The following is a 57,671-nucleotide window of genomic DNA, read 5'->3' as shown; positions in this document are numbered from 1 at the left end:
CTGTCTCTTAAGAAAAAACCGGCATTCGTTATTATGTATGGGGTTCTTCTTGTGATTGTAATTTTATCCTTCGTGGCTATTATGTTTGCTAGGGAGGAAGGAGAAATTATCGGTGGTGCAGACGAAAGATATATCTTTCTTTTTATAGCAGGGTTTGGTTTTCTATATCTGTTCACCTTTATAATGACTGGGTTATCAACCGGGTCAACCTTATTTACTATGTCGGATGTCGCACTTTTGTTTGTTGCACCGATATCACCAAAAAAGATTCTTAATTACGGATTAGTCAGTTCCCTAGGTAAGACACTTTTAACATCAATTTTTATCTTTTATCAGTTAGGGAATTTAAAGGTTAATTTCGGATATGGTTTTCGTGAGATTATGGCTTTATTTATCATCTATGCAATCATGATATTTTTCTTCCAGATACTTTCCATTGCAGTATATATCTATACGAATCAGAATGAGAAAAGAAAAAAAGCGGTAAAATATGCTCTTTACCTAAGTTTTCTTGCTTTTATACTTATTGTAATATCCTATCAGAAGCAGCAGAGCATGAATATCCTTGAAGCATTGATGAGTGTTGTTGACAGTAAGTTCTTTGGCTATGTACCTGTAGCAGGATGGTCTGTTATGTTTTTTAAAGGGGCAGTAGATGGAGTATTATTTTCAATTCTCTTACCCCTAATTTTCTTCCTGGTGTTTATCGTACTGGGCATTTCGTTGCTATCTCTTGGTAAGGCGGATTATTACGAAGATGTCCTGTTATCTACGGAATATACCCATAAGGCGGAACAGGCAGTAAAGGAAGGCGGCAACTATCAGAGAAAGCCGATGAAGAGAATTAAGGTGAATGAGCAGGATCATAAACGGATTAAGGGCAAGGGGGCTGTTGTATTTGCTTATAAACACATTCTTGAGATGAGACGGGGTAGTAGGTTTATCTTAGTAGACGGTTATACCTTTTATATCGCAATAGTCGTTACCATTGCCGGATTTAATTTTAAGGGGCCTGCTGCAGCATATGGAATTCTGGCATTTATTATATACCATCAATATTTTACTACCGTATTTGGTATGCTGAAGCAGGAATTAATCAAGCATTATATCTTTTTAATTCCAGAGAAGTCCACCAGGAAGGTATTTTATGCCTCTGTCTCTTCTATGTTAAAACATTTTGTAGATGCGGTATTTCTATTTGCAGGTATGCTTATCAGCGGTATAACCGATCCCGCCAATTGTTTCTTTCTGGCATTAACCTACATCGCTTCCGGAATAGTCTTTGTCAGCATGACGATCTTATTCCAGAGGGTTTTGGGTGGTCAGCCCGGTATGACTGCAAAGATTATAATCGGTATGTTGTTAATGATTGTGATTTTAACGCCTGCGGTAGTAGCTAGCGCTTTTACCGGAATTTATCTACCTGAACAATTGAGGTTTTTAAGTACAATGCCTTATATTATATATTGTATTTTAATTTCTCTCCTTATTTTTAGGGTCTGTGGTAATCTTATTGATAAATCAGAATTTAGCTCCAAGCTATAAGCTGAACTAGAATATTACATAGAAGGTCTGCTTGTATATAAAAAAATGATTTTCGGAAAGCATTGTAGGTACGTATGATACTTTCATCATAATATTTAAAAAACGGTTTACAATAGAATAAGAATGTGTTAAGATACCATAGTAAAAAATGTTCAGCCAATGCTCAGATTAAGGATACTCCGACCTTTTTCTTGGTGTTCGGCGATTAAAATGAAGGAGGAACTAAGATGATTAGCAAAGAAAAGAAACAGGAAATTATCAATACCTACGGAAGAACACCTGCAGATACAGGATCACCTGAGGTACAAATTGCACTTTTAACTGAAAGAATTACTGAGTTAACAGAGCACTTAAAGAATAATAAGAAGGATCATCACTCAAGAAGAGGTCTTCTTAAGATGGTTGGTCAAAGAAGAGGATTACTAGAATACTTAAAGAAAACGAATATTGAAGGATATCGTAACTTAATTGAACGTTTAGGTTTAAGAAAATAGTATAAATCTGATATTATAAAAGCTGTCCCATTCTGATAGCGATTAGTGCTGAGTATGGGGCGGTTTTTTAATGCGAAAGAAAGTATTAATATACATATATTTGAACTGTGTTCACATAACATGACACAGAAGCTTTTGAATTACATTATAAAATTATGACCTACAAGAAAGGCTAATGATAACCACAGAAACATCATAAGTGGTTTAAATTATATAGGTATAAGTATGAATAGAATAAAGAGGATTCTAAGTGATAAAAGCTTCCTCAGGAAAACATTTGTCATTACGATGCCCATTGTATTACAGAACCTGCTAAATAATATGTTAAATCTGATCGATACCTTAATGATTGGGAGACTGGGTGAAACCACGGTAGCCGCAGTCGGTTTGGCAAATAAGGTGTTTTTCGTATTTTCATTATTAATGTTTGGTATCTGTAGCGGCTCGGGCATTCTGGCTGCACAGTATTGGGGGAAGAGAGAGTTGTTAAATATCCGAAGGGTTCTTCGGATGTCTCTGTTAATTGGCGTAGGAGGCTCCATCTTATTTCTAATTCCGGGAGTATTATTCCCGAATTTAGTCATGAGAATATTTACTCCGCAGGAGGGAACGATTGCCGTTGGGGCTGTTTATCTGGCTATCATTGCCTTCAGTTATCCGTTGACGGCTGTTACTAATGCTTATGTGGCAATTCTTCGTAGTATGAACTATGTGAAGTTGCCGGTTATTATTACATTGATAGCAATTCATGTAAATGTAATCTTGAATTATGCCCTGATCTTCGGTAAATTTGGACTTCCAAAGATGGGTGTTGCCGGTGCGGCTCTGGCAACCTTAATAGCAAGGTTTGTGGAATTTGCAGTACTTTTATTCCTTGTCTACCGTCATAAGCCCGGGGATGACGGAGTCGGAGACTTTATTCATCTGAAACATAATAAAGAACAGGACAATGGTCTGTCGTTTTTTCATAGAAACTTTGTATATAAATATTTTCATACCGCAGCACCGGTAATCGCTAATGAATTTATGTGGGGACTGGGCGTTACTATGTATTCCCTGGTTTATGGAAGAATGGGTGATGCTGCTATGGCAGCGATTACAATTACCAATACGGTGGAACAGGTGGCTTTGGTATTTTTCTTTGGTATCTGTGCTGCAGCTGCCATTATTCTAGGTAATGAAATGGGTGCTGATGAGCTCGATAGGGCAGAGGACTATGCGAAGAATTATATCATACTCCAATTTGGACTCACGGTTGTGGGAGCGGTTATGCTTTATCTTCTAAAAGAACCGATAATTGCTATGTTTGATGTATCGATATTAGTGGAGGATTATATCCGCCTATGCATTACGGTTTTTGTGATCTATATGCCGGCCAGAATGTTAAATGCTTTATTTATTGTAGCAATTTTAAGAAGTGGTGGAGATACGAGGGCAGCACTGTTTCTGGATGTATCCAGTGTTTGGTTAATAGGAATACCAATGGCCGTACTAGGCGGGTTAATATTCGATTTACCTATTTATATTGTATATGCTATGATTTTACTGGAGGAGATCTACAAATTAATCCTGGGATTTAAGCGCTACCGTAAGAAGAAATGGCTTAGAAATATTGTATCCTCCTAGTACTTTGCAGTAATATAGTCAGTTCAAAATGCATTGCCTGTTTGCCATGAACAGCCTTAGTTTTGTATACGTAGCTAGCAATACGAGTAAAAAATTTATGATAAAAAGTTCCAGAAGGAGACACAATAATCATTTTTTTGTATATGATATATTGATTAGAATTTATCTGGTATTATCTGTGCTTAGGCAGTTATATCAGATATTCATAAATTAATAAGGATGGGATGTTATGGGTTATAGAGATAGAGGATATTATCCTAGGCCATACCCTGAGGAACAGAGACATGTGCATGAGATACAAGGTAGTGTAAAAACAGCCGGTGCCCACCCCCATGAGCATCGATTTTGCACGGTTTCTGGTGAAGCAATTCCATATGGCTCCAATGATCATGTTCATGATGTTATATTCCGAACTGATTATCATGGAGAGCATTATCATGAATTCAAAGGGAAAACCGGCTGTATGGTAAGGGTAGGCGACAGACATGTTCATTATCTTGAGTCTATCACCAGTATTGATGACGGTCATAAACATCGTTTTGAATGTGCAACTTTAATTGAGAACCCGACCGGAGAAGGTCACTATTAGAAAAAAATCGGAATAAAAACAAGATACAAATTAAATAGTAAACACGAACAAGAAAAGGAAATGTTGTATAAAATCAGCATTTCCTTTTTTAGGTGAGCCAAAATATTTCGATACCATTCAGTAAAAATCAACTGGCGTTTCAGAAGTCATATGTACGGGATAAGATGATTTCGCTATATTTAAAAGAAGTAGTATTGGTTGTGAAATGGGGAGATGGGGAAGCTGAATTTAAAATGTCATTCTATCCGGGAGATGAAGTAATCCAGTTTGACTTAGAGAACAAAGCAGATACTATTATTACGAACACTACCATAAGGTTATAAGATATTAAAATATTGTTTTAATTAGATGATTTCTAAGTTTTTCATCTATGTTTTACTAATCCTATGAAAAAAAATGTAGCATATTGGTAATAATAATGCTATAATATTTAAGTTAGAGTAACGCGAGGACATCCCGAGACTTCTGAAAAGGTTATCAAAATATGGTTTCTTGGTAGGCTTTTCAGTTGTTTCGGTGCCTCCTACTCTGACATTAGAATGAAGTTCATGCAAAAGGATTGATAGCTTAATAGTGTGGATATATTAATCAGATTATTCCATTATAATCATCCTTTAGCAGAATAACATTCCCTATGAATCATTCATGTACTATGAAATTCTAATTATGTTGACACATTCATATGAAGTGAATTATTCATAAAAATGATGAAAAAAGGAGAACAGAATATGTACAAAAGTTTTTCAATGGAACTGGCAGGAAGAACCTTGACCGTTGATATCGGCCGAGTTGCTGCGCAGGCCAATGGTGCGGCTTTCATGCATTACGGTGATACTGTTGTACTTTCAACCGCAACAGCATCTGACAAACCCAGAGAAGGAATTGACTTTTTTCCTTTAAGCGTTGAATATGAAGAAAAATTATATGCAGTAGGTAAAATCCCCGGAGGCTTTATCAAGAGAGAAAGTAAACCTTCCGAGAATGCGATTCTAACTTCCCGTGTAATTGACCGTCCGATGAGACCGTTATTTCCGAAGGATTATCGAAATGACGTAACCTTAAATAACCTTGTGTTATGTGTGGATCAGGATTGTCCGCCGGAAATCACAGCTATTCTTGGTTCAGCTATAGCAACCGCAATTTCAGACATCCCGTTTGATGGTCCTACGGCTTCTACAATGGTTGGTATGGTAGACGGCGAATTGGTATTTAATCCGACTTCTGCACAGAGAGAAAAATCAACCCTAGCTCTTACTGTAGCTTCTACCAGAGAGAAAGTTATCATGATTGAAGCCGGTGCGGAAGAGCTACCTGAGGAAAAGATGATAGAGGCTATCTTTGCAGCTCATGATTTAAACAAAAAAATCATTGAATTCATTGATACTATCGTTGCAGAATGTGGAAAACCGAAGCATGATTATGTCAAAATGGATACTCCGGAGGATTTATATGAAGATATGGTTAACTTCATTACTCCTGAGGCAATGGAAGTAGCAGTGTTTACCGATGAGAAACAGGTAAGAGAAGCAAATATTCGAGAAATCACAGACAAATTAGTAGCCCGCTATGAAGAAACCCATCCGGAATGGCTTCCTTTACTGGGTGAGGCTATCTATAAATTCCAGAAGAAGACCGTTCGTAAGATGATCTTAAAGGATAAGAAGCGTCCTGACGGAAGAGCAGTAGATCAGATCAGAAAACTGGCTGCAGAGGTTGATGTACTGCCTAGAACTCATGGTTCCGGTATGTTCACCCGTGGACAGACTCAGGTTCTTACCATCACTACCTTAGGAGCTTTGGCTGAGACACAGAGATTAGACGGAATTGATGAAAATGAAACTGGTAAGAGATATATGCACCATTATAATTTCCCTTCCTATTCTGTAGGCGAAACAAGACCTTCCAGAGGACCGGGAAGACGTGAAATTGGACATGGTGCCCTGGCTGAAAGAGCTTTGGTTCCGGTTCTTCCTTCTGAAGAAGAATTCCCTTACGCAATCCGTACTGTATCTGAGGTATTGGAATCCAACGGATCTACTTCTCAGGGAAGTATCTGTGCTTCTACCTTATCATTGATGGCTGCAGGCGTTCCGATTAAGGCAATGGTTGCCGGTATATCCGTAGGATTAGTAACCGGTGATACCGATGACGATTATATTCTTTTAACTGATATTCAAGGTCTTGAGGACTTCTTTGGCGATATGGATTTTAAGGTTGCCGGAACCCATAAGGGTATCACAGCAATCCAGATGGATATCAAAATCCATGGTCTGACCAGAGAAATTATTGAGAAATCCATCTACAGAACGAGAGAAGCTAGAATTCAAATTTTGGATGAAGTTATGGCACCTGTGATTTCCGAGCCGAGACCTGAAGTTGGACCTTATTCACCTAAGATTGTTCAGATCAAAATTGATCCTTCCAAGATTGGTGAAGTGGTTGGTCAGAGAGGTAAAACAATCAATGCAATTATCGAACAGACCGGTGTTAAGATTGATATCACAGATGAAGGTGCTGTTTCTGTCTGCGGTGTAGATAAGGATAGCATCAAGAAAGCTGTCGATATTATACAGATGATTGTTACTGAATTCGAAGAGGGTCAGATTTATGAAGGTAAAGTAATCAGCATCAAAGAGTTTGGTGCATTCCTTGAATTCGCGCCCGGTAAAGAAGGTTTGGTTCATATCTCCAAGATCTCTAAGCAGAGAGTAGAGCATGTAGAGGATGTTTTAACCTTAGGTGACAAGGTGAAGGTTGTATGCCTTGGACAGGATAAGATGGGAAGAGTATCTTTCAGTATTAAGGATGTACAATAAAAGTCTTCTAATATAAAAATTTATTTAAAAAAATTCTGTATTGTTAGTGTATTATTTAACTGTTTAATCTAAGAGTATCAGGCTCCGGATATATACCGGAGCCTTTTATTGTGTGATTATCTTTATTAAAATACGATTAATATATTAAAACTACCTTAAATTGGTAATGATATTATTGACAAAAGGTAATTATATAAATATACTAATCCGTAAACATCGTAAGAAAAAAGTAGTATGAAAGGATTTAACATGCTTGAGTTAAAAAATATAAGAAAATCCTATGTTGTGGGGGATTTTAAGACAGATGCATTGGACGGAATTTCCGTATCGTTTCGAAAAAGTGAGTTTGTGGCAATCTTAGGTGCCAGCGGATCAGGTAAAACCACTTGTTTAAATGTAATTGGAGGTTTAGACCGTTATGATGAAGGCGATTTAATTATTAATGGTAAGTCTACAAAAAAATTTAAGGATAAAGATTGGGATGCGTATCGAAATAATACTATCGGTTTTGTATTTCAAAACTATAATCTAATTTCTCATCTAAGTATTATTGCCAATGTTGAGATGGGTATGACCTTAAGTGGTATCTCAAGAAGTAAAAAACATAAGACGGCAGTTGAGGTATTAGAGAAAGTAGGACTTAAGGACCATATGCATAAGAAACCCGGACAATTATCCGGTGGACAGATGCAAAGGGTTGCCATTGCCAGAGCTTTAGCCAACAATCCGGATATTCTTCTTTGTGATGAACCGACCGGTGCGCTGGATTCAAAAACCAGTACCCAGATTATGGACCTGATTAAGGAAGTTGCTTCCGATAAACTTATTATTATGGTTACTCATAATGCAGAACTTGCTAGTAAATATGCTGACCGCATTGTGGAATTTCAGGATGGTAAGGTGATTGCGGATTCCAATCCGTATCAAGAGGGATTAGCACAGGAGGAGTTTCGTTTAAAGAAAACCAGTATGAGTTTTCCGACAGCTCTTCGTCTATCCTTTAATAATATCCGTACAAAACTGGGTAGAACCTTTTTAACTGCTTTTGCGTCCAGTATTGGTATTATTGGTATTGCACTTATCTTAAGTCTATCCGTGGGTTTTCAGTTACAGATTGATGATTTTCAAGCGGAGGCTATGACAGAATTTCCGATTATCATCACACAGCAGACAAGGGAGATTGACCGGGAGAGTTATGATGAACATGAGGATGAAATGTTTGATCGGATGACCGGCAACTTAGAATATGTGGATTCCGATGAAGTGTTTGTGTATAACCAGGATGAAAGAAGAGCAAGGCATACCAATGTTTTCACTGAGGAATATCTTGAGTATCTGGAAGCGATTAATCCGGCAATCTGTAAAAGTATCGGATACAACAGAGCAGTAGGACTTAATCTGTTGATGAAAAAGAATGGAGAAATCTCACAGATTAACTCCGGTAATTTATATTTCGCTTCCTATCCAACAAAATTAGCCGGGGCAAGTTATCTGGAAGATAATTATGATGTCCTGGCGGGAGAGTATCCTGAGGATGAAACCGGACTGGTCTTGGTAGTTGATAATAAGAACCGAATTGAGGATAAAGTTGTTGCAGAGCTGGGCTTTGATATAGAGAAAAAAGAGAATTTTAAGTTAGAGGACTTTATTGGACTCGAACTAAAGGCAGTGATGAATGATGACTACTATATGTCGACCGAGTATGGTGGATTTACCATTGCTCAGGATTATGAGCAAATGTATGAATCAGTGAATAACATAACACTTAAAATAGTTGGTGTGTTAAGATCCAAGGAAACAGTGAAATTCCCGATTGTTAACGAAGGTTTAGCTTATAGTGATCAATTGGCAGTTAGAGTTATAGAGAATGCTAAGAAATCAGCTATTGTTAAGAGTCAGGAAGATTCGGACTATAATGTGTTATCCATGCAGGAAATCGATGAAGAGATGAAAAAGCAGATGCTTTCTTTTCTTGGACAGAACGGTACCCCTTATCTGATTACGGTTTACCCGATCAACTTTCAAACCAAGGATGAAATATTGGAGTATTTAGACGAATATAACGACTCACAAGCAGACAATAAAGATAAGGTTATCTATACGGACATGGCCGATACAATTACCGGTATGACCAGTGGTATTATGGATGGAATTACTATGGTGTTAATCGCATTTTCTTCCACCGCTTTAATTGTAAGCTTAATTATGATTGGTATCATAACCTATATCTCTGTTTTGGAACGTACGAAGGAAATTGGCATCTTGAAGGCTCTTGGTGCCAGAAAGAAGGATATCTCACGGGTATTTGATGCAGAAACCTTTATCCTTGGTGTTTTTTCCGGTTCCTTAGGTATCCTAATTGCTTGGCTATTAACCATACCGATCAATTCAGTAATCTATAATGTAACAGAACTAAAGAATGTTGCACAGCTGCAATTTTCCCATGCAGTCATTTTAATAACCATAAGTACTATTTTAACTATGCTTGGAGGACACATTCCGGCTAGAATTGCATCAAGAAAAGATGCGGTAGAAGCCTTGCGTAGTGAATAATTGATCATATAATAATGCTTTTCTCTCTCCTTTTTGCTAAACCTGGCTATCCGTTTGTTAATGGATTAGTCAGGTTTATTTGTGTAACAGCAGTTTGAATAATTAAATATAACTGCTAGGAATGCTTTTATGTAGATAATGAACACTTAGGAACAACGGAGAAATTCTGCCTTGACATAGTGTAAATAATTATTATTTTGTACTAACACAAGTCGGAACATCGTATACTTTCATATCTACTGGCGAATATCGTTGAAATTGGACGTATAAATTACATGGAAAATACTTTAAACCTATGGAAGTATGTTGAATTATATGATAAGATATTAGGAATGTAAAATATTTACATATTGAGCATTTAAAAATATCATTAATAAAAGGAAAAAGTATGAGAGAAAATACGAAAAAAAGAAATGTAAAAAGATTAATTATTATTTCAATAAGTAGTTTCCTTGGTATCGCTTTCATTTTAGGCGCTACAGCCTACTTCGTTGTTCGAAGTTACATTGGTAAAATGAATCTGGTCGTTCTAGAGGAAGATGAAATGGAATATGTAGATTCGAATGAATATGTAGAAGATGACGAATATGTAGAGGATAATTATTATGATGCGTATATGGATAAAACCGTAGATGAGATCATATCCATGGATACATCCGGTTCAAACGATGCCCATAATAAGGTAATTAATGAAACTCAAACAGAAGATGTAGAAGATATGGAAGAGCAAATCAGCAGGAATATGTCGGATAATAGAATGGAAATTAAGAAGGATAAAGATGTACTTAATGTTTTACTGATCGGAAGTGATTCTAGAAATAGTAAGAGAAGAGGCCTTTCCGATGCCATGATATTAATTTCAATTAATAAAAAAACCAAGACAATCTTTGCAACATCATTTCTAAGAGATATTTATCTTCAGATACCCGGTAAGAAAAATAATCGTTTAAACACCGCTTATTCCTCCGGAGGGGCTAAGCTTTTGATGGAGACAATTGAGCAGAACTTTAAAATTGATATTGATAAGTATATTTCGGTAGATTTTTTTGCTTTTATGGATATTGTTGATGCGATAGGTGGAGTTACGCTGGAAATTACGGATAAGGAATTACCGGTTGTGAATGATTATGTTGATCACCTTAATAAACTTTTAAAGGTAGAAGAAGGAACGGATCGGTTAAAGAATTCAGGTAGTCAGCTATTAAATGGGAAACAGGCCCTTGGCTATACCCGAGTTAGATATGTAGGTACTGATTTTGCCAGAACGGCCAGACAAAGAAAGATTTTAGAGATTATTTTTAATAAAATCAAAGGCTTAAGTCTGACACAGATGAATGATTTATTAAATAAGGTGCTGCCAAAAGTAACAACCAATTTTAAAGAAGGAGAGATTTTCTCACAAATCATGTCCTTGCCTTCTTATCTAAAATATGATATAGAACAATGCACCATACCGATTAAGGATTCTTATAAGAATATGAGCATCAGAGGAATGGCGGTACTTGGAGTGGATTTTGAGATGAATATAAAGAAACTTCACGAAAGAATTTATCTTGCTGACTAGTAAGAATATATGTGTTTAATAAGATTTATATCGTTTCACTGACTGCTTTGGAAAAGCCACTGCAGTCTTTTTTTGAAACAGATTAAGCTGAGTCTTTAATAGAATCGACGTACTATATAGGTAAGGAATTAATACCTGAAGACATTAGGATTTGCTACGTTGTAGGTTTGTCAAACATATGTTACACCATACCTAACAAAATCAGATAAGATATTCTGAGGTGATTTCCATCCCAGAGGTCTCATCGGAAAGCGGTTATAATCTCTTTTGTTATATGTAGTTAGCTGATTACTAAAGTCCTCAAATGAATAGAAGGTATGCGTTGCATAGAAACGCTCATTATCTTTTCTGTGGCTTCTTTCGACCTTACCATTATGCCTTGGGGTAAATGGACGTATTAGTTTATGACGAATGCATAATTGATTAAGACGAACTTCAAAAATAGTTGGCGTTTTAGCTTTATCTCCGGATGCAAGGCGTTTTGTGAATTCTAGACCATTATCCGTTTGGATGCATTCTATTGGCATTGGAAAGGCTTTAACAAGGTGCTCTAGGAATTGCATAGATGAATAGGTACTGTGCTCTTCAAAAGCTTCAACGTAACGCCACCTAGAGTATTCGTCAATAGCTGTATACTGATAAAACTTTTGTCCCCTGGCCTGATTGACCAGACATACAGAAGGCACAAACTTAACATCTACCTGAATCCTCTGGCCGGGATACGTCATTTGTTCATAAGGCTTAGGTACGTATTTTGGGTTTTTCGGCTTAATGGCCATAAGTTTTTTCTTGCGGAGGAAGCGGTAAAGACCGGGAATAGATCTTTTATAACCTCGTTGCATAAGTTTTACCCAGAAGATTACCAGGCCAGCATTAGGATTACGACGGCGCATGTTATTAATAAGACTGATCTCATCTTCAGTATGTTGGTTTGGATGGTGATGAGGTCTTCGAGAACGATCTCTAAGGGAGTCCCAGGAGCCATCATAACGTCGTTTCCAACGATAAACGTACTGACGATTCGTTTTATATCGTGCAGCTGCCTTTGAAACACCATATTTATCAGCGTATTTAATTAAAGCTAGTCGAAACCTCATATCCTGTGTTATACTTGCCATACGGAAATGCTCTCTTTCTTTTGTATTTTGGTTGTGGTGACTTAAATATAACACAAAAGAGCTATTTCCGTTTTTATTTAATAAGATTTGTAACACATGTATTGTAATCCTACAACCTGAAGACATTAGGATTTGCTACGTTATATTGCCATAGATATAAAATTATGGTAAAATCGATTGATAGTAATGATTTAAACATATTAACTTTATTCAGTGAAACTATATTTATATTTCGTCTTACAGATAATAGAATGTAAATACTTGTTAGAGTAATATCAGTAACCTTATATAGGAATGATATTTTGAGGTTATATATTAACGAATGTAATGATCAGTGCGGTTATATATATTTACTTTCGATATCACTGCAGCATAAAAAATATGATTGATTTTAAGAAAGGGACCTATATGACAAAAATAAAACAGTTATCGAATGGAATAACCGTAGTTATGGAGACAATGCCTTATTTGAAAAGTGCCGCCTTTGGTGTCTGGGTGAGAGTCGGCTCTTCGAATGAGGATGACAGTAATAATGGAATAGCACACATGATAGAACATATGCTATTTAAGGGTACCTCCAGAAGGAGCGCGAAGCAGATAGCAGATGAGATGGCGCAGATTGGTGGAAATATTAATGCATATACCAGCAAGGAGCTTACTTCTTATTATGCTACAACCTTAAGCGAGCATCTTCCCTTAGCTATTGATATCATCGCAGATATGTTCAATAATTCACTGATAGAAGAGAAGGCTTTAAAAAAAGAGAAAGGTGTTATTATAGAAGAAATCGATATGTATGATGATTCTCCTGAGGATCTGGCCCATGAGATGCTGCAGCAAAGAATCTGGAAAGGACATCCCCTGGGATATATGATTTCCGGAACCAAGAAAGTAGTTCGTAAGGTCAGCAGGAATCAGATTATGGATTTTATTAATACCTACTATGTCGGTGATAATATGGTAATATCAGTTGCAGGCAATTTTGAAGAGGATAAAATCTTTGCACTTTTACAGGAACAGTTTGGTGTAATTAAAAAATCTTGTGAAAATAATGTGATTGAACGGATTAAGCCAGAGTATCATAAGGTTACCTGTAAGAAGCAAAAGGATATTGAACAACTTCATTGTAATATAGCATTTGACTGTATTTCCTATCTGTCTGAGGAACGATTTGTTTTATCGATTTTAAATTCCATATTGGGAGGCAGTATCAATTCCCGGTTGTTTCAAAAAATCAGAGAAAACAGTGGTTTAACTTATTCCATTTATTCTTATGGCAGTTCCTATAAGGAGACAGGGTTGCTTCATATCTATGCAGCCATGAACCCTTCACAGACTTCAACTGTTCTAAAGAAAATCTACCAGATTATTGGTGATCTAAAGAAGAAAGGGGTAACTGCTGAAGAACTGGCTATGACGAAGGAACAGATTAAGACAGAGATCATTCTGGGAAGTGAAAGTGCAAAAAGTAAAATGAATTCCAATGGCAAATCCATGTTAAACAGAGGAAGAGTAACTCCTATGGAAGAGTTGATAGAGGGAATTAACAGAGTAAGTATTTCTGATATCAAAGAGTTTGCTAACCGTTATTTGGATCTGAATAAATGTTCCTTGTCCGTGGTAGGTAATATTAATGATATTGATCTGAAAGCATTTATTTAGCAATCAGTATTAAAGTAAATGGGGGAGGTTTTTTAGATGTATTTTGAACCAAATTCATCCAGGCATAAGCCAAAACAAACGTTTACTTATAGAACGACTAAACTGGAAAGATTAAGAGACGAAGCTGATCCGGCTAATCCACCAAAGAAATATCTGGTTAGGTATCTGGTATTTCATTGGTTGTTGGTTTTTTTTACATTAATGCTATGTATGAATTTCTTATTCCCCTTTGCGGTTATGATGTTTCTTTATGTGGGTCATAATCTTAAAAAACTACGAAAGACTTGGATTGTATTTTATTCCGGAAAAGTGCTAACAAAGATTAATTTGATTTCGCTATTACTTTGTCTTCTATTATTTATACCCGGAAAGATATTCTTTCTTTTCTTATTTGAAGACGTTATATTTAAAGCACTTACCTGGTTTTGGAACGTTTTTGGTGAGTTTTGGGAAGATCTTAAATACAAACTCAGACCGGTCAAAAAAATTAGTGATAATTCTATCGGTATAGCGAATGTTGTTTCCTTTGCAAGACAATTATGGTAAGCGTCCAACAATAGACAGCACCCAGAAAAAAACACCTTGACTTTACGACTAAGAATGTTATAATAAGTTCAAATTGATAATACGATGACGAGACGAGTAATATGTGAAAGATTACAGAGAGAGATATGATTTGGTGCAAATATCTTATTTGGAAGCATATGAAAACTACCTCTGAGTGACCCTAATCCGGTCCGGTGATTCCGTTATAATCGAATGAAGTGGGTGCTATGCACCAATAAGGGTGGAACCGCGACGTATCTATACGCTCGTCCCTTTCGATTTGAAGCCAAGTCGAAAGAGACGGGCTTTTTCTATTTTAATTTCAGAAAGGAGTTTTAATTATGAAGATTACGTTAAAAGACGGCTCTGTAAAAGAGTATGAATTTCCAAAGTCAGTGTATGAAATTGCCGTTGACATCAGCGAAGGTCTGGCTAGAGTGGCATGTGCAGGTGAACTAAACGGTAAGGTGGTGGATCTTCGAACCGTAGTTGATGTTGACTGCGAATTAAATATATTAACCTTTAATGATGAAGCAGGTAAAGCTGCATATCGTCATACCGCTTCCCATGTACTGGCACAGGCAGTAAAAAGACTGTATCCCAAAGCGAAGCTTGCTATCGGACCGTCCATTGATACCGGATTTTATTATGACTTTGACTGCGAGCCTTTTGACAGGGCTGCACTGGATGAACTCGAAAAGGAAATGAAAAAGATTATAAAAGAGGGTGCTGAGTTGGTTCGTTATACCCTTCCGAGAAATGAAGCAATTGCACTGATGCAGGAAAAGGGTGAAAACTATAAAGTGGAACTGATTGAAGACCTTCCTGAGGAATCAGAGATTTCGTTCTATCAGCAGGGAGATTTTGTGGATTTATGTGCCGGTCCGCATCTTATGAGTACGAAGACAATTAAGGCAATAAAGTTGATTTCTTCCTCCGGTGCATATTGGAAAGGTTCCGAGAAGAATAAAATGTTAACCAGAGTATATGGTACTGCTTTCACTAAGAATGCTGAGCTTGAGGAATATCTGGTACATCTTGAGGATATTAAAAAACGCGATCATAATAAATTGGGTCGTGAGATGGAGATTTTCACAACGGTAGATGTAATTGGTCAGGGACTTCCACTCTTGATGCCTAAGGGTGCTAAGATTGTTCAAACGCTACAAAGGTGGATTGAGGATGAAGAGGAACGTCGTGGTTATGTAAGAACAAAAACTCCGTTAATGGCTAAGAAGGATCTATATGTTATCTCTGACCATTGGGGACACTATAAAGAAGGTATGTTCGTACTTGGCGACGAAGAGGATAAAGATTCTGAAGTATTTGCTCTTCGTCCTATGACCTGTCCGTTCCAATACTATGTATATAAGCAAAGCCAGAAGAGCTATCGGGACCTTCCTCTTCGATATGGTGAGACTTCAACCTTATTCCGTAACGAGGACTCCGGCGAAATGCACGGACTAACCAGAGTTAGGCAGTTTACAATCTCTGAGGGACATCTGATTGTTACTCCGGAGCAGATAGAGGATGAATTCGCAGGCTGTCTTGACCTGGCGATGTATTGCTTGAAAGTATTAGGACTTGAGAATGATGTAACCTACCGTTTATCTAAATGGGATCCGAACAATAAAGCAAAGTATCTCGGTGATGAAGAACAGTGGGAAAGGATGCAGAATAAAATGCGCGAAATGCTTGTACATCTGGGAGTTAATTTCTCGGAAGCAGATGGTGAAGCAGCATTCTATGGCCCTAAGTTGGATATTCAAGCCAGAAATGTATATGGTAAGGAAGATACCATGATTACCCTTCAGTTGGATTTTGTATTGGCAGAACGTTTTGATATGTTCTATATCGATGCCGGTGGTGAGAAAAAGCGTCCTTATATCATTCACAGAACCAGTATGGGATGCTATGAAAGAACTCTGGCTTGGCTGATTGAAAAATATGCAGGAATGTTCCCTACCTGGTTATGTCCGGAGCAGGTTAGAGTTCTTCCGATATCTGAAAAATACCATGACTATGCTCAGAAAGTCAAAGATGAACTGCAACAGAACGGAGTTTTAGTTACTGTGGATCAAAGAGCTGAGAAGATTGGGTATAAGATCCGTGAAGCAAGGTTGGAGCGTGTTCCCTACATGTTAATCGTAGGACAAAAGGAAGAGGAAGAGGGCGCTGTGTCCGTAAGAAGCCGCTACCTTGGTGATGAAGGCCAGAAACCACTTGGTACTTTTATAGATGAAATCTGCAAAGAAATCAGAACTAAGGAGATTAGAAAAATAGAAGTAACAGAGAACGAAAAATAATCCATATGGGTTATTTAATTAATTAGAAAATTATGTTAAAATATGGGTACACCCAAATACCTGTTATTTCATTAAGGCTCATTTATGATAATATATCTAATGCTGTGCATTATATATTGTCTTAGATGAGCCTTTGCTTTATATGATTATATAAGAAGATTACATAATGTTTGAATTATTTTACAATAATGGTTTTATTTTCTTGACAAAGACCCTCTTGTCGTTATATTATTTCATATAAAATATATATGGGTTAACAATTTAGAATAGTTTTATGAAATGAATAAATGGAATTGGCAGTTTGGTAATAATTACGTAAGGAAAGGGTGGAATAACATATGAACAACTATCATATTGACACGAAGTGTATTCAGGAAGGATATCAACCTAAGAATGGTGAGGCAAGAGTTGTACCTATCTACCAGAGTACAACCTATAAATACGATTCCAGCGAGCATGTAGGTAAATTGTTTGACCTTGTTGAGGAAGGGTTTTTTTATACCAGACTGGCGAATCCAACGGTTGATTACGTAGAAAAGAAGATAGCAGCTTTGGAAGGAGGAGTTGGAGCAATGTGCACCTCTTCCGGACAGGCAGCAAGTCTGATTGCGGTAATTAATATCTGTAGCGCCGGAGATCATCTGATATCTGCCGGAACCATATATGGCGGAACCTTTAATCTCTTTGCGGTTACATTAAAACGTATGGGAATTGATGTGAGCTTTGTAGATGCGGATGCATCCATAGAAGAATTACAAAAAGAAATCAAAGATAATACGAAGCTGATATTTGCAGAGACCATAGCAAATCCAGCTTTAGCGATTGCTGATATTGAGAAGCTTTCTACACTGGCTCATAATAATGGAGTTCCTTTGATTGTTGATAATACCTTTGCCACTCCGATTAATTGCAGGCCGATTGAATTCGGTGCAGATATCGTTATTCATTCCACTTCAAAATATATGGATGGTCATGCGGTAGCGCTGGGGGGTGTAATTGTAGACAGCGGTAATTTTAATTGGGATAACGGGAAATTTCCGGGATTATCCACACCGGATGCTTCCTATCATGGCATGGTTTATACCAGAGATTGCGGCAAAACTGCTTTTATTACGAAGGCCAGAGTTCAATTGATGCGTGACTTAGGATCCACACCTTCGCCTAATAATGCATTCTTATTAAATATCGGTCTTGAAACACTCCATCTTAGAATGGAAAGACATTGCAGTAATGCATTAACCGTAGCTAAGTATCTGGAAAAACAGGACAAAATTTCTTGGGTTAACTACCCCGGCTTAGAAAATAATAAATATTATGATTTGGCGCAGAAGTATCTTCCTAATGGCACCTGCGGCGTTATCTCCTTTGGTATTAAGGGTGGAAGAGAAGCGGCGATCAAGTTCATGGACAGCTTAAAGCTGGCAGCAATTGTTGTTCATGTGGCAGACGCTAGAACCGGTGTCCTCCATCCTGCAAGTACGACGCATAGACAGCTGACCGATCAGCAGCTGATTGATTGCGGTATTACCCCTGATTTAATTCGTATGTCCATAGGTATTGAAAATGTGGATGATATTGTTGCAGACATTGAACAGAGTTTGGAAAAACTATAAGTAGATAAATTGTTTCATTCTCATTAAAAAGCATAAATATAATAAAAAGGGTCCCATTCATTATCTTTGATGACATTAATTCAAACGGATAATGAATGGGACTATGTTATATATGTTAGAACAGAAAGGATAGCTGATCATATTTATATCTGTCTTTATAAGCTGCAATGATATCCTCCATGTGGTATAGGATACCACGATGGTTACATTCCTCTCTAAACATCTGTTTTAACTCCCTGACTCTGGGACTATAACATTCATATAAATCCTTATAGCGTTGTTGATAGAGTTGTGTAAGATTTAGGTCAGGAAAAAGTAAATCAAGCTTTTGATAATAATATTCTCTTTGACCGGTACGCAGTGACATTCCAAAGATCGGATAGATAAATTTAGCTCCGTTATCATATGCCATATGAATAATTTTTCTAACATTTTCTTCGGTATCTGTAAGGAAGGGGAGGAGAGGCATCATTAAAATACCGGAATATATATTATGATCCGAAAGTTTTTTTACGGCTTCAAAACGCTTTGAGGAGATACACACCTTTGGCTCAATCTTAGTCGCCATGGTATCATCGGCTGAGGTGATGGTGATCTTACATAATACCGGTGAATGACTTGCTATATTTTCTAATAGATCAACATCTCTTGTAATTAAGCTACTTTTTGTGGCTATGGAGACGCCGAAGTGATAAGTATCGATTAGATTAAGTGCCTGTCTGGTTAATTGATATTTTAACTCGTATGGATTATAGGGATCACTCATGGAACCAGTACCAATCACACCGGTCTTTTGTTTTCTTCTTAGCTCATTTTCCAGGATGGATATGGCATTTTCTTTAGAACGGACTACTTCAAAATCCTCAATTTGATAACAACTGCTTCGGCTGTCACAATAGATACAGTCATGGCAACAACCCTTGTATAAATTCATATTATAATCATTACCAAACCAGGAATCATCTTTACAATGAGATAGGATGGTTTTGGCTGGAATAGTTCTCATATTATCATCCTCATTTTCTTAAAGAGTATCATATATACTATCTTTACAGGGCATTTATATTAGTGAATATAGCCTGTCTGTGTTTTTATCATTACAAGGCGTGTAAAAAAATCTATCATATTTTGATGATAATTTAACATTTAATAAATCAATCTATATTTATTGTTTAAATAAGATGGATACAACCTGAATGAAATCTATACAATTATTAACATAATAACATCTTGGATATGAAAACTAGTTGTCATATTTATTTAGTGTATTTTTTAGTTTCTTAATCATCTCTTCCCGCACACTCTTAGGTTCCAGTACCTCCAGATGATCCTCAAAGGACATCAAATAGCTGTATAACCATCCGTCCAGATACATATCAGCATGAATTAGAAAACTTCCATCTTCATTCTTTTGAACAGATTCATTAGGGAATTCATCACAGATACGAAAAGCCAGTTCGGCGTCTACTTTAAGCACTATAGATGTTTTTTGTGTGTTATGAGAATAATCCCGCTCCTTCTCGGGTTTTATTAACGGTCTTGGAGTAAATATTTCTTCACTGACAACGAGATTTTTCATTCTAGAGAATTTAAAATACCGTAGATCTTCTTTCTCCCTACAATAACCATGTAGATACCATGCCTGAGCTCGAAAAATAAGCTTAACCGGTTCAACAATTCGATGAGAATAAGAACCATAGGAATTATAATAGTCAAAGGAAATAAGATTCCTGTTTAATATGGATTCCTTTAACTGGTTAAACTTACATTTCTCCTCCTCCATATTGGCCCAGTTGGAAAAATCTACTTCAATCCAGTCAGGTTCATTATTACCAAAAAGAGAACTTAATTTTGACAGTACAGCATCCGTTTCCACATAACTAGTTGCATTAATTCCTTGTAGAGCGGAGAGGATATCCTTTTGTTCCTGTTTGGTAAGAATGGATTTATTCAGGACAAAATTCTCCAGAAGACAGATCCCTCCACCCTTTCCCTTATTGGTATAAATAGGAATACCTGCCTGGCATAGAGTATCAATATCCCGGTATATGGTACGACTTGATACCTCAAAGTGTCTAGCCAACTCTTTGGCAGTAATATTCTTACGATTGAGCAGAATATATATAATTTCAAATAAACGATTGATTTGCATAATTTCACCTCTACAATATATTACCAGATATAATGTGACAATACAATGTCATATTATATTAAGAATATGTGAATTTTAAATAATAAAAAGATCAGAGAAGATTGAATGAATAGGAAGAGATAGCAGAGATGGGAAAAGATAGCAAAGACGGGAAAAGATAGAAAAGATAGAAAAGATAGATAAGATAGAAAAGATAAGAAAAGATATGGATAGATAAGAAAGATAAGGATGACGGACATTGTTTATGAAAATAAAGCAATAGATAATTAGGTGGTACAATAAAGATAATTCATGTATAATATAACCAATATATTACTACATTCTTTTAATGTAAATGAAAGTACTTGGAGGAACAATGAATTATAGTGATTTTATTAGAAAAGTGAATTTTTTATATCTCATAAAGACAGCAATTGGATCTGCGGTAGCTATTCTGTTGGCTGATTGGCTAGGGCTTGCCTTTAGTCCTTCTGCTGGAATTATTACCATCTTATCCATACAGAATACAAAGAAAGAAACTCTGTTAATTGCTATAAAGCGAATGATAGCTTTCTTTTTAGCGTTCATCATAACATATATTATATTTAAGAGCTTTGGTTATACTACGGTAGCCTTTGGAGGATTTGTTTTTCTTTTTGTTGCCATCTGTACAGTTACAGGATTGAAGGAAGGTATATCCATGAATGCGGTTTTGATGACACATTTTCTGATTGAGAAGAGAATGGACTTACCTTTGATATTGAATGAAATAGGATTATTGTTGATAGGATTAGGCATTGGTATTGTATTAAATCTCATCATGCCTAAATATAAAGAGCGGATAAGGAAAGAACAGTTGGCATTGGAGGAAGAGATAAAGCTTATGCTTCATAATATGGCCAACGTCCTTCGCAGTAAAAAGGTGTGTCTGGTTCAAGGGGCTACAGAGGAGTCACCGGAGCTTTTTCTGAATATGCTTGAGGCGTCAGATAATAGCACCCAGGATACAACAATGGAGCATAATGATGATAAGAACGCTGTGAAAACAGATAATGATTACAAAATGAGTAGTAGCAGAATTATCGGTACGATGGAAACAAAAGATACCATTCAACTGGATTTTAGACAGTTGGATTTGCGTCTAGAGAATCTGTTAATGAGTGCCTATGAGGATGCAGGTAATACCTTGCTGGCAAATACAAGATATATGGTTTCGTATCTGGAAATGCGAAAATATCAGATTGATGTACTAAAAGATATTGTAATTCATATGAATCGTATTCCTGTTTTATTAAGGCAGACCTATCCGATAGCAGATTTTATGGAGAGTATAGCCAGGTCTTTTCATGAGTTAAACAATGTGAAAGGACTGGTGAAAGAATTCGAAGAGCTATATCAATATTATCAGAAAGAAGAATTACCAAAAAACCGAATTGAATTTGAATATAGAGCCATTCTTTATCAGATATTAACTGAATTGGAATATTTCTTACATTTAAAGCAAAATTTTATTAAAGAACTGGAAGAAAAGAATATGAAATCTTATTGGAGCTACTAAGAAAAAATTGCATAAAAATATTTATCCTTCACATAATATAAAAAGAGGTTGATGATAATGGAGCATCAACCTCTTTTTAACCGTAGGTTAATAAAGCGCTAAGCGCGAGAGTTTCCTATGTAACTCACTGTCTAATAGATCGTTATAGTATCGTTATAGTTAGTTATAAAATATGAGGAAAAGAGGAACAGTACATGCAAAATGATAGTAAAAACGAAAATAAAATATCTAATGTTATGCAGGAAGAGGAAAACCTGTTGAATGCGAATAAAAAAGGAACCGGAGTCCCAAGAGAAAAAACTCAAAAAGAGCAGGAAACGGAGAAAGTTAAAAAAGAAAACGAAGATCTAAAAGATAAAAAAATCAATGAGTATGGTCAGACTGTCTTAGAAAATAATAATAAAGAACACAAAATACATTTATTATCCATCATAGGTGAGATAGAAGGACATGAGTGTCTTCCCCAGCATAATAAAACCACAAAATATGAGCATGTCTTACCACAATTAGCAGCAATTGAAGACAGTAATGATATCGATGGTTTATTAATTTTAATTAATACGGTTGGCGGAGATGTGGAAGCCGGACTTGCTATTGCGGAAATGATTGCATCCTTAAGTAAGCCTACCGTTTCTCTTGTACTTGGCGGCAGTCACTCAATTGGTGTTCCTTTGGCTGTATCTGCTAATTATAGTTATATCGTTCCGTCTGCAACCATGATTATTCATCCGGTCAGAATGAACGGTACTGTAATCGGTGTAACACAAACTTTTGAATACTTTGAAAAAATACAGGATCGAATCATTAATTTTGTGGTAACACATTCCAGTATTACTTATGCTGATTTTAAGAATCTGATGCTTGATACTAATCAGCTGGCTAAGGATGTAGGATCTATTTTAGTAGGAGAAGAGACAGTGAAAAAAGGTATCATTAAGGAAGTAGGCGGTATCAAGGAAGCACTGGCCAAGATTAATGAAATGATAGACAATAATACAATGAATGGCAATAACAACGTAAATAAGTCTACTAACGATAACAATGTAGCTAACGTCAATGAAAAGAACAATAATAGCCAAGGTCAATAACCTAAGAGTTAATTTCATGAAAAACCAAATTCAATAAAAGTCAAATTCAATAAAAGTCAATTCACCAAAAGTCAAGTTCCATAAAAGCTAAGTTCAATAAAACCGAATTCAATAAAAGCTAAGATTAATAACGGACAGGATTCATAACAATAGTATGAATGGCTATAATTAATAACAATAACAATGGCGAGGTTATTTTCTGATATTTTCAAAGACCATTTGTTTTAAGACAATTGCTAAAATATAAGAAAGCTAGTTGATTTGAAATTAATCCTAAAAAGTGTTATAATGATTACAAATTGTTTATAAAGGTTTTTTGTAACTGAAGCTTTTACAGGTTAACTAGTATGCTTTCAAGGAAAGTAGGTGCATTATGAGCATATTATATACAGTTGTTCCACTGGAAAGAATCTATGTAGATCATAAAGCGAAGGAATTGGAAATTAAACAAAGTGTAAAAGAAGCAAATTATGAATATAAGGATGTGCAACTCAAGCATGGTAGAGTTGTAGCACGTCGCGATGGTGATAATTATGTGGTGCAAAAAATTAACTCTACCGATATGAGCGATTATTTAAAAGATGAATATACTCCTGGAAAGACGATACAGTAATAAAGCTCGTTTCATATGTTTTTATTATTCATAAGATATAGCAAGGGTTTATTGCAGGATACCTATTAATCAAAGGTGTTTTGCTATAAGCCCTTCTTTTTGTCTTGCATAACATTTTTATAAAAGGTATAATAAATTCTGGATATGTTACTAAATTATAACCCTAGAAAACATATCTAATAATACATGAATAATAATAACGAACAAAGGATAAAAAGGCAATAATATCAATTTGTTTTCTTACTTATTTGCAAATATGATTTGTTCACAAGCACTCTTTGCTATTCGAATCTGATGCTAAATGAATCATATGGGTAGGATAAAGCAGCGATTGTATTATCAATTTTGTGTGATACGAAAGATTTTCGAATTTAAATATTATATATGGAATTTGGGGGGGCATTAGCATGGACTTATTAGAATCAATACTTATGGGCCTGGTACAGGGTCTGGCTGAATTTTTACCGATTAGTAGTTCAGGTCATTTGGCTATTATGAAACAAATTTTAAATCTCAATATGGATACCGGCTTATTATTTGATGTTATGCTGCACTTTGGAACGATGGTAGCTATCTTTGTGGTATTCTGGAAGGATATCCTGGATTTAATAACAGAAGGATTTAAGATTATCGGAGATTCTCTGATAAATACAAGACGCTTTATAAGGAATCTATTCAGTAAGGATAAGGTTACATATAAAAATGTTATTACAACACCCTATCGCAGATTTGTACTGCTGGTAATCGTATCAACGATACCTACGGGGATCATAGGCGTTGTCTTCAACAATGCGATTGAGGAGGCAGGAAAAACTCTGTTAGTTCCGGGATTAAGTTTGATATTTACCGCGATACTTCTTACAATTGCTGACAGGGTACATACCGGACAGAAAACAGAAGAAACAGCAAGTTATAAGAATGCATTATTTCTGGGGATTGCTCAGGGTGTAGCGACTCTGCCGGGCATCTCTAGATCTGGTACTACCATAACGGCCGGTTTGTTAAGTGGTTTTGATCGTACCTTTGCTGTAAAATATTCGTTTATCATGTCGATACCGGCAGTTCTTGGAGCCGTTGTTTATGAAATGAAAGATTTTTCCATGGACTTGGTAAACAAAAGTGAGATAACAGGATATATTGTTGGTACCTTGGTAGCAGCGGTTGTTGGTTATATTAGCATTAAGACCATGCTGGTAATTGTTCGCGGTAAGAAGTTTAAGTACTTCGCTTATTATTGCTTTGCAATCGGACTTATTGCACTTAGCGGACATTTTTTCTTATAGCGTCACGAAAATAATCTAAGTATTCGAGGAGGATGCAGATGGCTTCCAAACGTAAACCGAAGAAATCAAATAATAAACAAACGAATAGAAAACAAACAGTAAAAAAGAAGGAAACAATCAAAGAAAGCGGCGCGTTGCAGGATGAGATTATACTAGTCGTAGCCTTAGTTGTATCCGTATTGCTGTTTTTAAGTAATTTTAATTTAATAGGTCCGGTAGGACGATATGTAAGCGGATTTGTATTTGGAATGATAGGCTTAGAGGCTTATCTTTTACCCTTTATACTCTTTTTCGGAACTGCATTCCATCTATCAAACTTTGGTAATCGGTCTGCAGGCAGAAAAATCTTAAGTGCAATTGTATTTTTTGTTGTCTTAACCGGATTAATTCAATTAATAGCTACTTCATATAATAAAGATTTAAGGATTTTTGATTATTATAATCTGGCTATGGAGGGGCGAAACGGCGGTGGTATCATCGGAGGTATTCTGGTAATGATACTGGGTGGTTTATTCGATGTACTGGGTGCTTACATAATTATAATTGCTGTTATGTTAATCTGCATTATAGTAATCAGCGGAAAAGCGATATTAACTTATGTTGCAAAAAAAAGTAAACATACCTTAGAGGAACGCTTAGAATACCAGCGATTAAAGAAAGAACAATATGAAGCTTCGAACGGTAAGGAGAATGAAAATGGCTCAGGCAGAAGGCCACCAAAGACTTTTGTCTTAGATGGAAATGCTTCTTCGGAAGCAGGAAAAACCGGTCATATCATTAATTTTAAGGAAAGAAAAGAAAAGAATAAATCACTAAAAAATGAAGATATACCGATTTCAAATCTGGATCATCTGTTTCAAAATCAAGATGAGAAAGAGACAGAGCTGCAGATGAATGACTTTAATGAAACGGATAAGACAGTTACCGTTCCCAATTATGAAGATGAGCTTCGAAGCAAGTTTGGTGCAGAAGGAGATTTGGTAAATGTTGTGCCGGAAGAGGAACCAATTACATCACAGGACACTGATGTAGTACAATCCGGTTCTGTGAAAAAGGTTAAAGGTAATGATACGTCTAGTGATTCTACAAGCATAGAACAATTAGACATCAAACAAGTAGCAGAGCAAAAGGAATATATCTTTCCACCGGTTAATCTGTTAAATAGTGTGAAAGGAAAAAGTTCCGGGAAAATGTCGGACCGAAGTTTAAAAGAAACAGCAATTAAACTTCAGAATACCTTAGAGAGCTTTGGAGTTCATGTTACGATAACCAATGTTAGCTGTGGGCCTGCCGTAACCAGATATGAGCTTCAACCGGAGCAAGGGGTAAAGGTTAGTAAGATAACCAGTTTAGCGGATGATATAAAGCTTAATCTGGCAGCGGCAGATGTTAGAATAGAGGCTCCAATTCCCGGAAAAGCAGCTGTCGGAATTGAGGTTCCTAACAAAGAAAATTCCATGGTTAGCTTTAGAGATTTAATAGAAAGCAAAGAATTTCAAGAACATCCCTCCGATATTGCATTTGGAGTTGGTAAAGATATTGGAGGACAGACGATTATAACCGATATTGCGAAAATGCCCCATCTTCTGATAGCCGGTGCTACCGGATCCGGTAAATCCGTCTGTATCAACACCTTGATTATGAGTATTTTATATAAATCGAACCCTTCGGATGTACGTCTTATCATGGTAGATCCTAAGGTGGTAGAGTTAAATGTTTATAATGGAATCCCTCATCTTTTAATTCCGGTAGTTACCGATCCTAAGAAGGCTTCGGCAGCTCTGTCCTGGGCAGTTATGGAAATGACAGAACGTTATAAGAAATTTGCTGATGTGGGAGTTAGGGATTTAAAGGGTTATAATGACAAAGTGGCTGAAGTAGCTTATCTGAATGATGAAAATTATCAGAAGCTGCCTCAAATTGTAATTATTATCGATGAGCTTGCGGATCTTATGATGGTAGCTCCCGGTGAAGTGGAAGATGCTATTTGCCGTCTTGCACAGATGGCGAGAGCGGCAGGATTACATCTTATCATAGCTACCCAGAGGCCCTCCGTCAATGTTATCACTGGTTTGATTAAGGCAAACATACCCTCAAGAATAGCTTTTGCTGTATCCTCAGCCATTGATTCCAGAACCATTCTTGACGGATCCGGAGCCGAGAAGCTTCTTGGTAAGGGTGATATGTTATTCTTCCCTTCCGGTTATCCGAAGCCGGTTCGTATTCAGGGTGCATTTATTTCCGATAAGGAAGTAAGCTCTGTGGTTGAATTTCTTAAAAAGAATAATAACGAAGCACAGTACAGCGAGGATATTAAAGAGAAAATCACCAATGCAAGACCTTCGGATGGTGGAAGTGGTATCGGTGGCGGTAATGACAGGGATGAATATTTTGCAGAGGCAGGTAAATTCATTATTGAAAAGGATAAAGCATCCATCGGAATGCTACAGAGAGTCTATAAGATAGGCTTTAATCGTGCTGCCAGAATAATGGACCAGCTGGCAGAGGCAGGGGTGGTTGGCCCGGAAGAGGGAACGAAACCCAGAAAGGTTTTAATGTCATCGGAGCAGTTTGAACAATACTTGGAGGAGTATTAATACATAATATGATTATGTTCACCTGAGATACTTACAAATGATTTTATATATTAGTCAACTATAAAAAAACATGATCAAACCAATGCTATATATGTGTTGTGTGTCGCAAAATAGGACATAATTGGAAAGCTACTAAAAAACTGATTTTTTATGTAGGTAATCAATGAGATCATAATATTTTACTTTAATGAAGATGATAATTGTTTTATAGCAAATAGTAGAAATTAAATGATAGAATTACAGGAGTATAAAGATATGACCGGATGGCTTGTAGTAAACGAATTTCTAAATCAAAATAAATTCAATGAAATTCATTCCTGGCTTCTTGAGGCTGCAAGTTCAAAGGGTATTAGCTTACAGCTTAGAACCAATGCACAAATATTAATCGATTTACCGATTGGGAAGCTAGATAAGAGTGTAGATTTTATCTTATTTTGGGACAAGGATACTAAGTTAGCACATTATCTCGAACAAATGGGATATCCGGTTTTTAACTCATCACAAGCCATCGGTATATGTGATGATAAGTCCCTGACTCACCTGAAATTAATGGGAGCCGGCATAAGAATGCCAAGAACTGTCATAGCACCAAAAACCTTTGATAATATAGGCTATACGAATTATGATTTTCTAAAGGCAGTGGTTGAAAAACTGGGATTTTCTATGGTTGTTAAGGAAGTGTTTGGATCCTTTGGCCAGCAAGTGCATCTGGTTAGGACGTGGGAAGAGTTATTAAACACGATGACCTTGACAGGAACAAGACCTGTTATATTTCAAGAATACATTGAAACCAGCTTCGGAAGGGATATACGTTTACAGGTGGTAGGCAACAAAGTAATTGCTGGTATGCTAAGGTTTTCAGAGAATGGGGATTTTAGAGCAAATCTCTCGATCGGCGGTAAGATGAAGCCCTATGTTCCTACGAAAGAGCAAAGTGAGCTGGCTGTCAGGTGCTGTGAGATTATCGGTCTGGATTTTGCTGGTGTAGATCTTTTGTTCGGTGATAAGGATGAGCTATTGGTATGTGAAGTGAATTCCAATGCACATTTTAAGAATATCTATGACTGTACGGGGATTAATGCTGCAGATGCAATCATAGAACATATTCATAAAAACATAATAAACACTTGATTGATAAATAACATTTTATTTGAGGAATGAAAGCGGTGCGTTGATGAAGGCATGGATTATCTATTTTACAGAGGGAGCTCTTTATAATCAAAATTATATTAATTTCTATATAGAAGAAGGTAAAAAGCTTGACGTTGATGTCAAGCTTATTCTGGTTGAGGAGCTGGATTTTGGAGTTTGGCAGAATGAATGGTTTCTAAGATACCGGGGGGAGATTGTTGATTATCCTGACTTTGTGATCTGTAGAGCAATTTATCCTTTACTTAGCAAACAGTTAGAATATATGGGTATCAAGGTGTTTAACAGCTCTTTTTTATCGGAAATCTGTAATGATAAAGCAAAGACATATCAATATCTGGCGAAGACCGGAATACCCATGGTAAATTCAAACTTCTGTCTGAATTCACAGTTAGAGGATAGGTTAAATAACCTACAGGAGCTATCTGTAATCAAAGCAGTGGATGGGCATGGGGGTAGCCAGGTGTTTTTATATGATCCTAGTAAAAGTGTTGCAATAGATAGAATTATGAAAGGTATTGGTAAATCCGATGTCGTGATTCAGCCTTATATAGAAGGACGTAAACAGGATCTGAGAGTTTATGTGATTGGAGATGTTATTGTGGCTGCTGTACTTCGCACAGCCAGGGAGGGCTTTAAAGCTAATTATTCCTTAGGGAGCGAGGTACGATTATATGATTTAAAAGAAGAAGAGAAACAACTGGTCCATAGTATCATAGATCAATTTGATATTGGACTTGTAGGAATTGATTTCCTCATAGGAGCAGAGGGAGACTTATTATTTAATGAAATAGAGGATGTTGTTGGAGCCAGGATGCTATATCAATGCTCAGATATTAATCTCGTAAATTTATACCTTAGGCACATCATAGCTTCCCTATAGTAATAAATATGAAATGATCTTTATTTAAATCAATGTAAGTAATTCTTTTGGGGTATCAATCAGATAGTCGGCACCGGTTTTTCTTAGAACTTCACGACAACGGAAGCCCCAGGTTACACCGATACAGGGAATGCCGGCATTTTTAGCTGTCATTATATCTGTTTCTGAATCACCAACAAAGATTGTATTTTTAAGTTCGGAGCCTAATTCTTTCACTGCGGTAAATACACTATCAGGAGCAGGTTTTCTTTTAATTTGGGCAGTTTCACCGATTGCGACCGGTATTATGGTACCAAAATAAGTTTTTGCCAGGGATTTAACAGCGGTATCATATTTATTAGAAACAATAGCCATTTTATAATTATAACGATGTAAATCTAATAGCAGCTCCATGATACCGTTATATGGCCGGGTTTTGTTCTGCATATTATTTCTGTAATTTTCTTTAAATTCTTCAAGGTATAAGGTTACTTCATCTTCACTGCAAGACGTCGGAATAGATTGACGTATTAAATTTCTTACGCCATTACCAACATAACGTTTCACTTCATCATAACTTTGGGATGGAAAGCCTTTTTGAACTAATATTTCATTTAGGCTATCACGTAAATCATCCAGAGTATTTAATAGGGTTCCGTCCAGATCAAAGATGACTGTATTGTATTTCATGAGATACTTCCTTTCTAATATGTAATTACCATGTATATGTATCAATTAGCCTTATGGCAAACCATCCACTGCGTCAGTACTAAACCTACTTTTTAGTTATCGATTTTATTGAATAAAGATTTAAGATATTATATTAGTAAGTATATACTCGTAACTTTCATTAACGCAAGTGATTTTTTGGGAAACCCGTTTAAAATAATAAAAACTTGAGGATAAAGCCATACAAATTACTATAAATTTACAAATTAACGAAATTAATGTATATTTGTTGATGTTATTGAAATTAATGGATAGAAATTCTCAATATTATGTGAATAAAGATTTATCTTCTTGTATTATCCTTATGATAGCTGCACTAGAATTTATACTCTGTGATTGGATTTTCTGTCTTGATAAATACAAACATTATGTTACAATATTAACTGTATGTGGATATATTACAATAATCAGCCATTTAATCAGGCAGGGGTTATCTCTTATAGACACTCTATCCGTAATAGATATAATAAATTTAGTGAAATTGATATTTGGGATATTGATAAGCCTAATAAAGGAATAGAAGAGTGTAAAGGATTAGAAAGTGTAAATGAATAGCGAATAATAGCTAGCATAAGGGAATAGAAAGAAAGGCAGGTACACGAATGAAATCAGATATTATCATTGCTCAGGAGGCAATACTAAAACCGATTAAAGAAGTGGCAGCAAAGCTAAATATCCTGGAAGAGGATCTGGAGTATTACGGTAAGTATAAAGCAAAGCTTTCGGATGAACTATGGGATAAAGTAAAAGATAATCCTGACGGAAAGTTGGTTTTGGTAACAGCAATTAATCCTACGCCTGCCGGAGAGGGTAAGACCACTACAACAGTAGGTCTTGGACAGGCCCTTGGTCTTATGAATATAAAGTCGGTCATAGCTCTTAGAGAACCATCTCTGGGACCTTGCTTTGGAATCAAAGGCGGAGCAGCCGGCGGAGGTTATGCCCAGGTAGTTCCGATGGAGGATTTGAATTTACATTTTACCGGTGATTTTCATGCTATCACCTCGGCGAATAATCTTTTGGCTGCTATGCTTGATAACCATATACAACAAGGTAATAGTTTAAATATTGATACAAACCAAATTGTATGGAAACGCTGTGTGGACATGAATGACAGGGTTTTAAGAAATATTGTAGTAGGTTTGGGCCGCAAAGCAGACGGTGTTGTTCGAGAGGATCATTTTATCATCACCGTAGCTTCAGAAATTATGGCTGTTCTATGTCTTGCTGATAATATGAAGGATTTGAAGGATCGCCTGGGACGAATGGTGGTTGCCTATACCTATGACGGAGAACCTGTGACTGCAAAGCAGTTAAATGCGGTGGGATCTATGGCAGCTTTACTAAAAGATGCTTTGAAACCTAATATAATTCAAACCGTTGAGAATACTCCTGCCATTGTCCATGGTGGACCCTTTGCTAATATCGCCCATGGTTGCAACAGTGTCAGAGCAACGAAGACAGCACTTAAGCTGGCGGATGTGGTAGTAACGGAAGCAGGTTTTGGTGCAGATCTGGGAGCTGAGAAGTTCTTAGATATCAAGTGCAGAATGGCGGGACTAAAACCGGATGCAGTTGTATTGGTTGCAACGGTAAGAGCGTTAAAATATAACGGTGGTGTACCCAAAACAGAGCTTTCGAATGAAAATCTGCTTGCCTTAAAAAAAGGTATTGTAAATCTCGAAAAGCACATAGAGAATGTTCAAAAGTTCGGGGTACCGGTAGTAGTAACATTAAATAGATTTATATCGGATACAGATGCAGAACTTAACTTTGTGAAAGAATTCTGTGAAAATAGAAACTGTGAATTTGCCTTGAGTGAGGTATGGGAAAAAGGCGGAGAGGGCGGTATCGAATTAGCGAAGAAGGTATTGTCAACGATAGAGCATAAGGAAAGCAACTATCAGCCACTATACCCTGTCGAATTACCAATCAAGGAGAAAATCAGTATAATTGCCAAAGAAATCTATGGAGCCGATGGGGTAACCTATGAACCATCTGCTGAAAGTGCTATCAGAATGATTGAAGCCTTAGGTTATAAGGATTTACCGATCTGTATGGCAAAAAACCAATATTCTCTTTCCGATGACCCTACGAAACTGGGACGACCCTCCGGATTCTTAATTAACATCAGAGAGGTTTATGTATCAGCAGGAGCAGGTTTTGTGGTAGCAATCACCGGTACGGTTATGACAATGCCCGGATTACCGAAAGTTCCGGCGGCAGAAGGAATCGATGTGGATGATAACGGAAAGATAACCGGATTGTTTTAAATAATACATCTATCAGAGTAAAGTAGATTTATTTAACTGATATCAAATAGACGTGACAGAGACTTGTCACGTCTATTTGATGTGCTTATATCTTCAATTTATAGATATTACATTTGCAATTTCATTTTAATAACTGTTTGCAACCGATAATTCTGCCTGAATCCTTACTGATCCAATTACATATTCTTTGGTATTCTATGGTTATAGTAGCTTGCTATCATTATAAAAGTTTTTTCATTTATCTATGTCGAATTATGTAACTATAAAAGGATAAATAAAAATAGAAGGATTGTTTACAAATAGAAAATATTTACATATAATAAGTAATAAGAGATAAGAGATAAGAGATAAGAGATAAGAGATAAGTGATAAGTAGTAAGTAACAAGGAATAAATGTAAATAAAATGTGTGGTAACATAAATTAATTTGAAAGTAATAAATGGGTTAATAAGTATTACCATTATAGAAAGGGGTAAGTGCTGTGATAGTAAAGGGTATCGATTTATCAATTACTGAAGAATTTGTTTTTATGGAACTGATTGGAAAGAAACTGGTGAAAAAACCGAAAATAAAAATAGGAAACAGTAAATTATACACGATGGTCTCCATTATCATAGAGCTTGTGTTAATGGATCATATCAAAATTGATGAAAATAGTCAATTAATAATGAAAAATCCAAAGTTAACGGGTATACAATATTATGATGATGTTTTAGATAAAATCAAATCAAAAAAAACAAGGAGTATAAGGAGCTGGATGGAGTATTTTTATACTCATACAAAATTACGAAATAATATATTCAACGCTGTAGTAGATAGCATTATAAAAAAGCAGGCCATCGAAGTGATAGGAAGCTCTTCCAAGAAAGATTATTCAGATTATATGAATATCGGAGACATGATGATTCAAAAGATTAGAGCAGAACTTTTGGAGGAAGGAAATATAGATGAGAATACGATGTATCTTGTTCTTCTAATGGATTCTAATAAAATGCTAACGTCTTATTTCTCTGATTATGAATATAAAAGTTTAGTAGAAAAGATGGAAATGGTATATGAAAGTAAAGCTACTGATACATTTAAAATTATTAAAAAAGCTATGAAAGATATTGAAGCATTATCAGCTATTACGGTAATAGGTGATCTAATTAGCTCGATAGGATAGGGATCTTATATGTCAAAGCCAAGAAGTATTGAGAAAATAAAACATTCAGAATTAATAACTATAGGGGAATTGGTTTTAATATCCGGCATGAGGTATAGTACATTAAAGTATTATACAGAAGAAGGATTATTACCTTTTCAACAGCTTGAAAGCAGATTGGTTAGAAGGTATCCAAGAATTGAAGCTATGAAACAAATTGAGGAAATTAATAATCTAAAAGCATACGGTTTTACAATCGAGGAGATAAAGACAAAATTATTAGATAAGGAAAGAATGGCACAATAAGCTTAAGTTTATGATTTACTATATTGCAAAAGTAAAATGAATTAAAAATAAGAATAAAATAGGAAAAGCTCCCGTATATTTTATTGATAATGGCTATGAGCTTATCAATAAACAGGATGCTTTCTGTGATTGTAAAATTAAATTTTGATCCACCAAGGATATTACTGTTATTAACAATGAGTTTTATATGCTAATTATTTCCACATCTACTGATATTAATTACAATACAGTGGCGGGCTTGCATTGTTATGCAAACCCGCCATTGTATATAGAATAAATTTATAACGTAGCTATATTTAAATTTGAATTGTCTTCTCCTCAAATGTATGTTATAAAACCTGAGGTTATAACTTTTACTGATGCATATTAACGTCTTTCGAAGGCCTGTTCGCAGTATACACAGCGATATACTCCGTTTTCTCTGTCCGTCAGTTTAAAGGTATGAGGGATACCCTGCTCTACGGAAGTGATACAACGGGGATTTTTGCATTTTAAAATATTGGTAACGGTTTTCGGAAGGTCCGGATTCTTCTTTTCAATGATAACTCCATTTTCTATAATATTAATGGTTATCTTATGATCCAAGGCTCCCAGCATATCCAGGTTGATACCGTCTAAAGTTCCTTCAATTTTTATAATATCTTTTTTACCCATGAAATTGCTTTTCGCATTTTTTATAATAGCCACACTGCAATCAAGGTTTTCTAAGTTAAGATAGGTATAGATTTTCATTGCACCGCCGGCTTTGATATGATCGATGACTATTCCCTGATTTAATACGCCGATGTTTAACATAATTAACCTCCATTTGCCCGATTTGGGTTACTTCAATCATTGATTACGAATGCTTCTAAGACATCATATTATTCTTCAAGCTCTAATAATTTCATGATTAGAGCCATACGTACATAAACACCGTATTCGGCCTGCTTAAAATATACTGCCCGAGGATCATCATCCACCTCAGTTGAGATTTCATTTACCCTGGGCAGTGGATGAAGTACGAGCATATCCTGCTTTGCATAGCTCATCTTTTTAGTATCCAGGATATAGGTGTCTTTTAAACGTACATAGTCTTCTTCATTGAAGAAACGTTCTTTCTGTACCCTTGTCATATATAAGAGGTCCAGTTCTGGCATACTTTCTTCCAGATTACGAACTTCCTGATATTCAATCTGATTTGCTTCCAATACTTCTTTACGGATGTAGGTAGGAACCCGCAGTTCATCCGGTGAGATGAGTATGAATTTAATGTTATCATAACGAGCCAATGCATTAATTAAGGAATGTACGGTACGACCGAATTTTAAGTCACCACAAAAACCAACGCATAGATTATCTAAGCGTCCTTTTAAATTCTTAATGGTTAATAAATCTGTAAAGGTTTGGGTGGGATGATTATGACCGCCGTCTCCGGCATTGATAACAGGAATAGTTGAATGAACAGAAGCAACGAATGGGGCGCCTTCTTTTGGATGGCGGATAGCACAGATATCTGCGTAAGATGAAATTACTCGAATGGTATCGGCAATACTTTCGCCTTTGGCTGCCGAACTGGAATCAGCGGATGAGAAACCTAAGATATTGCCGCCAAGATTAAGCATTGCGGCTTCAAAGCTAAGACGTGTTCTGGTGCTCGGTTCAAAGAATAAGGTTGCCAGTTTCTTACCTCGGCATACATCGGAATATTTTTTCGGTTCCCTTATTATTTCTTCCGCAAGGTCAAGTAGCTCACTCAGTTCGGTAACAGTAAGATCAGTCGGACTGATAATATGTTTCATAGACACCTCCGTATGTTGTTAGTATTTGTTTCATTACATAACGGTACGGGCACTCCGAAGTGTACCCGTATGTTAGTAAACTTATGTTCCTAACAAATTATTATAATATAGAGCATGTCAAAATACAAGCATGAATTTCTATGAGTTTGTAACTAATTTTTATGAGATTTGTTTTAGAATTCCTATGGGTTATGTTACAGACTTATTTTAAGTTTTTATTATATGATTCTCATATACACCTCTGGTTTTTCTTTGATCGAAAACACACTGGGGTAAGCTTAAAAAAGTTAATAACGGTACAAATTATTTACACTTTTCCCTCAAATTGTGGTATAATAGTAAGATACAATTAAGGAAAGGTGTGCATTTATGATTCATATTTCACGGACTGGAATTCGTAATTTGGCTTCCGATGATACGGTATATGCCAGAGGTGTGCAATATTATAAAGACAATCGCATTACAAATGCGACTTTTTCGAATGCAACCAAGCAATATCGTATGATTGTTAAGGGTAATTATAATTATTCTGTTATTGTGGAAGAGCAGGAGGACGGCTCCTTTGATTATAACTGTAACTGTCCGTCCAGACTTAAGGATCAGGGTGCCTGTAAGCATGTAGTGGCAGCTTTATTGTTCATTTTAAAGTATCAGGAACGAACAATGCTTACCGAAACAAAATCCCCGGAAGAGAGAAAGGTACTTCAGATACTGGATTATTTTGTAGCGCAGGAGGATTCTGTATTGGTAGGAGAAACCTTCCAATTAGAGGCCATCATTAATATACCGGCGATTTTAAAGGGTGATAACGCAAGAGCAGCGGTTTCCTTACGAGGAGGCAGTAACCGTAAATATAAAATTCAGACAATTAAAAAGTTCTTAGCAGATGTATATCATAATGAAAGCTTTGTACTCGGTAAGGAGTTTAAGTTTGTCAGCGGTGAGAGTACATTTGATCAGAATTCTAGGGTATTATTAGATTACCTGTTAGAGATTTATGAGATACAGGAAGTCATAGACAGCACACATTTTTCAAAGATATTCTCTAAATCTCAGGTGTTTATAACGAAGAATATGCTTATGAAGTTTTTAAGCCTTCTTAACGGTAATAGTTTTATGTTAGAATTGTATGGGAAGGTATATTCCGATGTAACTTTTGTAAAGGGAAATCCGAGGATATCCTATCAACTTTCCTTGGATGAGGAAGTAATTACTGTGGATTATAAAGGAAAAGATGCGGTTCTTCCACTAACAGAAACCGGAGAATTATTATTCTATGACGGAATTATATATCAACCGGATCGCAAATTTATCCGTAATTTTAAACCTTTTTATAATAGTTTAGGTAAGGATAAAGAGCCGCTTTTGTTTAAAGGGGAAAGTAAGACCGCCTTTTTAGAGTATGTATTACCAAGAATAAGTGAGACTATGGAGCTGGATGTTCCGGAAGAGCTAAAGAGTAGGTATATCACCTGTGACTTAGAGGCCAAAATTTATTTTGATAAATATAAATCCGGCATTAAAGCTGAATTAAAGTACAGATATGGTGAATATGAATTTAATTCCTTTGAGAATGCATCTTCCGGATCATTTATCGTTGTAAGACAGAGGGATAAAGAAGATACCATCATTACACAGCTTCTCCAGCTGGGTTTTCAACCCTATAAGAATTTTTATATATTAAAGGATGAGGATCGTATTTATGAATTTTTAGCCGGTGGGGTAATGGATTTGGAGGATATAGCCGGTCTTTATTACTCAGAGGATTTTAGAAAACTGGGAATACGAACACCCGGAAGCTTTAAAGCAGGAGTTCGGATGAACACCGGTCTTAATATGCTGGAACTGGATATGTCCTTTGATGAGGTGCCAAAGGAGGAATTGAAGGAACTTTTACATTCCTTTCATGTTAAGAAGAAATATTACCGTTTAAAAAACGGTAGCTTTGTAAATCTGGAAGATAAGACCTTAAGTGAAGTATCCCACATATTAAATTCCTTAAATGTCAGCAGTAAGAACCTGGACAATGATAAATTGTTGCTGGAAAAGCAACATGCCGTTTATCTTGATAAAGCGTTCTCAGATCGGGAATTTGAATTTATTAGGGACAGGGATTTTTCTGCCCTTACGGAAAAGATATTAAATCCTACCGTGACGGACTATCCTTTACCGAATGGGATATTGGCACAGTTAAGGCCTTACCAGATCACAGGATATAAATGGCTGAAAACCTTAGCAGATAATGAACTGGGTGGTATTCTGGCTGATGATATGGGTCTTGGAAAAACGCTGCAATCCATTGTGTATATAGCCTCAGAAGTGACCAAAGTGTCAGATAAAGAGGAATTAGAAGACAAGAATGAATTAGCCGAGAAAGATCTAAAGGATGATTCCTTTACTAATAATATATCTAGAAAGAAAGATTCAAAAATTAATGATTTGATAAATAAAGATATACAAAATGAAGCTTCATATAATAGCTTATTATCAAGCGTTAAATTACAAAATAAAATTTCTAAAGAGGATAATATATATAATCATAGGAAACAGTTTCTGATTGTTTGTCCGACTTCGCTCATCTATAACTGGTTGGATGAGTTAGAGAATTTTGCTCCCTTTATTAAGGCACAGGTGGTTAGCGGAACGCCTCAGGAGAGACAGGATAGTATTGAAACCTGCGATGATTGTGATGTTTTGATTACTTCTTATCCGCTGATACGAAGAGATATCACCTTATATGAAAAATTTGAATTTCATACGGTATTTATTGATGAAGCTCAGTTTATTAAAAATGATTCGTCTTTAAATGCAAAATCGGTAAAGCGCCTTAGATCAAAACATAAATTCGCTTTAACCGGAACGCCGATTGAGAATAGTCTATCGGAGCTGTGGTCTATATTTGATTTTATTATGCCGGGGTATCTGTATAACCATTCTAAATTCGTAGAAATATATGAAAAGCCCATTATGAAAGAGGATAACGAAGCTTTAAAGGAACTACATCAGCATATTGCACCCTTTATCTTAAGGCGTATGAAGAAGGATGTACTTACGGAGCTACCGGATAAGTACGAGACAAAGATGCTAACGGAACTGTCGGAGGAACAAAAACTGGTTTATATGTCTTATCTAGAAAGTATCCGAAGTGAGCTTCATTCCGAGATTGAAGAGAACGGGCTTGAGAAGAGTAAAATCAGGATTTTAGCTGCCTTAACCAGACTTCGTCAGATCTGTTGCCATCCCTCGACCTTTATTGATAATTATCAGGGCGGCAGCGGCAAACTGGAGCTTTTGATGGAGGTTATCACAGATGCTATCGCCAATGAACATAGGATTTTAGTGTTTTCCCAGTTCACCTCGATGTTACGTATTATCGAAAATGAATTAAAGGATATGAATATTAACTATTTTTATCTCGAGGGAAGTACGCCGACCGAAGATCGTAACGATTATGTTAAACGCTTTAACAGTGGTGAAGGTAAGGTGTTCTTAATCTCTTTAAAGGCAGGAGGAACCGGACTCAACCTAACCGGAGCAGATACCGTAATTCATTATGATCCCTGGTGGAACCCAGCCGTAGAAGATCAGGCAACAGACCGTGTTTATCGTATCGGTCAACAGAATAAAGTCCATGTAATGAAGCTGATTACCAAGGGGACAATCGAAGAGAAAATCTATAAGCTACAGAGGAAGAAGAAGGAGCTTTCCGATACCATTATTAGCTCGAAGGAAGTGTTTATTAGTAGCTTAACCAGGGAAGAGTTGGAGGAGTTGTTTACTCCGATGGGATAAGTAAGCTAGGAATAGAAATATTGGAGGAGCATAGTGGAGATGAAAAAAAATACTGCTAAAGTGCAGATAAAACAGATTGCAGATAAGCTTGGTGTATCTTCCGGAACGGTTTCTATCGTTTTGAATGGACGGGGAGATCAAATGAGAATCTCGAAAATGACGCAAAAACGAATTCAGGATATGGCGAAGGAAATGAATTATCAGCCGAATATCTATGCAAGGCGACTTAGGAAATCAGCAGAAGAGGAAGCACCGTATATCATTGCGATATTTTGGAGGGAAGAATATCTGGATGATTTGTTAGCTCGGTTTCTAAAGGGCTTATATCACGCAATAAAGAATAATGATCTCAATATTGAACTTGTATTGCAACCTTATGATTTCGGTAACCTTGAAAAACATCATCGGTTTATCAACAGTAATCATTTTAATGGAGCAATAGTTGGGGGGATATCAAATGAAGATCAACAATACTTGGAACAGAATGAATTTGACATACCGATTGTGTTAATCGGAAGAAGTACGAAAAAATATAACAGTGTTCTTATTGATTATTACGATGCCGGGACCAACTGCGCCAATTTGTTCTCAATGCGAAACCATAAAATAGTAGGCCTGATTGGATTATCTACGAAAGGAAAATCCGTTCAGTTGATAGAGTTGGCTTTTAAAGAGACCTGTAAAGAAAAGAATATCCTTATTGACACAAATTGCATTTCCTATTGTGAAGAACGAAATTTTACCAGTGGATATGAGTCGGCGATGAAAGTTTTGACAAATGAGAAAAAACCAACGGCTATTTTTGTTATGGATGGAAGAAATGCCTTTGGCGTGTTAAAGGCTTGTAAAACGGTGGGTTTAACTGTACCCAAGGATATTGAGATATTAGTTTTTGGGGAGAATGAATATTTCAGCTATTCAGAACCTACGATTACAACCATACAACAGCCTATGGAGCAATTTGCAGAACGATCTTTGAATATGATATTAATGTCAATTAAGAATAAAGCAGATAACCCAATGATTCAGGAGCTCTCTCCGATTTTTAATTTTAGGGAAAGTTGTGGAGGGTTTATATTATAATAACAAGTGACGGTTCCTTCTATATTACAATCAATGGTAGGAAAAATGAGTTTACAGTGAAACGGTTAAATGTTGACATACATACTATAAAGGGATAAAATTATATTGCTAAAACGAAATAGCAATTTTCGAAGGCATAAAGGAGGAAGTATTTTTGCAGAAATCAACAAGGAAGTTTTTTAAGCGTCTACCTCTTATGGTGGCAGTTACATTTATAGTTTTTACGAGCGTGTCTTGTTCGAAATCTAATCATACTACAGCGAACAATGTAGTCAGGCCTACATTTGTACAGAAAGAAGACAAAGAACTTCAAGTAGGAGAAACCTTTACTTTAGAGATTGAGAATATGCCCACAGATGCAAACTATCAGTGGAGCAGCAGTGATAGTTCAATTGCTATGGTGGATCAAAATGGATTGGTAAAAGCAGTTGCGGTTGGAAGTGCAACAATTACTTGTGATATTACAAGAGTAGGGGAGATAGATGCGTTAACAGTAAAAGTTTTAGTAGATGAAGTAACACCAAAACCAACATCGGAGCAGGAAAAAGTCTCTGTAGATCAGAATGGATTTGACTCAAGTGGAAGAAGCGTTGCTTATTTTGGATCACCTTCTATCGACGGAGAAATAGATGAAGTATGGAATTACGCCCAAGCGGTGGTACCTAAATACATATCTGATCAAGTTGATACGACAGCTACTTTTAAAGCCTTATGGGATGATAATGCGTTATATATTCTTTCTGAAGTAAAGGACAAGGAATTATCGACACAATCGGAAACTCCATATATGCAGGATTCTTTTGAAATCTTTTTAGATGAAAATAATGATAAAACACAGGAATATGGAGTAGATGATTTGCATTTTCGAGTTAATTATGAGAATTCAAAAACCATAGATAATGGTGACGGCGAACGTTTTTATACAAGTTCTAAAAAATTGGATGGTGGATATATTATTGAGACAAGAGTATCACTAAAGGCAGCACCCACCAATGGAAAGGTACTTGGTATTGAATTTCAGATAAATGATGCTATAGGAACGAATAGAATTGGTACCATTAATGTGTTTGATTCAACTGGTAGCGCTTGGAATGATACTTCAAAATTTGGCGAGATACTTTTGACCGGAAAACCCAAAGATGCAGTAACCGGACTCAATCCATATGACCTTCTTAGTTTGATTGATAATACGAAGCAGCTTGACTTAACCCGCTTTCAAAATGAGAGTATCGTAACAGATGCTATTCACGCTGCTAAAGAAGTTCTAAACGGTAATCTAGATAACCAGAAGCAAATTGATGAACAATATGCTCTGTTAAAAGAGGCAATTGGTAAACTCAAATTAACGGAGGAAGCTGCTAAAGAAAAGGATTTTGTGGCTCTCCCAGATGAGTACAAAGCAGAAAGTCAGTTCCAAGGAACAATAGAAAGCTTAGAATACGAGGCAGCTAATTTAAATAATGGTACCGATGTGAAGAAGTTAAATGTATACCTACCTTACGGCTATGATGCTTCTGATACGAGTACTAAGTATAATGTATTATACCTAATGCACGGTGGTGGTGAAAATGAGAATCTCCTCTTTGGTGGTCCAGGACAAAGCAAAGAGTTAAAGAGAATCTTAGACAATATGATAACAAAGGGTGATATTGAACCTCTTATTGTTGTTACCCCCACATTTTATGGTGGAAAAAACGATACAGCATTATTCCATGAGGAATTGATGAATGACGTTGTTCCATTGGTAGAAACGAAATATCATACTTATGCGGAATCTGCAGATTTAGAGGATTTAAAGGCATCCAGAGATCATAGAGCCTTTGGTGGTTTCTCTATGGGGTCAGTTACTACATGGTATATTTACATAAACTGTCTTGATTACTTTAAGTATTATTTGCCTTTAAGCGGCGACTGTTGGGCCATTGCTCAGACTGCTGGAGAAAGCAGGGCAATGGAAACAGCAGAGTATCTTGCTAAGGTGGCAAAGGATGCGGGTTATGGGCCAAAGGATTATTATTTATTCTGTGCTACAGGTAGCGCGGATATTGCCTATCCTAATATGGTACCTCAAATTGAAGCGATGAAGAAGCTAAAGGATACTTTTATTTATTCCTCAGATACGAATAAGGGTAATTTTTATTTCATTGTTAGTGAGAGCGGAACCCATGCGTGGAATTGGGTAAATCAGTACATTTATGATATTTTACCCGATTTATTTAAGAACTAGATTTAGAAGTCTTAAATTATCTATTTCTGAGGGTTATTAGAAGAATGAGAGTGTGATATCATCAAGTAGAATGAAAAGTTTAGATCAAAAGGGAATTCCGATATGGTACATTGTTATCGGAATTTTCTTTCATATAATTGAAAACCAACGATTGTAAGTGTAAAATATACTTGTTAATAAATAAAAAGAAAGGAAAGAAATCCATGGCTGTTGTAAACATAACCTTTTACTCCTTTTCTCTAAGGCGTAATGTTAGCTTTTGTGCTCTTATACCAACAACTAGAAACAATTCTTTAATGAGCGGTACTATAAATGCTAACATTGAATGTAAAACCTTGTATATGCTCCACGGGTATGGCGGTGATTGTCATGATTATCTTCATATTCCAGAACTTCAGATACTTTCTGAGGAATATAATTTAGCATTTATTTATCCCAGCGGAGAGAATTCTTTTTATCTGGAAGGAGTTGATAAAAGTGAAAATTTTAGCTCCTTCATCGGCAAAGAACTTGTTGAGGTAACAAGAAGCATGTTTCGATTATCCGATAGAAGGGAGGATACCTTTATCGGGGGCATCTCCATGGGTGGTTATGGAGCAATGATTAATGGCTTGCGATATTCGGATACATTCTCTAAAATCATCAGTTTATCTGGTGCCTATATTGAGATAAATATAGCGGATAAGGGTGAGTTTATCCCGGATCATGTTTCAGATGCCGATTATCAGAACAGAATCTTTCAGGATCCAAAGAAGCTGAGATTTTCGGATAAAGATCCAAGGTATTGTATGGAAGCATTGATAAAATCTAAAAAAAAGATACCTGAAATTTATTTTGTATGCGGTGAAAAGGATTTTCTGATAGAACCAAACAGGAAACTCCATACCTTTATGCAAGAGAATAATATTGAACATTATTATGAAGAGGGTGATGGAGTACATGACTGGGTTTATTGGAAAAAGCATTTAGAGCATTCAGTAAGATGGTTAGTATGCTAAGGACAAATATGATATGGTTTTATTGTCTTAAAAACATAATATACGGAGGTTATAGAACATGAAAAAACAAGCATTTAATCCATATTTGCCATCCTGGGAATATGTACCGGATGGAGAACCTCATGTGTTTGATGGCAGAGTTTATGTTTATGGATCACATGATTATTATAACGGACATGTATTCTGTCTTGGAGATTATGTAGGCTGGTCAGCTCCTTTAGATGATCTTGGTAATTGGAGATACGAAGGAGTAATCTATCCGAAGACCTCCGATCCACTGAATAAGGAAGGAAAGATGTGCCTATACGCACCGGATGTGGTACAGGGAACGGATGGGAGATACTATCTGTATTATGTACTGGATAAGGTGTCTGTTGTTTCGGTTGCTGTTTGTGACAAACCAAATGGTACCTTTGAATTCTATGGATATGTACACTATGAGGATGGTACACGGCTGGGAGAAAAGAAGGGTGACCAACCACAATTTGACCCGGCTGTGATGCTAGAGGGGGATAAGGTTTATCTGTACACGGGCTTCTGCGCAAAAGAGGATACTTCAAGAAAAGGAGCAATGGCAACGGTTCTTGGACCGGATATGCTTACAGTAATTGAAGCCCCTGTCTTTGTAGTACCGAGCGCACCCTACAGTAGCGGAAGTGGTTTTGAAGGCTATGAGTTTTTTGAGGGTCCTTCTATCCGTAAAAGGGGAGATACCTATTATTTTATCTATTCCTCCGTTGCGATGCATGAGCTTTGCTATGCGACCAGTAAAAGTCCGACAAAGGATTTTGTTTATGGGGGTGTAATTATTAGTAACTGTGATCTGCATATTGATTCCTATAAGCCTGGAAATAAACCGATGGCATATGGTGCCAATAATCACGGAAGCATTGTTGAATTGAATGGTGAATGGTATGTATTCTATCACAGACATACAAACGGTACCTGGTATAGTAGACAGGGCTGTGCAGAACGGCTGACGATACTTCCTGACGGATCGATACCACAGGTTGAGATGACTTCCTGTGGCCTTAATCCTGTTCCTTTAAAAGGGGAAGGTGAGTATTATGGTTATCTTGCCTGTAATCTGTTTACTAAGGAGGATTCAATTTATGTCGGGGGCGACCGTTTCCCTAAGATTATGCAGGATGGCAGAGACGGGGATGAAGAACCTGGATATATAGCCAATATCACAGATACTGCTACTGCAGGTTTTAAGTATTTTGACCTACGGGGAGTAAAACGTATTAAGATTAAAGTGCGTGGCTATGCTAACGGAGCTTTTCAGGTGAAAACCACATGGGATGGTCCGGTTTTAGCCCAAATTCCGGTGAACTTTACGAATGTATGGGAAGAATATTCCTCTGATATCGAGATAGAAGACGGAATTCATTCCATTTATTTTACTTATACCGGTGGAGGAAATGCCAGCTTGCTTTCCTTTACTCTGGAAATTTAGGATGTATTATTTGATGATAGGAAGGTCCATGTAGTAAAGAAAAGGCTTTAAGAGCTAATGTATATCAGGTCATTTCGAGCATACATCAATTTATGAGACCATGGAGGATATCAAATGATACGAACAGCGATAACGGAAAATGGAATAGTTAGGGGAATAGAAGCAGCAGATCCAAGAATTACCGCATTTAAAGGAATTCCTTTTGCAGCCCCTCCTGTCGGAGAAAACAGATGGCGAGCCCCGAAACCTTGCCCAAACTGGGAGGGTATCCTTGATGCTTATCGGTTCGCTCCGATCTCCGTACAGGATACACCGGGTATCGGAGAGGATATCTATTGCAGAGAATGGCATGTGGACCCTGATATTGTAATGGACGAAGATTGTCTGTATCTAAATATATGGACAGGAGCAAAAAGTGTAGAGGAGAAACAACCGGTATTGGTATGGTTTTTTGGAGGAGCATTGCAGTGGGGATATCCCGCAGAGATGGAGTTTGATGGGGAACGGATAGCCAGGCGAGGGGTTATCGTTGTAACAGTGAATTACAGACTTAACGTCTTTGGATTTATGGCCCATCCTGAGATCACAGCCGAGGAGCCTTTAGCACCTGCCAATTTCGGTCATTTGGATCAACAAGCAGGCCTTAGGTGGGTCGTTCGAAACATCAGTGCCTTTGGCGGTGATCCAAAGAATATTACGATTGCCGGGCAGTCTGCCGGTGGCGGAAGTGTCTTGGTACAGATGACCTGCCCGGATAATTTCGGATTATTTCAAAAAGCTATTGTACAGAGTGCAATGATTCATAGTCCCTATAAGGATATCAGCATAGGAAAACCGAAGACACTTTCGGAGGCGGAGCAGCTAGGAATTAAATTTTTTGATTTTATTGGAGTTAAGAGTCTAGCAGAGGCCAGGAAGTTGGATCCCTTTTATCTTCGGGACATGTATGCGAATTTCGTCAAAAGTAATGAGCGGATGTTTAATGTTATTGATGGTAAGTTTTGTATCGGTTATCCTCTTTCTCTTTATATGAAGAATAAGCATGCCATGGTGCCGGTAATGTCTGGAAACACTTCGGATGAATTCCTGAATTCTATTAGTGTGAACTCTGAGGACGAATTGACACAAAAAGCAAAAGAACTATTTGGGCCACACTCGGAAGAGTTTCTTAATTTTGAAGAAACCTGGAAGAAGAATGAAAATCATTATGCAACAGTCAGTGGAATTGAGTGTAGCGTTAAGAGCCTGTTTCTTCAAAATCAGGAGCTTGATAATCCACAAAAATGTTTTTATTACCGGTTTGATGCAGATATCCCGGGATGGGATAAGCCGGGCAACTTTCATTCGGTCGATTTATGGTTTTTCTTCGAAACTTTGGCAAAATGCTGGAGACCCTTTACAGGAAAGCACTACGATCTAGCCCGTCTGATGTGTAATTACATGTGCAATTTTATTAAAAACGGAGATCCAAACGGAAAGGACGCAGATGGATCCGATATGCCGTATTGGAGTCCCTATACAAAGGAGACTCCTTGCGATATGTTATTTTCTTCTGAGGGTGCATGTCCGGAGATAAGGGAGGAATCACCATTCATTCAATTCCTGATGGATAGAATTTCGGAAGATTTGAAACAGAAAGAAGCTTAATTTAATACTTTAGAATAGTGGAGAAGTTATCTATGAGTAGCTATGGTATAAAAAGCCTGCCTCTGTCTCGGAGGAAGCATTCCCTATTATGAAAGAGGCGGCAATCTTCTTCCTGAATTTTTTAACCGAAGATAAGGGATGCTTAAAAACCTGTCCTTCCGAATCTCCTGAGAATACTTATATTCAACCCAAAGGTCATTCTACATATACCATGATACTCTTTCTGATACGAAAACAAGACCGGGAATTTCCTATTATGACAGCAGATTTGCGTTGGATGTACTTTGATTTCGAACATTATACTTTCTATTGGAGTTGATGCAAAATAGCAACAGCTCCAATTTTTTTTATTTTAATTGAATCTATACATTAAAAAATCTGATTATAAATCTTGTTATCAAACCTAGAATAACTAAACGAAAATATGAAAGATTTTGTAAAAATTTCTATTATATGATAAAATATAGATATCTTCAAACGACGTTATTAAGATTGAACTATTGATATTTAACTGTGATACTATATAAGAGATTAAGTCAAAGGAGTACAGATGAGAATGAAATTTCAGTATAAATTTATCATAAAAAATATCGTCCTATTCTTATGCCTTATTCTATTTGGAATCTATAGTAATAGCATGATTGTAACAGCAGAGAATTTGGAGAAAAAAGATGTGCTAATTATTAATTCTTATCAAAACGGATTAAGTTGGACGGATCAAGAAGAAGAGGGAATCATTGAGATTTTACATAAAGCTAATTTTAAGAGTTCCATCTATATCGAATACATGGACTGGAAGAATTATCCCACTAAGGATAATCTGGAGTTGTTTTATTCTCAATTAAATTATAAGTATGCAAATAAACATCTGGATATAATTATCACTACCGATGATGCAGCTCTGGAATTCGCGTTGAAAAACAGAGAGAAATTATTTCCCAATACTCCTATTGTATTTAGCGGTGTCAATGAAAGAGGAGTACAAAGTTTGTTAGAAGGTTTTTCTGACGTAACAGGGGTTGTAGAGAGTATCGATGCTGAAAAAACAATAGAAGCAGCGTTAAAGATAAATCCTGACTTAAAAGAAATTGCTGTAGTTTTTGATAATACGGAAAGCGGTATTTCTACAGGAGAATTAACAATACAAGAGATACATAGAATAGCACCTGATGTCAAAGTTACTGCGTTAAATGACGGATCATATACGGACATCCTTAATCAGATTGATTTGATTTCTAAGGATAGCGCTATATTAATCACCACTTATTATATGGATGATGAAGGAGTCGTGGTGGGTTTTGAAGATTTTACTGAAATGATTAGTCAAAGAAGTCGTGTTCCGGTTTATCACCTTTATGAATTTGGAATGAATCATGGAGCAATTGGCGGTAGTATGTTAAGTGGTAAGTTACAGGGAGAGAAGGCAGCCGGACTTGCCGTGAAGATTCTTCAGGGTGTAAGCATAGATAAGCTTCCTATGGTAAAAGAAAAAACTACCCGATATATTTTTGATTATAATCAATTAATACGCTTTTCTATTCCTGAAACCAGTCTTCCGAGAGAAAGTCAGATACTTAATAAGCCGTTTTCGTTTATTGATACTTACAGAGATCTTGTTATTACCACCCTACTCATTATTTTAACCTTAGTTACTTTTATATTAATACTTTTATATTATCTTCGAAAAGTAAGTAAAATGAAAAAGGAATTGTATAATAATCATGTGGAATTAACGAACTTATATGACGACTTGACAGCCTCGGATGAAGAACTGAGACAGCAATTTGATGAATTATCAGCAATGCAAATAAACCTGATGGTTAGTGAAGAAAGATATTCACAGTTGTTTGATAGAATGCTCAACGGTTTTGTTGTATTTGATCCAATTCTAGACAGGAACAATCGCTTAGTAGATGTACGCTTTATAGCTGTAAATTCCAGTTTTGAACATCAGACACAATTGAAAAGAGATAAGATCATCGGGAAAAGCTGGAATCAAGTATTTCCGATACGTATTAAGGATTTAGAAAAGCTGGAAGAAGTATTGACTACTGGGAATGCAAGGCGGTTTGAAACTTACTTTCTAGGATATCAGATGCATTTTTTGGTGAATGCATTTCGAATAGATAATAATCAAATCGGTATAGTGATTGAAAATATCACCGAGTATAAAAAGGCGATTGAAGAAATAGGTAAATTAAATGCAGAACTGGAGCAAAGAGTTGCCATGCGAACCCGTGATCTACAGCACGCTATGCAGGAATTGGAGGCATTTGCCTATACGGTTTCCCATGATTTAAAATCTCCGCTAAGGGCAGTGGATAGTTACAGTAAAATTATTCTTGAGGATTATCAGGATGAATTAAAAGAAGAAGTCATTCGGATGCTGTTTCATGTTAGAAATATCTGTTCTGAAATGATTGATATGATTAATAAACTTTTGCAATATTCCACAACCTCCAAAAAGGAATTACATCTTGAGCCGGTTGACTGTAATGAACTATTTGCCACCAGTTATCATCAATTAAAATGCTCGGTCCCGGAACGAAGAATTGAATTTAAGGTTGAAACAGGGCTACCAACGGTCTTAGCTGACAGGACAATGTTAAAGCAGGTGTTAAATAATATCTTATCTAATTCGTTTAAATTCACTAAGAATAGAGATATTGCCTATATTAACGTCGGAGCCAACATAACGGAGAACGAATATGTATTTTATGTGAAGGATAATGGTGTCGGTTTTGATAGGAATTATTCCGAGAAGCTATTTGGTTTATTTCAACGGTTACACACCAGCGATGAATTTGAAGGCAGTGGTATTGGCCTAATTACAATTAAAAAGATTATTGAAAAGCATGGTGGTAGAACCTGGATTGAAGGAGAGTTAGATAAAGGAGCCACGGTGTATTTTACGTTACCGAACAAATGGAGTGAAGATATGAAGAGTAATTAGGGGTGATTAAGATGTATAAGGTTATGATTGTAGATGATAGAGATATTATTCGGACAGAAATAAAAAGATTAAAAATATGGGGTGCAGCTTCAGGCTTTTCCATTAGCCAAGAAGCACAGAATGGGCAGGAAGCACTGGGTAAGCTGGAACATAATCCTGTTGATATGGTAATTACTGATATTAAGATGCCCAAAATTGACGGATTAGAACTACTTCGCGCTATCGTGGAAAGAAATTTATGTTCCTGCGTTGTGCTTGTGAGTGATTTCAGTGAATTTGAGTTTGCCAGACAGGGGATTATTCTTGGGGCCTTTGACTATATACCTAAGCCTATAGATGCCAATGAATTATCCTGCCTTTTAACAAGAGCTAAAAGCTTTCTAGATAATAAAAGCCTAGAAAAAGAAAGGATTAAAAAACTGGAAGAATCCCAAAAAGATACGGAATTACGTTTGTCAGGAGATGAGATAACTGTCCTGACAAGTTTAATTCGCAGGGGTGATGAAAAATCTTTATTGGGGATTGAACAGATGATGGAGCGAATATTCGAAAATTCCAACAAAAACGAACTGATTCGAAACGCCGGTTTATTAAAAAACAGTATATACGATGTAATAAAGGAATTAAAAAAAGCCTTTCCATTTCTTGATCTATATATAAATCCAGCCATTTACAATGGCTTTGATGATGTGAAAAACCGAAGTCTTACTACTTTAAAAAACACTTATATGGAAAAGATAGAGAACTTAAGTACTTTGATCAATTTATTAAGATTAGACCTTCAGGAGAAAGGAATCGTAAAGCAGGTCTGTAATTATATATTAATAAATATTGATAAAAATATTACGTTATCTATAGTTGCGGATCGACTATATATGAATAAGACCTATATCAGTGAGAGCTTTAAACAAAAGATCGGAATTTCATTTACTGAATATGTCACTTTAGTAAAAATGGAGAGAGCCAAAGTATTGATTTTGAAAGACAATCTAAAAACTTATGAAATTGCCGAGAAATTGGGATATAAGGATGCGGAATACTTTAGCAAGGTATTTAAAAAAGTGATCGGATTAACGCCGACAACATTTCGCCTTAACCATGAAGGAAACTAATTATTTACATAACCGAAATTTTTCTGGGTAGAAACTGAACATATTTCATTCATAAATAAAGGATAATTTTGTATTATTTTATTATACAAGATTATCCTTTTTTGTCATTTATAAATGGAATTATTAATTTTTTGTATAAGGGTGGTGTATTATGGAGCATAATTTGCGTGATAAAATTCTTAAAAATGATGACGTTGGTTTTTTAGATAAAGCTGTGAAAGCATATGTACATAAGGACTGGAAGAAGATATATAAGTTAGCCCTAAGGATTGTATTAATACATTTTATCGTAGGGGTAGCATGGATTTTATTTTCTGATAAAGCATTAGAGAAATTTACAAACGACAATGACTTAATTACATTTTTAAGCATTATAAAGGGTTGGGTTTATGTAATCGTAATGAGTACCATTCTATACATTGGAATAAACTCACTGATTAAAGCAATCAGAAGGGTGGAGAACGAATTAGTCGCTAATCATATCAAAGTAAATGAGACAAATAAAGATCTGGAGTTCATGAATGAGCAGTTATCTATTAATCAACAAAAATTTAGTGAGCTGCAGGAACAATTGCTTCGACATCAAGAACAGTTACATTACTCTGAGGAAAGGCATAGAATATTTTTGGAAACTACCAATGATGCGATATGGGAGGAAGCCAATGGTACAAGATGGTTATCTGAACGTTGGTATGAAATAACAGGGTATAGCCCAGAGGACATGGAAGCATTGGAACATATAGAAAACTTAATTCATCCTTCTGACAGAGAAAAGGTTCAAAAGAGTATGGCAGAGCATGTTAGGAATAAAACACCGTATTATTATTGTGAATATAGAATTAAAACAAAGTCAGGAGAGTATAAGTGGATTAAAGCTAAGGGTAAAGCCATTGTAAATGATGAAAATAATGATTACCGTGTCATTGGAATACATATGGACATGAGTGAATTAAATGAATATAAAGAAAAATTACAATATATCGCTTATCATGACCATTTGACCGGATTACAGAATCGTTTGGCACTCAATAAAAAAATGCATTTTCTTATGAAAGAAAAGTATGTAAGTAAGTTTGCACTCTTATATATCGATATTGACAAATTTAAAAACATCAATGATACCATGGGACATTCTTTTGGTGATACCTTATTATTACAAGTCAGTGAGCGTTTAAAATCTCAAAATGATAATGAAACTTTGTTTCGAATTGCCGGAGATGAATTCATTGTCTTAATTGAACAATACGGTAGTAAGGAAGATATTGAACGCAGGGCTATCAATATCATTAAAGCATTTAAAACGCCATTGATTGTTGATGCAAATAATGTATTTATTACCGCCAGTATAGGTGTATCTTTATATCCGGATCATGGCATCGATGTTGATACTCTACTAAAAAATGCTGATATTGCCGTTTATAAAGCAAAGGAAAGCGGTAGAAACCGAATTGTTTTTTATAACGAGCCGATGAATGAAGACATCGCCAAACGAATGTACATAGAAAAGAATTTGTGGTTGGCTTTGGTTAACAATGAGTTTGAATTATACTATCAACCCCAATTAGATCTTGAAACAGACTGTATCACAGGGTTTGAAGCATTAATCCGTTGGAATAATTCAGAGTTAGGTATGATTTCACCAGATAGATTTATAAGTATTGCAGAAGATACGCATCTGATTATACCAATTGGTATGTGGGTTTTAAAGACAGCTTGCAGCTTTTTATACAAATTACATCAATTGGGATATCAAGAGTTAAACATAGCGGTTAACATTTCAATGCTGCAATTATTACAAGAGGATTTTGTTACTATGGTTATGGATACCATTACGGATGCTGGGATTAATGCAAAGCACCTGGAGTTAGAAATTACAGAGTCTATTCTTATGGAATCCTATGAAACAATTGCCGGTAAGTTAAAATTATTAAGAGCGAGAGGTATCAATATTGCTTTGGATGACTTTGGTAAGGGATATTCTTCGTTGAATTATCTGAAATTATTGCCGATTACGACCCTAAAGATAGATAAGGGGTTCATAGATACAATTACTGATTCGGATAAAAACAAATCCTTCGCCGATCTGATTGTGAATTTAGGGAAAAGCTTAAACTTGAGTGTTATTGCCGAAGGAGTGGAGACATCAGAACAAAAGGACTATTTAGTAAAACATAAATGTAATAAGATGCAGGGATATTTATTCAGTAAACCACTTCCTGAATATGAGGTAGTACAAAAGATGAGCGAGAAGTGGAATAAAAGTATGAGAAGATACAAGGTTTCAGATATAATTGCACTATAATTAAATGAAAATTTCATAAATTCAAATTCATAGGAGGTATATTTATGAGTAACAGATCTGATTTATTAGAGATGATTAATTTTTATAAAAGCGAGTTAAATACAGCAGTGAGCCACAATATTAGTTTAAATGATGAGCAGTTAATAATATTAAGTCAAAGAATTGATGATTTAGTATTTCAATTAAGCAGAAAAGATTAAAAATAACAAACGCTTTTTATTCTATTCCCCCCTTATAATAGATGATTCGCCAAATGAATTCCGATCTTATAAATTTTTAGGAATTCGTTTGGCGAATTTTATGTTTTTGAAGAGATATAATTACAACTTCTGGTCTGTTAAAAACTCGCATAGGTATTATACTATTACCTAACCCTCTACTTACAATCATAGTGGTATTCTTATTTATGTATGTTCCTGATGTATATTTTGGTAAAAAACCCTGGTCGGGGGCAATAAGACCACCAATAAACGGCAATCTGATTTGGCCTCCGTGAGCATGTCCTGATAATACAAGGTCTACATCAGCTTTACTGTAATTATCAAAATACTGCGGTTCATGGGCTAATAAAATCTGAAGTTTATTTGAATCAATAGAAGAGCATATAGATGGTAATACATGATCTGATAAATTCTTATCGCTTAAACCTATTAAATAATAACCATTACCATTTTCTTTTTCCATGTAAATTACTTTATTGTCAAGTATCGTTACACCATTTCGTTCCATTCCCTTCATTAGTTTATCCCTGTCGTGATTCGATAGCCAATATTCATGATTCCCGGTTACATAATATACCGGGGCTAATTCAATAGCACCTTTGATAAACTCCAAAGCTATGTCTATATTTGTATGATTACTATCAACGATATCTCCTGTAATTACAATAATATCAGGATTTTCCTTATCTAAAATATTTAAAAGGTGTTTCTGATTCTTGCCAAATCTTTTATTGTGCAAATCTGATATTTGTGCGATTTTATAACCGTTTAGATTGTCCCCTATCAAAGAAGTCTTGTATGAATAATGAGAAATAACAATATCATTATTTTGCCAGATACAAAAGAAAAGTACAAACAAACCCATTATAACTAATACAATGATTTTTCTAACATTTTTCTTTTTCATAAGACTCCTCTTTCTAATATAATAATATCTATTATACAGGAAATATTATGAAATACCTACTACAAAAATACGCTTAGTGATTTTATTAGTGATTTCATAACGTTATTTAAAGTAAATGTTTTCTGCACCCAAAAATTAAACCGTTATTGTGATATGTATATAAATTTTTATGATATGTATATAATTTATTTTATTGAATATCAGTTACAAATTTAGTACACTTAGTTCATATAATTAGGTGATTTGGCAGATATCTTTTACAGTTTAAGTGCTATTTAGGTATAATAGGAGGATTAAGATGAAATCAAAGTTTATAGGAAAAAAACGCATCATTATAGTTGCTTCGTGTATACTTTCAGTTGCTGCCATAGTCATGACCTTATTGTTTATGCAAAAACAAAAAGAAGAATTAAATACCGACAAAAAATCTATTGCGAATGCTTCAGATGAGTCTATAGGTGAAGATAAGTTGATAAAAGAAACAGATCAGAAACCTATCGATCGAACGCGCTTTATTCATATATATACAGTAGACCGTGAACTTCGAAATATTATTAATGAATATGCAAAGGAAAATTGGGATTTTGACTATAGTATCAATTTTTATACAGATGAAATTGTTTACGGTTCAAATGATATTACAAATCTAGCCAGTGATAAACTGGTGAATGATCCGAGTTCCATAGATATGTATTGTGTTCCTGCATATGCACAACAGGATTTTATCAAGGGTGAGTTATCTGATTATGCATGTACCTATAAAGACCTTGGCATTGATGTCGATACTGCCTTAGTCAAGTCGGATATTCCACAATTTGTCATAGATTACGGAACGAATCCGGAGGGTGAAATTATTGTACTTCCTTACTTGTCAACTGTCAGTGTATTTATGTATCGTCGCTCTGTAGCTAAAGAGGTATGGGGTAGCGATGACCCGAGTGAAATTGCTAGTATCCTTGGTGGAGGTACCGAGGATTGGGACGATTTTAAGCAAGCAGCACTAACCTTAAAGGAACATGGCTACTATATTGTTCCAGGTTTTAAAGATCTTAGGTATGTGATTGATGAAAGCTTTTCGATAGGTAGTGATGGAGCTATCAACCCTAAGTGGGTAGAGTATATGGATTTATCAAATTACCTTTATGAGAAGGGGTGTATTAAGGATACTGATGCATGGACAGAACAATGGTACATGGATTTAGACGGTGTCGGTGATAAAATATTTGGATTTATAACTTTAGCTGATATATATTACTCTTTAATACAGGATAATACAGCAGGTGATTGGGCAATCTGTATGCCACCTTATAAAACTGTATGTAACATAAATACTGGGATACTTGTAAATAAAAATTCACCCAATAAAGATATTCTAGGGCCATTGATCGAATGGATTACGTTGGACAGTTCTGAAACAGGACTTCAGTATAGGCTGGCAACCGGAACTTTTTCTAGAGAAGAAAAATTATCTGTAATATCCGGAACGGTTCTAAAAAAAGCAGATAGTAGTCGTGACTTACTTGGAGGACAAAATATAAATCCTATCATATATGAAGTGTTAAATTCACCGTTTTATCAGCGTGACGAGAATTTTGAAATTACAAATGACTTTTATCAATGGGAGAATGCGATCAAAGCATATATATCGGGTGAGAAGGACAAAGAAACAACGATTAAAGAGTTTGAATTAGCAAACGGTTCTAAGCTTCTACCAGGTCCCGAACCCAATCAGGATGGAGTAATCGTTTGGAAAAGCAAAGACTTCGAGAGAGCCATCCGGAATATATTAAGAAAACCGAACAGCGATATCTATCTTAGTGATGTAAGTCAGATATCGGAACTATATTTAGAAGGAAAAAATCTAGATAGCTTAGAAGATATCGTTCATTTTAATAATCTTAAGCACCTTTATTGCAATGATAATAAAATTAGCGATATTAGCAGCATTAAGGTATTATCTGGGCTTGAGACTTTAAACTTATGCGACAATAAAATTAAGGATATAAGTAGTTTGAAGGAATTAATGAATCTAAAAGAATTATTTTTGATTGATAATGAAATAAACGACATAAACTGTCTAAAAGGATTAACGGCCCTAAAATATCTGTATTTAGGCCAAAATGATATCAAAGACATAAGCAGTCTTACAGAATTAACGAATCTGGATATGTTGGATTTATCTCAAAATGAGATCAGCAAGATAGACAGTTTACAAGATTTAACGAAGCTTAGTCATCTTGTACTATCAGATAATATAATCGATGATATCAGTGCTTTAAAGGAACTAAAAAACTTAAAGAAATTATATATAAACCACAATAAAATCAGTGACATCAGTAGCTTGGAAAGCTTGGTTAATCTAGAAACTTTATGCATCAACAATAATAATATCAGTGATATAAAAGACCTAGGAGGATTAAATAATCTTAGGTTTCTAGTATTAGATCATAATAAAATCAGTGATGTCAGTAGTTTAAGTAATTTACAGAATTTGTACTCTTTGGAAGTTAAATATAATAAAATTAAGGATATCAGTAATTTTAAAGGAATAAAAAATTTGGAGCATTTGGATTTGTCTAATAATGAAATAGAAGACATTAGTAGTCTCAGTGAATTTACCGGCTTGGGTAGTTTGTTCCTAGCGGATAATAAAATAACTGATATTAGTGTTATTAGTGAATTAAATGATTTAAAAAGCTTAGCCTTGCCGGGTAACGAAATCAAAGATAAATCACCGGCTAAGCATGTTATGTATGTTACCTGGTATCATGAAGTTAAGCCCCCGTATTAAAAATATTGGATTATAGGTAAGGGGTATATGTTTAATGGATAGTTCTTATTAATATATCTTGAAATTCCACCGATTTGAAATATCACCTAATTTATGGTATACTTATTGGTAGTGTAAAGTTTGGTATGAAAAACTGATATAAAAAAATATGTCCCTTTGAACATTGAAAAAGCAAATATTTTAACCCTGAATTTATGCATTGGCAGGTTACGCCAACCTTGAGTGCAACAAAA

Annotated in this window: 40 protein-coding genes, 1 pseudogene and 1 other annotated feature (1 of these 42 running past the window's edge); of the genes and pseudogenes, 34 read left to right on the top strand and 7 right to left on the bottom strand. The window is 35.9% G+C overall.

Annotation, left to right across the window (positions count from 1 at the left end):
- From I5677_RS15445 to I5677_RS15410, 8 genes are all read left to right on the top strand, one after another.
- Positions 1-1,545: the 3' portion of a putative ABC exporter domain-containing protein gene (locus I5677_RS15445; RefSeq protein WP_197662548.1), read on the top strand. It extends 48 nt beyond the left edge of the window; the window shows 1,545 of its 1,593 coding nt (coding positions 49-1,593); its start codon lies beyond the left edge, outside the window; it ends in the stop codon at positions 1,543-1,545.
- A 227-nt stretch (positions 1,546-1,772) separates the two neighbouring features.
- A complete protein-coding gene (rpsO, locus tag I5677_RS15440) occupies positions 1,773-2,039 on the top strand; it encodes a 30S ribosomal protein S15 (protein WP_197662547.1) in 267 nt (88 codons plus the stop codon).
- A gap of 225 nt (positions 2,040-2,264) precedes the next feature.
- The gene (locus I5677_RS15435; protein ID WP_197662546.1) at positions 2,265-3,665 is read left to right on the top strand and encodes an MATE family efflux transporter; all 1,401 of its coding nucleotides are present in this window, start codon (positions 2,265-2,267) and stop codon (positions 3,663-3,665) included.
- A 229-nt stretch (positions 3,666-3,894) separates the two neighbouring features.
- Positions 3,895-4,254 (top strand): YmaF family protein, encoded by a 360-nt coding sequence (locus tag I5677_RS15430; RefSeq protein ID WP_197662545.1) that lies wholly within the window; start codon positions 3,895-3,897, stop codon positions 4,252-4,254.
- A gap of 92 nt (positions 4,255-4,346) precedes the next feature.
- Positions 4,347-4,577: a hypothetical protein gene (locus I5677_RS15425; RefSeq protein WP_197662544.1), complete on the top strand. Its 231-nt coding sequence runs from the start codon at positions 4,347-4,349 to the stop codon at positions 4,575-4,577.
- A 405-nt stretch (positions 4,578-4,982) separates the two neighbouring features.
- Positions 4,983-7,070, top strand: coding sequence for a polyribonucleotide nucleotidyltransferase (locus tag I5677_RS15420; RefSeq protein ID WP_197662543.1), 2,088 nt, complete (start codon positions 4,983-4,985; stop codon positions 7,068-7,070).
- A 234-nt stretch (positions 7,071-7,304) separates the two neighbouring features.
- Positions 7,305-9,623 carry an ABC transporter ATP-binding protein/permease gene (locus I5677_RS17580; protein ID WP_330617943.1) on the top strand — a complete coding sequence of 773 codons (2,319 nt, stop codon included), beginning with the start codon at positions 7,305-7,307 and terminating at the stop codon, positions 9,621-9,623.
- A gap of 388 nt (positions 9,624-10,011) precedes the next feature.
- Entirely contained in the window at positions 10,012-11,187 is a 1,176-nt protein-coding gene (locus I5677_RS15410; RefSeq protein ID WP_197662542.1) for an LCP family protein, read from the top strand.
- 170 nt (positions 11,188-11,357) lie between these two features.
- Here I5677_RS15410 and I5677_RS15405 read toward each other — a convergent pair whose 3' ends face one another.
- Entirely contained in the window at positions 11,358-12,305 is a 948-nt protein-coding gene (locus tag I5677_RS15405; RefSeq protein WP_197660824.1) for a DDE-type integrase/transposase/recombinase, read from the bottom strand.
- Between the two features lie 408 nt (positions 12,306-12,713).
- Here I5677_RS15405 and I5677_RS15400 point away from each other — a divergent pair, with 408 nt between their 5' ends.
- The 4 genes from I5677_RS15400 to I5677_RS15385 all read left to right on the top strand — a co-directional run bounded on the left by I5677_RS15400 (position 12,714) and on the right by I5677_RS15385 (position 18,432).
- The gene (locus I5677_RS15400) at positions 12,714-13,967 is read left to right on the top strand and encodes a M16 family metallopeptidase (protein WP_197662541.1); all 1,254 of its coding nucleotides are present in this window, start codon (positions 12,714-12,716) and stop codon (positions 13,965-13,967) included.
- 36 nt (positions 13,968-14,003) lie between these two features.
- Positions 14,004-14,513 (top strand): hypothetical protein, encoded by a 510-nt coding sequence (locus I5677_RS15395; RefSeq protein WP_197662540.1) that lies wholly within the window; start codon positions 14,004-14,006, stop codon positions 14,511-14,513.
- Between the two features lie 75 nt (positions 14,514-14,588).
- Positions 14,589-14,790, top strand: a binding site (T-box leader).
- A gap of 64 nt (positions 14,791-14,854) precedes the next feature.
- Complete coding sequence (gene thrS / locus I5677_RS15390; protein ID WP_197662539.1) at positions 14,855-16,819, top strand: threonine--tRNA ligase; 1,965 nt, start codon at positions 14,855-14,857, stop codon at positions 16,817-16,819.
- A 338-nt stretch (positions 16,820-17,157) separates the two neighbouring features.
- Entirely contained in the window at positions 17,158-18,432 is a 1,275-nt protein-coding gene (locus I5677_RS15385; RefSeq protein ID WP_197662538.1) for an O-acetylhomoserine aminocarboxypropyltransferase/cysteine synthase family protein, read from the top strand.
- Between the two features lie 115 nt (positions 18,433-18,547).
- Here I5677_RS15385 and I5677_RS15380 read toward each other — a convergent pair whose 3' ends face one another.
- Together I5677_RS15380 and I5677_RS15375 are read right to left on the bottom strand one after the other, a co-directional pair.
- Positions 18,548-19,438 carry an SPL family radical SAM protein gene (locus I5677_RS15380; RefSeq protein ID WP_197662537.1) on the bottom strand — a complete coding sequence of 297 codons (891 nt, stop codon included), beginning with the start codon at positions 19,436-19,438 and terminating at the stop codon, positions 18,548-18,550.
- Positions 19,439-19,675: 237 nt separating this feature from the next.
- Positions 19,676-20,584: a helix-turn-helix transcriptional regulator gene (locus I5677_RS15375; protein ID WP_197662536.1), complete on the bottom strand. Its 909-nt coding sequence runs from the start codon at positions 20,582-20,584 to the stop codon at positions 19,676-19,678.
- Positions 20,585-20,939: 355 nt separating this feature from the next.
- Here I5677_RS15375 and I5677_RS15370 point away from each other — a divergent pair, with 355 nt between their 5' ends.
- The 7 genes from I5677_RS15370 to I5677_RS15340 all read left to right on the top strand — a co-directional run bounded on the left by I5677_RS15370 (position 20,940) and on the right by I5677_RS15340 (position 29,734).
- Positions 20,940-22,121, top strand: coding sequence for an aromatic acid exporter family protein (locus tag I5677_RS15370; RefSeq protein ID WP_197662535.1), 1,182 nt, complete (start codon positions 20,940-20,942; stop codon positions 22,119-22,121).
- Between the two features lie 194 nt (positions 22,122-22,315).
- Entirely contained in the window at positions 22,316-23,209 is an 894-nt protein-coding gene (locus I5677_RS15365) for a ClpP family protease (protein ID WP_243456622.1), read from the top strand.
- A gap of 373 nt (positions 23,210-23,582) precedes the next feature.
- The gene (locus I5677_RS15360) at positions 23,583-23,822 is read left to right on the top strand and encodes a YlzJ-like family protein (RefSeq protein ID WP_197662534.1); all 240 of its coding nucleotides are present in this window, start codon (positions 23,583-23,585) and stop codon (positions 23,820-23,822) included.
- A gap of 407 nt (positions 23,823-24,229) precedes the next feature.
- A complete protein-coding gene (locus I5677_RS15355) occupies positions 24,230-25,105 on the top strand; it encodes an undecaprenyl-diphosphate phosphatase (RefSeq protein ID WP_197662533.1) in 876 nt (291 codons plus the stop codon).
- Between the two features lie 38 nt (positions 25,106-25,143).
- On the top strand, positions 25,144-27,702 hold the full coding sequence (locus tag I5677_RS15350; RefSeq protein ID WP_197662532.1) for an FtsK/SpoIIIE family DNA translocase: 2,559 nt from the start codon (positions 25,144-25,146) through the stop codon (positions 27,700-27,702).
- 228 nt (positions 27,703-27,930) lie between these two features.
- Positions 27,931-28,833, top strand: a complete 903-nt coding sequence (locus I5677_RS15345; protein ID WP_243456621.1) for an ATP-grasp domain-containing protein — start codon at positions 27,931-27,933, stop codon at positions 28,831-28,833.
- A gap of 43 nt (positions 28,834-28,876) precedes the next feature.
- The gene (locus tag I5677_RS15340; RefSeq protein WP_197662531.1) at positions 28,877-29,734 is read left to right on the top strand and encodes an ATP-grasp domain-containing protein; all 858 of its coding nucleotides are present in this window, start codon (positions 28,877-28,879) and stop codon (positions 29,732-29,734) included.
- 24 nt (positions 29,735-29,758) lie between these two features.
- Here the strand turns inward: I5677_RS15340 and I5677_RS15335 are convergent, their stop codons facing one another.
- A complete protein-coding gene (locus I5677_RS15335; protein WP_197662530.1) occupies positions 29,759-30,403 on the bottom strand; it encodes an HAD family hydrolase in 645 nt (214 codons plus the stop codon).
- Positions 30,404-31,044: 641 nt separating this feature from the next.
- Here I5677_RS15335 and I5677_RS15330 point away from each other — a divergent pair.
- The 3 genes from I5677_RS15330 to I5677_RS15320 all read left to right on the top strand — a co-directional run bounded on the left by I5677_RS15330 (position 31,045) and on the right by I5677_RS15320 (position 34,165).
- The gene (locus tag I5677_RS15330; protein WP_197662529.1) at positions 31,045-32,715 is read left to right on the top strand and encodes a formate--tetrahydrofolate ligase; all 1,671 of its coding nucleotides are present in this window, start codon (positions 31,045-31,047) and stop codon (positions 32,713-32,715) included.
- A 481-nt stretch (positions 32,716-33,196) separates the two neighbouring features.
- Positions 33,197-33,880 (top strand): GPP34 family phosphoprotein, encoded by a 684-nt coding sequence (locus tag I5677_RS15325; RefSeq protein ID WP_197662528.1) that lies wholly within the window; start codon positions 33,197-33,199, stop codon positions 33,878-33,880.
- A gap of 9 nt (positions 33,881-33,889) precedes the next feature.
- Positions 33,890-34,165, top strand: a complete 276-nt coding sequence (locus tag I5677_RS15320; protein ID WP_197662527.1) for a MerR family transcriptional regulator — start codon at positions 33,890-33,892, stop codon at positions 34,163-34,165.
- 366 nt (positions 34,166-34,531) lie between these two features.
- Here I5677_RS15320 and I5677_RS15315 read toward each other — a convergent pair whose 3' ends face one another.
- Entirely contained in the window at positions 34,532-34,960 is a 429-nt protein-coding gene (locus tag I5677_RS15315) for an aspartate carbamoyltransferase regulatory subunit (RefSeq protein ID WP_197662526.1), read from the bottom strand.
- A 68-nt stretch (positions 34,961-35,028) separates the two neighbouring features.
- The gene (gene pyrB, locus I5677_RS15310; RefSeq protein ID WP_197662525.1) at positions 35,029-35,946 is read right to left on the bottom strand and encodes an aspartate carbamoyltransferase; all 918 of its coding nucleotides are present in this window, start codon (positions 35,944-35,946) and stop codon (positions 35,029-35,031) included.
- Between the two features lie 369 nt (positions 35,947-36,315).
- Here pyrB and I5677_RS15305 point away from each other — a divergent pair, with 369 nt between their 5' ends.
- The 11 genes and pseudogenes from I5677_RS15305 (at position 36,316) to I5677_RS15255 (ending at position 53,719) form a co-directional block, all read left to right on the top strand.
- Entirely contained in the window at positions 36,316-39,738 is a 3,423-nt protein-coding gene (locus tag I5677_RS15305) for a DEAD/DEAH box helicase (RefSeq protein WP_197662524.1), read from the top strand.
- A 39-nt stretch (positions 39,739-39,777) separates the two neighbouring features.
- Positions 39,778-40,821, top strand: a complete 1,044-nt coding sequence (locus I5677_RS15300; RefSeq protein WP_243456624.1) for a LacI family DNA-binding transcriptional regulator — start codon at positions 39,778-39,780, stop codon at positions 40,819-40,821.
- A 154-nt stretch (positions 40,822-40,975) separates the two neighbouring features.
- A complete protein-coding gene (locus I5677_RS15295) occupies positions 40,976-43,048 on the top strand; it encodes a sugar-binding protein (RefSeq protein WP_243456620.1) in 2,073 nt (690 codons plus the stop codon).
- Between the two features lie 203 nt (positions 43,049-43,251).
- Positions 43,252-44,046, top strand: a complete 795-nt coding sequence (locus tag I5677_RS15290) for an alpha/beta hydrolase (RefSeq protein WP_197662522.1) — start codon at positions 43,252-43,254, stop codon at positions 44,044-44,046.
- Between the two features lie 58 nt (positions 44,047-44,104).
- Positions 44,105-45,505, top strand: a complete 1,401-nt coding sequence (locus tag I5677_RS15285; protein WP_197662521.1) for a family 43 glycosylhydrolase — start codon at positions 44,105-44,107, stop codon at positions 45,503-45,505.
- 114 nt (positions 45,506-45,619) lie between these two features.
- Positions 45,620-47,152 (top strand): carboxylesterase/lipase family protein, encoded by a 1,533-nt coding sequence (locus tag I5677_RS15280; protein ID WP_197662520.1) that lies wholly within the window; start codon positions 45,620-45,622, stop codon positions 47,150-47,152.
- 76 nt (positions 47,153-47,228) lie between these two features.
- Positions 47,229-47,471 (top strand): annotated as a pseudogene (locus I5677_RS15275) (glycosyl hydrolase family 95 catalytic domain-containing protein); the annotation flags it as partial.
- A 231-nt stretch (positions 47,472-47,702) separates the two neighbouring features.
- The gene (locus I5677_RS15270; protein ID WP_197662518.1) at positions 47,703-50,105 is read left to right on the top strand and encodes an ABC transporter substrate binding protein; all 2,403 of its coding nucleotides are present in this window, start codon (positions 47,703-47,705) and stop codon (positions 50,103-50,105) included.
- Between the two features lie 11 nt (positions 50,106-50,116).
- Positions 50,117-51,217 carry a response regulator transcription factor gene (locus I5677_RS15265; RefSeq protein WP_197662517.1) on the top strand — a complete coding sequence of 367 codons (1,101 nt, stop codon included), beginning with the start codon at positions 50,117-50,119 and terminating at the stop codon, positions 51,215-51,217.
- Positions 51,218-51,368: 151 nt separating this feature from the next.
- Entirely contained in the window at positions 51,369-53,519 is a 2,151-nt protein-coding gene (locus I5677_RS15260) for a putative bifunctional diguanylate cyclase/phosphodiesterase (RefSeq protein WP_197662516.1), read from the top strand.
- Positions 53,520-53,563: 44 nt separating this feature from the next.
- Complete coding sequence (locus I5677_RS15255; RefSeq protein ID WP_197662515.1) at positions 53,564-53,719, top strand: Spo0E family sporulation regulatory protein-aspartic acid phosphatase; 156 nt, start codon at positions 53,564-53,566, stop codon at positions 53,717-53,719.
- Positions 53,720-53,795: 76 nt separating this feature from the next.
- Here the strand turns inward: I5677_RS15255 and I5677_RS15250 are convergent, their stop codons facing one another.
- The gene (locus tag I5677_RS15250; RefSeq protein ID WP_197662514.1) at positions 53,796-54,647 is read right to left on the bottom strand and encodes a metallophosphoesterase; all 852 of its coding nucleotides are present in this window, start codon (positions 54,645-54,647) and stop codon (positions 53,796-53,798) included.
- Positions 54,648-54,945: 298 nt separating this feature from the next.
- On the opposite strand from I5677_RS15250, the gene I5677_RS15245 reads away from it, so the two are divergent.
- Positions 54,946-57,438, top strand: a complete 2,493-nt coding sequence (locus I5677_RS15245) for an extracellular solute-binding protein (RefSeq protein WP_197662513.1) — start codon at positions 54,946-54,948, stop codon at positions 57,436-57,438.
- Positions 57,439-57,671: the final 233 nt, after the last annotated feature.

Source organism: Mobilitalea sibirica (assembly GCF_015999265.1).
Lineage (GTDB): Bacteria > Bacillota > Clostridia > Lachnospirales > Lachnospiraceae > Mobilitalea > Mobilitalea sibirica.
This window is presented reverse-complemented; position numbering and strand designations above follow the sequence as displayed.

What these genes read in the sequence shown, in the direction of transcription:
- rpsO (WP_197662547.1), top strand. Translation starts at nt 1,773, where the DNA reads ATGATTAGCAAAGAAAAGAAACAGGAAATTATCAATACCTACGGAAGA.
- I5677_RS15435 (WP_197662546.1), top strand. Translation starts at nt 2,265, where the DNA reads ATGAATAGAATAAAGAGGATTCTAAGTGATAAAAGCTTCCTCAGGAAA.
- I5677_RS15430 (WP_197662545.1), top strand. Translation starts at nt 3,895, where the DNA reads ATGGGTTATAGAGATAGAGGATATTATCCTAGGCCATACCCTGAGGAA.
- I5677_RS15420 (WP_197662543.1), top strand. Translation starts at nt 4,983, where the DNA reads ATGTACAAAAGTTTTTCAATGGAACTGGCAGGAAGAACCTTGACCGTT.
- I5677_RS17580 (WP_330617943.1), top strand. Translation starts at nt 7,305, where the DNA reads ATGAAAGGATTTAACATGCTTGAGTTAAAAAATATAAGAAAATCCTAT.
- I5677_RS15410 (WP_197662542.1), top strand. Translation starts at nt 10,012, where the DNA reads ATGAGAGAAAATACGAAAAAAAGAAATGTAAAAAGATTAATTATTATT.
- I5677_RS15405 (WP_197660824.1), bottom strand. Translation starts at nt 12,305, where the DNA reads ATGGCAAGTATAACACAGGATATGAGGTTTCGACTAGCTTTAATTAAA.
- I5677_RS15400 (WP_197662541.1), top strand. Translation starts at nt 12,714, where the DNA reads ATGACAAAAATAAAACAGTTATCGAATGGAATAACCGTAGTTATGGAG.
- I5677_RS15395 (WP_197662540.1), top strand. Translation starts at nt 14,004, where the DNA reads ATGTATTTTGAACCAAATTCATCCAGGCATAAGCCAAAACAAACGTTT.
- thrS (WP_197662539.1), top strand. Translation starts at nt 14,855, where the DNA reads ATGAAGATTACGTTAAAAGACGGCTCTGTAAAAGAGTATGAATTTCCA.
- I5677_RS15385 (WP_197662538.1), top strand. Translation starts at nt 17,158, where the DNA reads ATGAACAACTATCATATTGACACGAAGTGTATTCAGGAAGGATATCAA.
- I5677_RS15380 (WP_197662537.1), bottom strand. Translation starts at nt 19,438, where the DNA reads ATGAGAACTATTCCAGCCAAAACCATCCTATCTCATTGTAAAGATGAT.
- I5677_RS15375 (WP_197662536.1), bottom strand. Translation starts at nt 20,584, where the DNA reads ATGCAAATCAATCGTTTATTTGAAATTATATATATTCTGCTCAATCGT.
- I5677_RS15370 (WP_197662535.1), top strand. Translation starts at nt 20,940, where the DNA reads ATGAATTATAGTGATTTTATTAGAAAAGTGAATTTTTTATATCTCATA.
- I5677_RS15365 (WP_243456622.1), top strand. Translation starts at nt 22,316, where the DNA reads ATGCAAAATGATAGTAAAAACGAAAATAAAATATCTAATGTTATGCAG.
- I5677_RS15360 (WP_197662534.1), top strand. Translation starts at nt 23,583, where the DNA reads ATGAGCATATTATATACAGTTGTTCCACTGGAAAGAATCTATGTAGAT.
- I5677_RS15355 (WP_197662533.1), top strand. Translation starts at nt 24,230, where the DNA reads ATGGACTTATTAGAATCAATACTTATGGGCCTGGTACAGGGTCTGGCT.
- I5677_RS15350 (WP_197662532.1), top strand. Translation starts at nt 25,144, where the DNA reads ATGGCTTCCAAACGTAAACCGAAGAAATCAAATAATAAACAAACGAAT.
- I5677_RS15345 (WP_243456621.1), top strand. Translation starts at nt 27,931, where the DNA reads ATGATAGAATTACAGGAGTATAAAGATATGACCGGATGGCTTGTAGTA.
- I5677_RS15340 (WP_197662531.1), top strand. Translation starts at nt 28,877, where the DNA reads ATGAAGGCATGGATTATCTATTTTACAGAGGGAGCTCTTTATAATCAA.
- I5677_RS15335 (WP_197662530.1), bottom strand. Translation starts at nt 30,403, where the DNA reads ATGAAATACAATACAGTCATCTTTGATCTGGACGGAACCCTATTAAAT.
- I5677_RS15330 (WP_197662529.1), top strand. Translation starts at nt 31,045, where the DNA reads ATGAAATCAGATATTATCATTGCTCAGGAGGCAATACTAAAACCGATT.
- I5677_RS15320 (WP_197662527.1), top strand. Translation starts at nt 33,890, where the DNA reads ATGTCAAAGCCAAGAAGTATTGAGAAAATAAAACATTCAGAATTAATA.
- I5677_RS15315 (WP_197662526.1), bottom strand. Translation starts at nt 34,960, where the DNA reads ATGTTAAACATCGGCGTATTAAATCAGGGAATAGTCATCGATCATATC.
- pyrB (WP_197662525.1), bottom strand. Translation starts at nt 35,946, where the DNA reads ATGAAACATATTATCAGTCCGACTGATCTTACTGTTACCGAACTGAGT.
- I5677_RS15305 (WP_197662524.1), top strand. Translation starts at nt 36,316, where the DNA reads ATGATTCATATTTCACGGACTGGAATTCGTAATTTGGCTTCCGATGAT.
- I5677_RS15300 (WP_243456624.1), top strand. Translation starts at nt 39,778, where the DNA reads ATGAAAAAAAATACTGCTAAAGTGCAGATAAAACAGATTGCAGATAAG.
- I5677_RS15290 (WP_197662522.1), top strand. Translation starts at nt 43,252, where the DNA reads ATGGCTGTTGTAAACATAACCTTTTACTCCTTTTCTCTAAGGCGTAAT.
- I5677_RS15285 (WP_197662521.1), top strand. Translation starts at nt 44,105, where the DNA reads ATGAAAAAACAAGCATTTAATCCATATTTGCCATCCTGGGAATATGTA.
- I5677_RS15280 (WP_197662520.1), top strand. Translation starts at nt 45,620, where the DNA reads ATGATACGAACAGCGATAACGGAAAATGGAATAGTTAGGGGAATAGAA.
- I5677_RS15270 (WP_197662518.1), top strand. Translation starts at nt 47,703, where the DNA reads ATGAGAATGAAATTTCAGTATAAATTTATCATAAAAAATATCGTCCTA.
- I5677_RS15265 (WP_197662517.1), top strand. Translation starts at nt 50,117, where the DNA reads ATGTATAAGGTTATGATTGTAGATGATAGAGATATTATTCGGACAGAA.
- I5677_RS15260 (WP_197662516.1), top strand. Translation starts at nt 51,369, where the DNA reads ATGGAGCATAATTTGCGTGATAAAATTCTTAAAAATGATGACGTTGGT.
- I5677_RS15255 (WP_197662515.1), top strand. Translation starts at nt 53,564, where the DNA reads ATGAGTAACAGATCTGATTTATTAGAGATGATTAATTTTTATAAAAGC.
- I5677_RS15250 (WP_197662514.1), bottom strand. Translation starts at nt 54,647, where the DNA reads ATGAAAAAGAAAAATGTTAGAAAAATCATTGTATTAGTTATAATGGGT.
- I5677_RS15245 (WP_197662513.1), top strand. Translation starts at nt 54,946, where the DNA reads ATGAAATCAAAGTTTATAGGAAAAAAACGCATCATTATAGTTGCTTCG.